Consider the following 55,623-nt stretch of genomic DNA (forward strand, 5'->3'; position numbering starts at 1 on the left):
GGCGCAGCGGGCGCCGCCGGCTGGCGGTTGCTCAGCACGCTGCCCAGCACGAAGCCTCCGGCGCCCAGTGCCACCACCAGCACGCCGGCGCCGATCAGCAGCAGCCGGCCGCGCTTGCCTGTGTTGCCAGTCCGGGGAGGGGAAGCCGTGTTCGCCATGAGAAGCCTGTATCGGAATGCCTGCCATTCTTCCGGAATCGCAGGCCAGCAAAGGGCCGAAAAAAAGGGGGAAACCCTTTCAGCTTGGCCATTTGAGCGGAAAGGGAGCAGGCACGGCTACGCGAGCGGGCGCCCTGTGATGCGCGCCTGCAGGCTGGTTAACGCTTGATGTCGTGTGAACTTGAGTGCTGGTGCAAGCTGCCGCGATTCCTGGCCGGGCCGCGGGGCCGGTCGCGGGAGCGCCGTCATGCATTCCCTACTACGCTAGTCGGGTAGTGATTCATGTGGATTCGTAGGCAATTAAGTTTCCAATGCCTTGATTTTCATGGTATTTTTTGTTTTCACTCTTATATAAGATATAAGACATTTGACCAAGGAGCGGCTTCGGACTACAATCGCGACGTAACGAGATTTTCTAAACCTAATTACTCAGCAGGTTCCCATGCTTGAAAACTATCGCGCACATGTGGCCGAGCGCGCCGCGCTTGGCATCCCCCCTCTGCCCCTGACCGCCAAGCAGACGGCCGAGCTGGTCGAACTGCTGAAGAACCCGCCCGCCGGTGAAGAGCAGAACCTGGTCGAGCTGATCACCTACCGCGTGCCGGCCGGCGTGGATGACGCCGCCAAGGTCAAGGCCTCGTACCTGGCCGCCGTGGCGCTGGGTAAAGAGAAGTGCGCGCTGATCTCGCGCGCCAAGGCGACCGAGCTGCTGGGCACAATGCTGGGCGGCTACAACATCTCGCCGCTGATCGAGCTGCTGGACGATGCCGAGGTCGGCACCGTCGCCGCCGAGGCGCTGAAGAAGACCCTGCTGATGTTCGACGCCTTCCACGACGTGAAGGAAAAGGCGGACAAGGGTAATGCCAATGCCAAGGCCGTGCTGCAAAGCTGGGCCGACGCCGAGTGGTTCACCAGCCGCCCGGAAGTGCCGCAAAGCCTGACCATCACCGTGTTCAAGGTGCCGGGCGAAACCAACACCGACGACCTCTCGCCGGCCCCGGACGCCACCACCCGCCCGGACATCCCGATGCACGCGCTCGCCATGCTGAAGAACAAGCGCGAAGGCGCGGCGTTCCAGCCGGAAGAAGACGGCAAGCGCGGCCCGGTCAAGTTCATCGAGTCGCTGAAGGAAAAGGGCCACCTGGTCGCCTACGTGGGCGACGTGGTCGGTACCGGCTCGAGCCGCAAGTCCGCCACCAACTCGGTGCTGTGGTTCACCGGCGAAGACATCCCGTTCATCCCGAACAAGCGCTTCGGCGGCGTGTGCCTGGGCAACAAGATCGCCCCGATCTTCTACAACACCATGGAAGACGCCGGCGCGCTGCCGATCGAGCTGGACGTGTCGAAGATGGAAATGGGCGACGTGGTCGAACTGCGCCCGTACGAAGGCAAGGCCCTGAAGGACGGCGCAGTGATCGCCGAGTTCAAGGTCAAGTCCGACGTGCTGTTTGACGAAGTCCGCGCCGGCGGCCGTATTCCGCTGATCGTCGGCCGTGGCCTGACCGCCAAGGCGCGCGAGGCGCTGGGCCTGGCCCCGTCGACGCTGTTCCGCCTGCCGCAGAACCCGGCCGATACCGGCAAGGGCTTCACGCTGGCGCAGAAGATGGTTGGCCGCGCCTGCGGCCTGGCCGAAGGCAAGGGCATTCGCCCGGGCACGTACTGCGAACCGAAGATGACCTCGGTGGGCTCGCAGGACACCACCGGCCCGATGACCCGCGACGAGCTGAAGGACCTGGCCTGCCTGGGCTTCTCGGCCGACCTGGTGATGCAGTCGTTCTGCCACACCGCCGCGTATCCGAAGCCGGTCGACGTCAAGACCCACCACACCCTGCCTGAGTTCATCAGCACCCGCGGCGGCATCTCGCTGCGCCCGGGCGACGGCGTGATCCACTCGTGGCTGAACCGCATGCTGCTGCCCGACACCGTCGGCACCGGCGGCGACTCGCACACCCGCTTCCCGATCGGCATCAGCTTCCCGGCAGGTTCGGGCCTGGTGGCCTTTGCCGCCGCCACTGGCGTGATGCCGCTGGACATGCCGGAATCGGTGCTGGTCCGCTTCAAGGGCAAGATGCAGCCGGGTGTGACCCTGCGCGACCTGGTCAACGCGATTCCGCTGTACGCGATCAAGCAAGGCCTGCTGACCGTGGCCAAGCAAGGCAAGCAGAACATCTTCTCGGGCCGCGTCCTGGAAATCGAAGGCTTGCCCGACCTGAAGGTCGAGCAAGCGTTTGAACTGTCGGACGCCTCGGCGGAACGTTCGGCCGCCGGTTGCACGGTGCGCCTGAACAAGGACCCGATCATCGAATACATCAACAGCAACATCACGCTGCTGAAGTGGATGATCGCCCAGGGCTACCAGGACCCGCGCAGCCTGCAGCGCCGCATCAAGGCCATGGAAGCGTGGCTGGCCGATCCCAAGCTGCTGGAGCCGGACGCCGACGCCGAGTACGCCGCCGTGATCGAGATCGACCTGGCCGACGTGCATGAGCCGATCGTGGCTTGCCCGAACGACCCGGACGACGTCAAGACCCTGTCGGAAGTTGCCGGCGCCAAGATCGATGAAGTGTTCATCGGTTCGTGCATGACCAACATCGGCCACTTCCGCGCAGCTTCCAAGCTGCTGGAAGGCAAGCGCGACATCCCGGTCAAGCTGTGGGTGGCTCCGCCGACCAAGATGGACCAGAAGCAGCTGACCGAGGAAGGCCACTACGGCGTGTTCGGCACCGCCGGTGCCCGCACCGAAATGCCGGGCTGCTCGCTGTGCATGGGCAACCAGGCACAGGTGCGCGAAGGTGCCACGGTGATGTCGACCAGCACGCGTAACTTCCCGAACCGCCTGGGCAAGAACACCAACGTGTACCTGGGTTCCGCCGAACTGGCGGCGATCTGCTCGCGCCTGGGCCGCATCCCGACCAAGGAAGAGTACATGGCCGACATGGGCGTGCTCAATGCCAACGGCGACAAGATCTACAAGTACATGAACTTCGACCAGATCGAGGACTTCAAGGAAGTGGCCGACGGCGTGACGGTGTAAGCCGCGCAGTCAGGCTGGCATGAAGAAGGGGCCCCCGCTTGCGGGGCCCCTTTTTTGCTTTCAGCGACACGCCGCGGCGCAGGCGGATGGTTCAGTCCAGCGGAACGCCGTGGCGCGCGGCGTACGCCACCACTTCGGCCGTGTTGTGCAGGTCGAGCTTGCGCATCAGGTTCTCGCGGTGCTTGCGCGCGGCCCTGCATCGCGCGGTGCAGCCGGCCGAGACCGCCTGAGGCCCTGCGCTGCATGCATGGCACGGGCGGTTTATGATCGGGTTTTTCCAACGTCCGGCGCCTTCTTGCGCAGTGCGCAAGCGCCTGAACCAGGAGCCAGTGTGCCCGATTTGTCCGCTTTCCCCATCACCCGCAAATGGCCGGCGCAGCATCCCGACCGCATCCAGCTGTATTCCCTGCCCACGCCCAACGGGGTCAAGGTGTCGATCATGCTGGAGGAGACCGGCCTGCCGTATGAACCGCACCTGGTACGCTTCGACGCCCACGACCAGATGTCGCCGGAGTTCCTGTCGCTGAGCCCGAACAACAAGATTCCCGCCATCCTCGATCCCAACGGCCCGCGCGGCAAGCCGCTGGCGCTGTTCGAGTCGGGCGCGATCCTGCTCTACCTGGCCGACAAGTCGGGCAAGCTGATCCCGGCCGACCCCGCGCGCCGCTACGAAACCATCCAGTGGGTGATGTTCCAGATGGGCGGCATCGGGCCGATGTTCGGGCAGGTGGGCTTTTTCCACAAGTTCGCCGGCAAGGAGTACGAGGACAAGCGCCCGCGCGACCGCTACGTGGCCGAAAGCCGGCGCCTGCTGAATGTGCTGAACCAGCGGCTGGAAGGGCGCGACTGGATCATGGGTGACGAATACACCATCGCCGACATCGCCACCTTTCCGTGGGTGCGCAACCTGGTTGGCTTCTATGAGGCGGGCGAACTGGTCGGCATCCAGGACTTCCCGCATGTCAGGCGCGTGCTGGAGGCGTTCGTCAAGCGCCCGGCCGTGGTGAAGGGGCTCGATACGCCGCACCGCGGCTGAGGCAGCCGCGGCGTGCGTGGCCATCGTCCTGCACGGTGGCTTCCCCGGCGTCTACAGAGGGGCGGGTGGCCCGCATCCTATAGTCCAGGGACAGGCGCGCCGCCCCGCGTTGCCTGAGGAGCCCGGATCATGCCGATGCCCACCGCCATCTCCCTGTTGCGTGTCGTCCTGCTGGCGGGCGCCACCGCTGCGCTCGCCGCCTGCGGCGAATCGGCCAAGCTGCCTTCCGAAGCGGGCTTTGGCCCCGTGCCGCAGCTGCCGCCACCCAACCAGACCGCGATCCCCACCGTCAAGATCGCGCCGGCCATCGGCTGGGCAGCGGGCCAGCGCCCGGTGCCGGCCGCAGGCATGGCGGTTACGGCCTTCGCCGACAAGCTGGACCATCCGCGCTGGGTCTACGTGCTGCCCAACGGCGACGTGCTGGTGGCCGAGAGCAATGCCCCGCCCAAGCCCGACGATGGCAAGGGCATCCGCGGCTGGATCATGAAGAAGCTGATGAAGCGCGCCGGCGCCGGCACCCCCAGCGCCAACCGCATCACGCTGCTGCGCGACACCAACGGCGACGGCGTGGCCGACCAGCGCTCGGTGTTCCTGAAGGACCTGAACTCGCCGTTCGGCATGGCCCTGGTCGGCAACGACTTCTACGTGGCCGCCACCGACGCGGTGCTGCGCTTCCCGTACCAGCCCGGACAGACCCAGATCACTGCCGCGCCGCAGAAGGTGGTGGACCTGCCCGGCGGGCCGCTCAACCATCACTGGACCAAGAGCCTGATCGCCAGCCGCGACGGCAGCAAGCTGTACGTGACGGTGGGTTCCAACAGCAACGTGGGCGAGCACGGCATGGACAGGGAGGTCGGCCGCGCCGCCATCTGGGAGGTCGACCCCAAGACCGGCACGCACCGGATCTTTGCCAGCGGCCTGCGCAATCCCAACGGCATGGCGTGGGAGCCGGTCACCGGCATGCTCTGGACTGCTGTCAACGAGCGCGACGAGATCGGCAGTGACCTGGTGCCGGACTACATCACCTCGGTGCGCGACGGCGGCTTCTATGGCTGGCCCTACAGTTACTACGGCCAGCATGTCGACGCACGCGTGAAGCCGCCGGCGCCGGACCTGGTGGCCAGGGCCATCGTGCCGGACTATGCCGTGGGGGCACACACCGCATCGCTCGGGCTGGCCGCCGCCGGCGGCAACAGCTTGCCGGCGCGCTTCAGCGAAGGCATGTTCGTCGGCCAGCACGGGTCGTGGAACCGCAGGCCGCTGGCGGGCTACAAGGTGATCTTCGTGCCGTTCAGCAAGGGCCGGCCCAACGGCGCTCCGTTCGACGTGCTGACCGGCTTTCTCGATGAGGACGGCAACGCGCGCGGGCGGCCGGTGGGCGTGGCGATCGACCCGCGCGGCGGACTGCTGGTGGCCGATGACGTCGGCAATACGGTGTGGCGGGTCAGCGGCGCGAAGTAGGCGGACCATGGCGCGGCAGCGGCGGCACTGCGCCGCTAGAATGACGGCGCCCCCCCGAGTCCGCTGCCGCCCATGTCTCTCACTGTCTTCGCAGTCGTCCTGCTCGCCGCGTTCCTGCATGCCGCCTGGAACGCGGTGGTCAAGGGTGGCGGCGACAAGATGCTGTCGACGGTGATGGTGGCGGTGAGCGCCGGCCTGATGGGCGCCGTGGCGCTGCCGGCGTTGCCGCAGCCGGCGCCGGCGAGCTGGCCTTTCATCGCCGCGTCAGTGGGCGTGCACGTGGTGTATTTCGCGCTGGTGGCACGCATCTACCACACCGCGGACATGAGCCAGACCTACCCCCTGATGCGCGGCACCGCGCCGCTGCTGGTGGCGGTGGCCAGCGTGGGCTGGCTGGGCGAGCACCTTTCGGGGCTGGCGTGGGGCGGCATCGCCGTGGTCAGCCTGGGCATCCTGGCCATGGCGGGCGGCGGTCACGGTGCCCGCGCTGCCGCTGGCAGCCGTGAAGGCATGTGGCTGGCCCTGCTGAACGCGCTGGTGATCGCCGCTTATACGCTGATCGACGGCACCGGCGTGCGCCGCTCCGGCGCGCCGGTAGCGTATGCGTTCTGGATCTTCGTGCTGACCGCGGTGCCGCTGGCGGCGTGGGCGCTGGTGGCGCGCCGGCCGGCACTGGCCGGCTACGTGCGGCGCAACCTGGTGTTCGCATTGGTTGGGGGCGGCGGCACGCTGGCGTCCTACGGGCTGTCGCTGTGGGCGATGACACGCGCGCCGGTGGCTCCGGTGGCGGCCCTGCGCGAGTCCTCGATCCTGTTCGGCGCGCTGATCTCCGGACTGCTGCTCAAGGAGCGGGTGGGCGTCGCCCGCCTGGGCGCGGCGTGCCTGATCGCCGCCGGCGTGGCCACGCTGCGCTTTGCCTGAGGGCAATCCGGGTGACGGCCAGGGCGCCCGGCCGCTGCGCGCCGCCGGCGCTGTCTATACTTGGCTTTACCGGGGTCAGACGGCGGAGGGGCACTGCGTCCGCGCAAACCGGCAGCCTGGCATCGACGCCGAGGAGAGGGCATGGACCACACCGCAGATTCGTTTCGGGCCTTTGAGCTGGCCGGCTGGGAAGATCCCGAGGTCGTCAGCCAGTACCAGGAGCATCTGTCGCACGTGACCCGGCAATCGGTCGAGTCCCTGCTGGATGACGCCCATGTGGCCAGCGGGCTGCGCGTGCTGGACGTGGCCACCGGCTCCGGCCATGTCGCGGCTGGGGCGGTGCGGCGCGGCGCCGAGTCCGTCGGCATCGATTTCTCGCTGGCGCAGGTGCAGCTGGCGCGCAAGCTCCATCCGGATGTCCACTACGAGCAGGCCGATGCGCAGGCGCTGCCGTTCGGCGATGCCAGCTTCGATGCCGTGGTCAATGGCTTCGGCATGTGCCACCTGTCCGACCCGGAGACCGCGCTGGCCGAAGCGTTCCGCGTGCTGCGCCCGGGCGGGCGCATCGCCTTCACCGTGTGGGACACGCCCGAGCGCGCGGTCGGCTTCGGCGCGGTCTATGCCGCGATCCGCGCCTGCGGCTCGATGGAGGTCGATCTCCCCGTGGGGCCGAACTTCTTCCTGTTCAGCGATCCGGGCCATTGCCGCACCGCGTTGCAGCAGGCCGGCTTTGTCTCGCCCACATGCCGCAGCGTGCCGCAGGTATGGCGCTTCTCCACGCCCGACCAGCTGTTCGATGCGCTGGCCCAGGGCACCGTGCGAGCCGCCGCCACGCTGCGCGCGCAGACCCCCAGGGCCCGCGATGAGATCCGCGCCGTGCTGCGCGGCACCGTCGCCGCCTATATGCGCGGCAGCGGCTTCGAGGTGCCGATGCCGGCGGTGCTGGCGGCGGCGGTCAAGCCCTGAGGGCGGCACCCACGCGCCCGTCGTGGAGCGGATGCCGCCGGGAGTGTTGGAGATCGACCGACATCCCCGTTGCCAGCGTTGGCCTGGCCCCACCATTCCGTCCCCGGAAAGTGCCGTAATCCACGCCGCAACCAGCCTTGCGGCGGTGGCACGGTCATTGCGCAATGGACAGCGAGCGCGGCGCCGCGGCTCGTTGTGCCACCTGCCAGCAATGGCTTCCCGGAGAACCCCGATGAACACCCGATCCCAATGCCAGACAGGGCAGGCCGCGCCGCGCCCGCCCGCAATCCTGCACCGCTCGCGCCAGGCCATGGCGCTGCTGCGCGTGCTGGGCTTATGCATCAACAGCGTCGCCTGCGCCCAGTCCGAGGCGCCGCAGGCTGCAGCGCCGGCCGTGCAGGCCGTGACGCCGGAACAGAAGTTTGCCCCCGGATACCTGGAGGCCGTTGCCACTGGCTATGACAATGGGTTGGCCTTGCGGGAGCCGGAAGGCCTCGCGCCGCTGAGGCCGCCGCGCGAGGCGCGCAGCGCGCCGGCGGCAGGCGCCGTGCCGGTTGCGATGCCAGCGGCGGTGCGGCCGCAGCCGGCGCGCTGACCCGGCGGGGCCCATCCGAACAAGACAGCATAGTTGCAGTACCGTCGGCGGGGCATGTGACGGCAATTGCGGAATATTCGCCCTCAATTGCCTACAATTCGTCACACCGGTTAATCCCCCGCCCCATGGACATCGAACTCGCCCGCACCTTCCTGCAAGTCGTTCGCACCGGCAGCCTGCTGGCCGCGGCCGACAAGCTGCATGTCACGCAGACCGCCGTGACCGCGCGCATCAAGAGCCTGGAATCGCAACTGAACTGCCGCCTGTTCGATCGCAACAAGGCGGGCGCACGGCTGACGCCCGATGGCCAGCGCTTTCTCGGCTACGCCAGCCAGCTGGTGCAGACCTGGGAGGCGGCCTGCCGCGAACTGCCGTTGCCGGCCGGGCTGGCCAGCCTGTTTCGTTTCGGCACGGAAATCAGCCTGGGCAATCCGCTGGTGCTGCTGTGGACCACGCGCCTGCGCCAGCTGATGCCGGCGCAGGCGGTGCGGGCGGAAGTGGGGGAAGGGGCGGAACTGCAGCGCAAGCTGCAGTCAGGCACGCTGGACGCGGCGCTGGTCTACCAGCCGGAGTATGCGCCCGGCATGCATGTCGAGGCGCTGATGGAAGAGAAGCTGATCCTGATCCGCTCGACGCAGCGCGATGGCGGCTATGTCTATGTCGACTGGGGGCCGGAATTCCGCCGCCAGCATGACAGCGCGCTGCCGGAGCATGCGCGCGCCTCGCTGTACTTCAACCTGGGGCCGCTGGCGCTGCAGTACATCCTGCAGTTCGGCGGCAGCGGCTATTTCCGGACACGCGTGGTGCAGAGCTACCTGGACAGCGGGGTGTTGGCGCGCGTGGAAGGCGCCTCAGAGTTCTCTTATCCAGTGTTCCTCGTCTGCGCCAGGACCCCAACAGGCGCGGCGCAGGACGCGGTGCGCATCCTGCGTGACATCGTGCGCGAAGAATCCGACTGGTCGCAGCGCTGGGATTTCCCGCAGTAGCGCAAAGCGGTCAGATCCGGACCGGCACCAGTTGGCCCATCGGGCCGGGCACGGCCACCAGGCGCCATTGCCGCACGCGCCGCACCCGGCGCCCGCGTCCGCCGCCGCGCGGCGGGCGGGGTTCCAGCCCGGCAAAGCGGCCATGCAGTTGCGCGCGTTCGAACACCGGCTCGGGCACCCGCGTCCCGATCAGCCAGGTGACGCTGCCTCCCAGTGCCACCAGTGCCAGTGCCAGGGCAATCCAGAGGACGGCTTCCATGTTCCCGCTCCATCGAATAGGTATCTGTGATTCCAGTATTGGCGCAAACCGTTGCGGCGGGTAAATGAAAGTTATTTCCACTTCATATCAATAAAATTGCATTCAAGCTGGCTTCTCCTTCAAACCTGTCCGTTCGGCTGCGGTAGGAAAAATCATCCTTTCGGACGAATCTCATAGCCGCTGCACGGCAGACACTCAGGCGGTCACTCTCAAAAACACCAGGAGACCCCGCCATGCAACGCCTGATCTTCGAAGCTGAACACGACGCCTTTCGCGAATCCGCCCGCCGCTTCTACCAGCGCGAGGTGGGGCCGCACGGCGAGCGCTGGCGCGAACAGGGCTGCGTGGACCGCGAGGTGTTCCGCAAGGCCGGCGAGCAGGGCTACCTGCTGATATGGGCCGATGAGAAATACGGCGGCGCCGGCGTGGAGGATTTCCGCTATGAGCAGATCCTGATCGAGGAAAACGCGCGCCACGGCGACTCGGGATTTTTCGGCACGCTGCACTCGCGGCTGGTGGCTCCGTATATCGGCCGTATCGGCAATGAGGAGCAACGCCAGCGCCTGCTGCCGGCGGCCGCGCGCGGCGAGTCGATCTTTGCCATCGCCATGACCGAGCCGCAGGCCGGCTCCGACCTGGCCGGCATGCGCACGCGTGCCGAGGACCACGGCGACCACTGGGTGCTGAACGGCGCCAAGACCTATATCTCGAACGGCCAGCTGGCCGACTTTGTGGTGGTGGTCGCGCGCACCGATCCGGAGCGCAGCCACGGCCTTGGCCTCTTTATCGTCGAGCGCGGCATGCCGGGCTTCGAGCGCGGGCGCAAGCTGCGCAAGATGGGCCTGCACTCGCAGGACACCTCCGAACTGTTCTTCGACAACGTCAAGGTGCCCAAGGCCAACGTGCTGGGCGAGCCCGGCCAGGGCTTCCGCTACCTGACGCGCCACCTGGCTGAAGAGCGGCTGATTGGCGCCTGCGGCTACATGGCGTCGGCGCAGGTGGCGTTCGACCTCACGCTGGACTACGTCAAGGAGCGCAAGGCCTTCGGCCGGGCGATCGGCACGTTCCAGAACTCGCGCTTCAGGCTGGCCGAGCTGCGTGCGCAGCTGGATGCGCTGCAGACCTTCGTCGACCAGTGCGTGCTGCAGCACAACGCCGGCACGCTGACCGTGGAGACGGCGGCGTCAGCCAAGCTGCTCACGTCGGAACTGCAGGGGCGCATGGTCGATGAGGGCGTGCAGCTGCACGGCGGCGCCGGCTATATGGAGGAATACCGCATCTGCCGCATGTACACCGACGCGCGCATCTCGCGCATCTACGCCGGCAGCAGCGAGATCATGAAGGAGATCATCGGCCGCAGCCTGGGGCTGGATGACCGTGTGAAGGGGTAAGGAGAAATGAGGGCGGACGAAGGGATCAGGTCCGCCCCAATTTCCGACGGCATGGCCGGCAACGGCCCGCAGCGGTGGTTGTTTTTTCCGGTTGGCTAGGGTTTTCGCGTAGTTAAAGGCTTTTGTCAGCCCAATGAAAGCTGTTTGTAATGCGATTCGGTTTGAATGCGTGCGGGAGATCGTGTCCGGGTGGCGTTTGATGCATCAGGACTGCAGGCGAGGGCGCACCAAGACAGCCACGCTTCGCGACCGCACTGGCGGGATCGGGGTCGGATGAATATTTGCCGCCCCGGTGCACCGTTCGGCGGGCACGGTCGTTTACCGCAGACCGTTGTCGAACTGAGCCTGACTGACCGTGCCTTTTGTCTTTTCCCGTATTGCCGTGGGTGCCCTGCTGGTACTGGGGGTTCTGGCCCGGCCCGCGGCAATCCTTGCCGCCGAACGCCCCGCCGATCCGCTTCCTTCCGCTGATTCCGCAGATGCTGCCGGTCCTTGCGTGCCGCCGCCGGCGGGCGCGACGCTGACCCTGGCGCAGGTGCGCCTGGACGCACTTCGCTGCAATCGCGACATCATCGCCGCCCGCCGCGGCGTCGAAGCCAGCCAGGCGGACATACAGATCGCTTCGCAGCGGCCCAACCCGGTGCTGAGCCTGGGCGTGACCAACATCAACCCGCATGCCGGCATCGGCTCGGGCAACCTGCGCAGCAAGACCGTGGACTCCACCCTGCGCGTGGACCAGCTGATCGAGACCGCCAACAAGGGCGGCCTGCGCGTGGACGCCGCGCGCAAGGCCAGCGCGGCCGCCGGCGAAGTGGTGCAGGCGGTGGTGGTGCAGCAGACCGCCGGGGCGGAGCAGGCCTTCTATGAGGCGGTGATCAGCCAGGAGCGCGTGGGCGTGCTCAGGGAGATGCTGGGCCTGTACGACCGCACCCGCCAGGCCAGCGAGACCCGCCTCAAGGCCGGCGACGTCTCGCGCGCCGATGTGACCAAGCTGCAGCTCGACGCGCTGCGCGCGCAGAACGACATGCGCCAGGCCATGGCCGACCACAGCCGCGACAAGGCCCAGCTGGCGCAGGCCATGGGCGTGCCCGGCACGCTCGCCGACAACCGGCTGGTGCCGGACTGGCCGCCGCTGGATACCCCCGTGCCGCAGGTCGACCCCGACACGCTGCAGCGCCGCCCCGACGTGACCGCGGCCGAGGCCCGCCTGGCGGCGGCCGCCGCCGCCCGCGACCTGGCACGCGCCGGCCGCGTGCCTGACGTGACCGTGGGCGCGCAGGCTGAGCACTATCCGGTCTCCGCCACCAATACCAATGGCAGCGGCAACAGCTACGGCGTGTTCCTGACGATCCCGCTGTACGTGCGCCACCGCAACGGCGGCGAGGCCCGCCGCGCCGAGGTGGACTACTACGCCGCGCTGGACGAGCGCAACCGCGTGCTGCTTGAAGCCGGCAATGAGATGGAACGGCTGCGCAGCCAGCTCGAAGCCTCGCGCCAGTCACTGCGGCAGATGCGCGACGACGTGTTGCCCGCTGCCGAAAGCGTGGCCGGCAGCGCCGAGTTTGCCTACGGCAAGGGCGCCACCGGCGTGCTCGACCTGCTCGATGCCCGCCGCGCGCTGCGCCAGACCCGGCTCGACGCCGTCAGCGCCCAAGGCGATTACGCCAAGGCCCTGTCGGCCTACCGCGCCGCGCTGCAGACCTCCACGACCGGCACTGCGACGACCACCTCGCGTCCCTGAACCGCAGTTCCAGCGAATCCAATGCACTCTCTCCTGTCACGCATGTCCCGCCGCATGTCTTCCGTCCATTTCCCCGCCGGCCTGCCCGCACGGGTTGCTGCCCTGTCTCTGTGCGCGCTGGCGCTGGCCTCCTGCGGCAAGTCTGAAGCGCCCAAGGCCGATGACGAGCCCAAGGTCAGCGGCAATACCATCCAGTTCCCGGCCAGCGTGAAGACGCTGCCGGGCATCGCCGGCGAAGCCGCCAAGACCGGCGGCGAGCGCATGCTGAGCCTGCCCGGCCGGCTGGTGTGGAACGAGGACAAGACCGTGCGCGTGTCGACGCCGTTTGCCGGCCGCGTCACCGAGATCCTGGTGCAGCCCGGCACCACCGTGAAAGCGGGCCAGCCGCTGGCCAGCCTGACCTCGCCCGATTTCGGCGTAGCCCAGGCCGATGCGCGCAAGGCCGCCGCCGACAGCGCGGTCGCGGCCAAGGCGCTGGCACGGCAGCGCGAGCTGTACGGCGCCGGCATCATCGCGCAGAAGGAACTGGAACAGGCGCAGGCCGACGCCGCGCGTTCCGCGGCGGACCTGCAGCGCACCCAGGCGGCGCTGGGCCAGTACGGCGCGGCCGCAGGCGGCGCGGGCGCCGTCAACCAGCGCTTTCCGCTGCGCAGCCCGATCGACGGCCTGGTGGTCGAGCGCAACATCAACCTTGGCATGGAACTGCGCCCCGACCAGCCGCCCGCCGCGCCGCTGTTCCTGGTGACCGATCCGACCACGCTGTGGGCGCAGGTCGACGCGGGCGAGGCTGACCTGAGCCTGTTCAAGCCGGGCGTGGACGTGCAGCTGACCACCGCTGCCTGGCCCGGAGAGACCTTCTCCGGCACCGTGATCAAGATCGCCGACTATGTCGATCCCACCGCGCGCAGCATCAAGGTGCGGCTGATGGTGCCCAACCCGGAGCGCCGCCTGAAGGCGGAGATGTTCGTCACCGCGAAGCTGCCGGCCGCATCGTTCAAGGGCATCGCCGTGCCGTCCAAGGCCGTGTTCCTGGCCGAGAACCGCAACTATGTGTTCGTGCGCACCGCCGCCAATACCTTTGAGCGCCGCCTGGTGCGCGTGGGCGTGACGCTGCCCGGCACCACCGAGCTGCTTGAAGGCGTGAAGGACGGCGAGACCGTGATCACCGACGGCAACCTCTACCTGCAGGACATCCTGCGCGATGCCACGGCCGTGAACGCGGCGCGTGCGTCCGAGAAGAAGTGAGGACGGCCGCCACATGATTTCGCGCATCGTCAGCTTTGCCCTGCACCAGAAGCTCTTTGTCTGGCTGGGCCTGCTTATCTTCGTCGGGGGCGGCCTGGCCGCGTTCAAGAACCTGCCGATCGAAGCCTTCCCGGATGTCTCCGACATCCAGGTCAACGTCATCACGCTGTACCCGGGCCGCGCCGCCGAAGAGGTGGAGCGCCAGGTCACCATCCCCATCGAAACCGCGCTGGCCGGCACGCCCAACGCGGTGCGGGTGTTCTCGCATACGCAGTTCGGCCTGTCGTTCATGATGGTGACCTTCAATGACAAGGCCACCGACGTGACCGCGCGCCAGCAGATCCTGGAGCGCCTGCGCAGCGTGGACCTGCCCGACGGCGTGCATCCGGACCTGGCGCCGCTGTCCACCGCGATCGGCGAGATCTACCGCTTCCGCCTGACCGGCAAGGGCTATACCGCGCAAGAGCTGCGCACGCTGCAGGACTGGGTGGTGGAGAAGAACCTGCGCCAGGTGCCGGGCGTGGCCGACCTGGTCACCATCGGCGGAACCATCAAGCAGTACGAGGTCAATCCCAACCTGGCGCGCATGCGCGATGCCAAGATCTCACTGTCGCAGCTGTTCACCGCGCTGCAGCGCGCCAATGCCAACGCCGGCGGCGGCGCCGTGGCGCACGGCCGGCAGCAGTTCCTGCTGCGCTCGCTGGGCAGCTTCCGTACCTCGGCCGATATCGCCAACGTGGTGGTGGCCGAGAACAACGGCACCCCCATCCTTGTCAAGGATATCGCCGACGTGAGGGTCGGCAGCGCGCCGCCGCAAGGCCTGATGGGCCAGGACAACGAGGACGACATCGTCTCGGGCATCGTGGTGATGCGCAAGGGCGAGAACCCGTCGCTGGTGCTGGAGGCGCTGAAGAAGAGGATCGACCTGCTGGACGACCAGATCCTGCCCAAGGGCGTGAAGATCGTGCCGTACTACGACCGCTCCACGCTGATCGACAAGACCCTGCACACCGTGTTCGGCAACCTGGTGGAAGGCGCGCTGCTGGTGATGGCGGTGCTGTACCTGTTCCTGGCCAACGTGCGTGCCGCGGCAATCGTGGCGCTGATCATCCCGCTGGCGTTGCTGTCGACCTTCATCGGCCTGACCTGGGTGGGCATTCCGGCCAACCTGCTGTCTCTTGGCGCGATGGACTTCGGTATCATCGTCGACGGCGCGGTGATCGTGGTCGAGAACATCTTCAAGCGGCTGGGCGAGCTGAAGGAGCAGCAGATCAAGGACAGCAAGGCGCGCCTCCTCGCCATCCTGCAGGCCACCACGGAAGTGGGCCGTCCGACCGTGTTCTCGATGGTCATCATCATTGCGGCGCACATCCCGATCTTCACGCTGCAGCGGCACGAGGGCAAGATCTTCGCGCCGATGGCCTACACGGTGACGGGCGCGCTGATCGGCTCCCTGATCCTCTCGCTGACGCTGGTGCCGCTGCTGTGCCACCTGCTGCTCACCAAGAACATCGCGCACGACGACAACTTCATCGTGCGCCACTGCAAGCGGCTCTATGAGCCGATGCTGGCCTGGGCGCTGGACCACAAGAAGCTGGTGGTGGGCGCGGCGGTGGGCCTGCTGGTGGTGACCGTGGGCGTGGGCAAGTTCCTTGGCAGCGAGTTCCTGCCCGAACTGGACGAAGGCTCGATGTGGGTCAGCTTCGACCTGCCCGCGTCGGTCTCGATCGATGAAGCGCGCGACCAGGCGCGGCTGCTGCGCGGCGTGATCCGCAAGACCCCGGAGGTCAACACCACCATCTCCAAGGTGGGCCGCCCCGATGACGGCACCGATCCCAAGCTGATCAACACCGTCGAGATCCTGGTCGACCTCAAGCCCGAGAAGCAGTGGCGCGACGGCTTCAACAAGCGCGGCATCATCGGCGAGATCGACAAGAACCTGCGCCAGCTCCCCGGCATCGAGCCCAATTTCTCGCAGCCGGTGCGTGACAACATCCTGGAGAGCATCTCGCAGATCAAGGGCCAGATCGTGATCAAGGTCCAGAGCGACAGCCTTGAGCACAACAAGCAGGTGGCCGACCAGATCCTGGCCAACGTGCAGTCGGTCAAGGGCGTGATGCGGGCCTTTATCGACCGCGACGGCGAGCTGCCGCAGTACGTGCTGGAGTTCGACCGCGCCCAGGCCGCGCGCTACGGCATCAACGTGGCCGACGTGCAGGACCTGATGGAAACCGCGCTGGCCGGCAAGGCCGCGACCGAGCTGTGGGAGGGCGAGAAGCACTTCAGCGTTGCCGTGCGCCTGAAGCCGTCGGAGCGCGCGCTGCCGAACCTGCCCAATATCTTCATGCAGACCGCGGACGGCGCGCAGGTGCCGCTGTCACAGCTGGTGACCTTCCGCGCGGCATCCGGCGCGATGAACATCAGCCGCGAGAACGGCCAGCGCACCACCTCGATCGGCATTTTTATCCACGACCGCGACATGGGCAGCGTGGTGAAGGACATGCAGGCGCTGGTGGCCAAGAATGTCAAGGCCGAGGACGTCAAGATCAGCTGGTCGGGCGAGTTCGAGAACCAGGAGCGCGCCATGGCGCGGCTCTCGATCGTGGTGCCGCTGTCGGTGCTGGTGATCTTCCTGCTGCTGTTCAATGCGTTCAAGTCGTTCAAGAGCGCCACGCTGATCATCTCGAACATCCCGTTCGCGCTGATCGGCGGCGTGTTCGCGCTGTTCCTGACCGGCATTCCACTGTCGGTGTCGGCGGCGATCGGCTTTATCGCGCTGTTCGGCCAGGCGGTGCTCAACGGCGTGGTGATGGTGACCTACTTCAACCAGCTGCGCGATGAAGGTATGCCGGTGCGCCAGGCCGTGCTGACCGGCTCGATGGACCGGCTGCGCACGGTGCTGATGACCGCGCTGCTGGCCATGCTGGGTTTGTTCCCGATGGCCATCTCGCGCGCCATCGGCTCGGAGACGCAGCGCCCGCTGGCCATCGTCATCATCGGCGGGCTGATTACCGCCACCATGCTGACGCTGATCGTGCTGCCCACCCTGTATGAATGGATGGTGGGCCGCAACTGGCCGGACGAGGAGGGCGACAAGCCCGACGAGAGCCGGTTGACGCCATCGATTGCGGGCTGATGACAGGGCCGCGGTCGCGGCCTGTGTGGCATTGCAGACAGGCCCCAGGCATGACGCCGCCCCCACACCGGGCGGCGTTTTTTCTTTTAAGGCGCATTCCACAAGTCCCTCCGCAATCCGGTGCATGCCCCGCCGTGTGCGTCGCCCGAATCGCAATGTCGGAATAGTCTGACGCTCCTTTCGGAGCCGGACGCCTGCTTCCCATATTTCCCCGAGCCTACTCTGTACTTACGGCATGGCCAGCAGCATAGCCGCCGGCCTCTCATGCGTACCCTGACGCATCCACCCGGAAAGGAGATCGACATGTTGAAGAAATGGCTGACCGCAGCAGTGTGTTCGATGATGGTTGCCGCACCGGCGGGATTTGCTTTGGCCCAGATGACCGCGCCAGCAACCACGACCGGAACGGCTGCAACCGGGACAAAGGCGGACTATGACGCCGCGGTGAAGCAGGCTGATGCGGACTACAAGGCTGCCTCCGCCAAGTGCGATGGCATGAAGGCCAACGCCAAGGACGTTTGCAAGGCCGAGGCCAAGCGCGACCGCGATGTGGCCAAGGCCCAGGCAGAAGCCCGCCGCGACGGCACGCAGAAGTCGATGGCCAAGGCCGAGAAGGTCAAGGCCGACCGCGACTATGACGTCGCCAAGGAAATGTGCGACGACAAGAAGGGCAATGACAAGGACGTTTGCAAGAAGGACGCCAAGGCCGCCCATGAAAAGGCACTGATGGCTGCCAAGGTCGACAAGGCCGCGGCGACCGGTTCGCGTGCCGACGTGGCGGAAGCCCGCGCCGACGCGAAGAAGGACGCCACTGACGCCGCCTACAAGGCCGACAAGGAACGCTGCGACGCGCTCTCGGGCGAGTCCAAGGACAAGTGCCAGGCCGATGTGAAGGCCAAGTACAGCAAGTAAGCCTTCGCGGTGTCCCGCCAGCAATGGCGGGACACGCACCGCACCACACGCAAGGGGACGCCTCTGATGGCGCCCCCTTGCCACCGGATGAAGGAGCACGACATGAACTGGGACCAGATCGAAGGCAAGTGGGAACAAGTGAAGGGCAAGGTCAAGGAGAAGTGGGGCAAGCTGACCGACGATGACATCGCGCAGATCAACGGCAAGCGTGATCAGCTTGCCGGCCGCATCCAGGAGCGCTATGGCTACACCAAGGAGCGCGCCGAGGAAGAAATGAAGGCGTGGGAACGGGACACGCGCTGGTAAGCAGGGCGTGGCAGCACGGCAAGGCGGGTCGCCAGCGGGCGCCCCGCCTTGTTTCTTGTGTGGCGCGTACTCGATTCCCCTCAGGCACCCCCGGAACGAGGGGTGTTTCGGCGTAAATCGCACAGCATTAAGCGCGGATTAGCTCTGAATGCAACCAAATGATGCACGCGCCACCCGCGCAGGGCATACCATGTCGCGTCGCCGACCCCACCATCCATCCGGCCTGCTTTCGCGCTCCGCATGTACGCAGCCTTGCCCGCCTTCGTCTCGTCGATCTTCCTCGGTTACGGCCTCTATGTGCTGGTGACCAAGGGGGTGACGCGCGTCTCCACTTCGTTCTTCCTGCTGTGCGTGACCACCTTCGCCTGGCAGGGCACGTGGGTGTTCCTGTTCCAGGCCTCGCATCCCGATGTGGCGCTGGCGCTGGCCAGGCTCGGCTACCTCTTCATCCTGTTCCTGCCGACCACGTTCTACCACTTCATTGCCGAAGTCACCGAGTGCCGCCGCGAGCGGCCGTTGCTGCTGGCCTCCTACGGCCTGAGCCTGGTGCTGGCGGTGCTGCTGCTGACCACCAACCAGGTGGTCTCTGGCTACTACAGCTATTTCTTCGGCGACTATCCCAAGGCCGGCCCGCTGCATCCGCTGCACCTGTTGCAGACGGTGCTGGTGGCGCTGCGCAGCGCCTGGCTGCTGGTGGCGGCGCGGCACAATGCAACGGCTGAACGCCGCAAGCGCTACAAGCTGTGCCTGGTGGCGGTGGCGCTCTATTCGCTGGCGGCGGTGGACTACGCCGTCAACTACGGCGCGGCCTTCTATCCGCCGGGCGTGGTGTTCGTGGCGGCAAGCCTGGGCATCCTGGCGGTCAGCGTGGTGCGCTACGACCTGATGCATCCGTATTCGCTGGCCGCCACCGTGGCGCACGAGGTGCGCACGCCGCTGGCGACCATCCGCATGCAGGCGCAGGAGCTGGCGCGCACCTGGCCGCAGGTGCTGCACGGCTACCAGCTGGCGGTCCAGCAGGGGCTGTACGAGGACCGCATGCGGCCCGGCCAGCTTGAGCGCGTGTCGAGCCTGGTCGGCGCCATCACGCGGGAAGTCGATGGCACCAGCACCGTGATCGACATGGCGCTGGCCTCGGTCACGCTGGAGCGGCTGGACCGCAGCAGCTTTGCGCCACACGGCATTGCCGACTGCGTGCATGCGGCGCTGGAGCGCTACCCGTTCCAGGGCGAGGAGCGCGGCTGCGTGCAGGTTCGCGGCATCGACCAGGACTGGCGCTTTGTCGGCTCCGACACGCTGCTGGTCTATGTGCTGTTCAATCTGCTGAAGAACGCGCTGCATGCGATCAGGGCGGCCGGCGGCGGCCACATCGACATCACCGGCGCGACCGAGGGCCAGTACCACGTGATCCGCTTTCGCGACACCGGCCCGGGCATTCCGGCCGACGTCATGCCGCGCATCTTTGATCCGTTCTTCTCCACCAAGGCGCATGGCACCGGTGCCGGCCTGGGCCTGGCCTTCTGCCGGCGCGTGATCGAGACCTTCGGCGGGCGCATTGAGTGCGAGTCGGTGCCGGCCGTGCATACCACCTTCACGCTCAGGCTGCCGCGCTTCACCGCCATGGCCGACAGCCGACTGCGCACCAGCACCGCCGGCTGACCCACGGCCGGCGGTGCCGGATTCAGACTCGCACGGGGTCAGCCGCCTGGCTCAGCTGGCCAGTGCCGGCAGCACCAGTTCATATTCCCTGACCCGCTCGATGATGCCCGCCGGAAAGCGCGTGATGCGCTTTTCCCGGTCGGCGAAGACGATCTGCTGGTAGCCCAGCGACACCGGCTTGCCCCCCACGCAGAACCGGAACAGCAGGTAGGCCGAGCATTGCCGGACCTGGAAGGTGTTCAGGTAGCAATCCACGCGCTGGAACGGGAACGTCTCCTCGACATACTCCTGGTGCGCACGCTTGGTCACGAAGACGCCGCCCGCGGCCAGCAGGTTGTCGTGGATGCATTCATGGAACCACCGCTCCCGGCAAATGCCCTGCCACTCGAAGTAGCGGGCGAAGTAGGTATTCATAAAGGCATTGGAATCCTTGAGATAAATGTCGATCGCATGGTGGAAGGTCTTGTGCGAAGCCGTCTCGAACGCGTCGGGTGCCAGTTGGGCCGTGCCGCGGTTCAGGATTTGGGGGATCACGTCTCGCATCAACATAAATTGACTCCTTGAGATGGCCGCAAGCGGCAGCCACGCCTGCCCCCGGGAAGGTTGGGGCATGGTGGCATTCTGTCCGCTTGGGCAGTGGCAGGGTGGGCGCTGAAGTGGGGGTTCCTGCACGTTTCGGCGCGTGACGCCCGGTCGACAAACGCCCGGAATGCATGCCCGGGCCTGGCAAAACCGGAGAGGCATGGATCGGCGTTAACCCGAGTAGTCTAGGTTTATAGACTTTCATATAGTCATCCGACTTGGCTGCCTTTGGGCGGTCACTGCATCGCCCGTTTCCCGACCTCCCTTGCCGCATGGCAGACACCACCTCCAGCGAACTCCTCTCGCGCAGCCGCCAGCCGGTCTACCTGCAGCTGGCCACCATCTTCCGCCGCCAGATCGAAAGCGGCGCCTGGCGCCAGGGCGAGCGCATTCCCTCCCTGGAGGAACTGTGCCGCCAGTACGGCGTGGCGCGCATGACCATGCACCATGCCTTGTCGATGCTCGACGAAGAAGGGCTGGTGGAGCGCGCGCGCGGGCGCGGCACTTTCGTCAGGGCACCGTGCCAGGCGCGGCGGCAGGTGTCGCTGTCGACCAGCTGGGACGAGGCGGTGGCGGTGGGCGCGCAGCTGGACACCGAAGCGATGGTCGAGTCGGCCGGCAACGTGCCGCTGCCCGCCGATCTCGGCATGCCGTGCCCCGGTGAGCGCGCCGCCGACTACCACTTCCTGCGCCGGCTGCACCGGCTGGAAGGACGGCCGTTCGCGGTGGGCGAGGTCTATATCGAAGCCGGCGTCTTTGCGCGCGAGCCCGAGGCCTTCCGCCAGGGCGCCTCGGTGCCGGTGCTGGACCGCTTCCCCGGCCTGTCGGTCAGCACCGCGCGCCAGCGCCTGTCGATCGTCGCGGCCGGGGCCGAATCCGCCGCAGCGCTGGCGCTTGCCGTGGGCGCGCCGGTGGCTGAGCTGCGCCGCTTTGCCTGTGTCCCGGGCGAGCGCGGCGAGCTGATCGTCTACTACGCACGCATCGAATTCCCGACCGAGTTTGTCTGCCTGGATTTCGACCTGCTGGCGGCGCGGCCGCGCCCGGCCTGACGCCCCCAGTGCAACCAATGCCAACCTGCTGACCCAGAACCTGAGCGGAACCCGAGACATGGAAACTACCCAACCGATGAACGGCGCCGAGAGCCTGGTCAAGACCCTGCTCGCCAACGGCGTGGACACCTGCTTTGCCAACCCGGGCACCAGCGAAATGCACTTCGTCGCGGCGCTGGACCGCATCCCGGGCATGCGCTGCGTGCTGGGCCTGTTCGAAGGCGTGGTCACCGGCGCGGCCGATGGCTATGCGCGCATGGCCGGCAAGCCCGCCGCCACGCTGCTGCATTGCGGCCCGGGACTGGCCAACGGCCTGGCCAACCTGCACAACGCGCGCCGCGCGCAGACGCCGGTGGTCAACATCATCGGCGACCAGGCCACCTACCACCGGCCGCTGGACGCACCGCTGACCGCGGATACCGAAGGCTGGGCCCGTCCTGTCTCCGTGTGGACGCGCACGGCCACGCAGGCTGCGTCCGTCGGCGCCGATGCCTCGTCCGCGGTGCAGGCCGCATGCGCCGCGCCGGGCGGGGTCGCCAGCCTGATCCTGCCGTCCGATGTGTGCTGGGATGCTGGCGGCGTGGTGGCCGCGCCGCTGCCGCCGCTGGCGGTGCCCAAGGTCTCGCCCGACGCCGTGCAGCAGGCCGCGCGCGTGCTGCGCTCGGGCCAGCCCACGCTGGTCGTGCTGGGGGGCAGCGCGCTGCGCGAGGCGCCGCTGGCCGATGCGCACCGCATTGCCGCAGCGACCGGCGCCCGGCTGATCTCGCCCATGTCCAATGCGCGAGTGTCGCGCGGCAGCGGCCGCCTCGCGGTGGACCGCGTGCCATATTCAGGCGACGTCGCGCGCGACAAGCTGGCCGGCATCCGCAACGTGATCCTGGTCGGCGCACCGGCGCCGGTGACGTTCTTTGCCTACCCGGGCAAGTCGCCGCGCCCGTATCCGGAAGATGCCGTGATCCATGTGCTGGCACGTCCGGAGGAAGACCTGGCCGAAGCGCTGTCCCGGCTGGCTGACGAGGTGGGCGCACGCAATGCGCCACTGCCGGCTGCCGCGGCGCCCGCATCGGTGGAGCCCGCGCGCGGCGCGGTCACGTCCGAGGCGGTGGCACGGACACTGACCGCCTTGCTGCCCGAACAAGCCATCGTGGTGGAAGAGAGCATCAGCTTCGGCCGCGCCTTCTATCCCGGCACGGTCCATGCGGCCCCGCACGACTGGCTGCAGCTGACCGGCGGCGCCATCGGCGAAGGCCTGCCGCTGGCCGTGGGCGCGGCGGTGGCGGCGCCGGACCGGCGCGTGGTGGCACTGCAGGCCGATGGCTCGGCCATGTACACGCTGCAGTCGCTATGGACCATGGCGCGCGAGCAGCTCGATGTCACCGTGGTGCTGCTGGCCAACCGGAAGTACGCCATCCTGCTGGGCGAGCTGGCGGGCGTGGGGGCCAACCCGGGCAAGACCGCCCTGGACATGCTGGACATTGGCAATCCCGACCTGGACTGGGTCAAGCTGGCCAACGGCATGGGCGTGGAGGGCGCGCAGGCCAGGGACATGGAAAGTTTTGCCGACCTGTTCCGCATGGCCAATGCGCGCAAGGGGCCGTTTGTGATCGAACTGGTGATCTGAGCGCGGCGCTTTCCGCATTCAAAAATCCAGCCTTTGGCAGATGTGAATTGTTGCAATGCACAGACTGCGGCAAGCTCATTGCCGTGCCATGGAAAGCCCATGGCGGCACCATCAAAAGTGAAGGAGACTCCATGCCCCAACAAGAAGCGGCGGTGGGTCCGGACAAGGCTTATGCGGAGCAGCTCGCCGCTGGCCAGTTCCGCGTCCAGCATTGCCAGGACTGCAAGCGCCACGTGTTTTTCCCGCGCAATATCTGCCCGCACTGCGGCGGCGACACGCTCGCCTGGGTCGCGCCCAAGGGTAGCGGCACGGTCTATTCCACCAGCGTGATCCGCCGCAAGCCGGAAGCCGGCGGCGACTACAACGTGGTGCTGGTCGATCTGGATGAGGGCGTGCGCATGATGAGCCGCGTGGAAGGCATCGCGCCCGCCAGCGTGCGCATCGGCATGCGCGTGCAGGCGCGCGTGGCGCAGGGCAAGGAAGGCGAGGCCGCTCTCGTCGTGTTCGATCCGGTGGAGGGCTGAAGCCATGAGTTTGTCCAATTTGCGTGGCAGCGTCGCCATTGTCGGGGTCGGCCAGTCGGGCATGGGCGAGGCCCACGGCAAGACGGAAATGGAAATCCTGGTGGAGGCCGCCAAGGCCGCCGTCAGGGATGCGGGCCTGTCGATGCGCGACATCGACGGCATCGCCACTGCCAGCGTCGGCGCCAGCATGTGGGTGATGCCGGTGGCCGAGTACCTCGGCATCAAGCCCAAGTTTGTCGACAGCACCATGATCGGCGGCTCCAGCTTTGTCTCGCACATGCTGCCGGCGATGATGGCGCTCGAATCGGGCCAGTGCGATGCGGTGCTGGTCTGCTACGGCAGCAACCAGCGCACCTCCACCGTCGGCCGCGCCGGCATCTCCAAGGTGCGCGCGGTGCTGGACCCGCAGCCGTATGAGCACCCGTACAGCCCGCTGCAGCCGATCACGTCGTATGCACTCGCCGCGGCGCGCCATATGCACCAGTACGGCACCACGCGCGAGCACTTGGCCGAGGTCGCCGTGGCCGCGCGCAAGTGGGCGCAGCTCAATCCGGAAGCGATGATGCGGGACCCGCTCAGCATCGACGACGTGCTCAATGCGCGCATGGTTTCCGACCCGCTGTCAGTGCGTGACTGCTGCCTGGTCACCGATGGCGCCGGTGCCTATGTGATGGTGCGCGCGGACCGCGCCAGGGACCTGGCCAAGCCGCCGGTCTATGTGCTGGGCAATGCCACCGCCACGTGGCACCGCCAGATCTCGTGCATGCCGGACCTGACTGTCACGGCCGCCAAGGAATCCGGCGAGCGCGCCTTCGCCATGGCGGGCCTCAAGCCGTCTGATGTCGATGTGGCTGAGCTTTATGATGCGTTCACCATCAATACGCTGCTGTTCTTGGAAGACCTGGGGTTCTGCGCCAAGGGCGAGGGCGGTCAGTTTGTCAGCGGCGGCGGCATTGCGCCGGGTGGGCGGCTGCCGGTGAATACCAATGGCGGTGGGTTGTCATGCGTGCATCCTGGGATGTATGGGATGTTCATCACTATTGAGGCGGTGCGGCAGTTGCGGGGGGAATGTGGGGAGCGGCAGGTGGAGGGTGCCGAAGTTGCCGTGGTGCATGGGAATGGAGGGACGTTGTCTAGTCAGGCTACGGCGATTCTGGGGACTGCGGCGACGGTTTAATTGTGTTTTGGGCTTGGTGCCATTACGGTCGCTTGTCGCCCTTGGCGGGCGTGGCTGTTTCGCCGGCGTAGCCGGCGAGTCACTTTTTGTCCGAGCGACAAAAAGTAACCAAAAAACGCGTCGCCTATGCGGCTAGCAATCAATTCCACGGTGGTGGTAGTTCGCACGGTGGTGCTTTCCGTTTGGGCGTGGGTGCCCGTTCGACCCTGCTACGCCATGTGAGTCAGTGACAGTGCCTACGTTAACCTACTATTGTACGATCCCCATGCAGGGCGTAGGCCGCCTGCTGCCGACGGCATCGCGGGGACGCCTACGGCTGCTGCGCAGGCTCAAAATGCGCTGACGGTCATTGGGCGCTTGCGCGGAGCGCAGCCGAAGGCGTTGATGCGATATCGCTGGAGAGCGCGGGCCACCGCCCGACTTGGGGATCGTTCAAAAGCCGGTTATCGCAGGCACTGGCACACACTCACATGGCGTTAGCAGGGTCGAACCGCGACCACATCCAAACGGCAAGCACCGCCGCCCATATGACCGACGCCGCGTAATTGATTGCTAGCCGCATAGGCGACGCGTTTCTTGCTTACTTCTTGTCGCTTGGACAAGAAGTAAGTCGCCGGCTACGCCGGCGAAACAGCCACGCATGCCAAGGGCGACAAGCGACCGCATGGCGCACAACCCAAGCCCACCTCAATCCGCCAACTCACTCCACCCTTGCTCACCCCCCAACCCGGGCAATAGTCGCACCACATATTCATGCAACCGCGACAATTCAAACGCAATCCCATCCGGAAACCCCTGCCGCCCACCCCGCTTATCGATCAGCAACTCAACCAGGAAAGCATGCAGAGCCGCCGGATTGGCAGCAAGCGCAGCCAACTGGTTGCCGATGCGTGCATATCGGCGGCATAGCTCCACGGGGCGCGCCTCGGCCGGCAGCGACGCCAGCCACCGCATGGCGACATCTGAAAGCAAGGTATCTTCCGGCGACGGCGCTCGCCGCACGCCGCTCCAGTCAGGCTCGGCTTGCAATGGCGGCGCACCGTCCAGTACCTTCTTTGCTTCCTCAACGGTGACGAATTCAAAAGAGAGGGGTTCCATGCCGGCTCCGGAATCAGACCAACGCGCACCGCTGCGCATTAACTCGCATTCTAGCGATTACGGCGCCTCGCAGGCTATCTTGACAGCCATGCCAGCCTCAGCCTTCGTGCGCCTTCTTCGCTAGCGCCTGTCAGCGCGCGGGGCATCCGGTCTCCCATGCGGGGACGAGCGCGCCGTCGCGCGCGAAGCGGAACTGGCCGTCGAGGTAGCCCAGGCCGAACAGCGTCAGCACCTGCGTGTAGTAGCCGGGCTGGCCGGTCTGCGTATCCACGCGTTCGGGCGGGAAGCCCTTGGCCGCCACGTAGTCCGCCAGCGGCGTGAAGGCGCGCAGCAGAGCGGCGCGCTGGGGCGCGTCGCTGGCCAGCATGCCGGCCCACAGGTAGACGCGGATCGCGTTGTAGGCGCTTTCGGCTTGCGTTTGCGCATCGGGCAGGAAGCCCCGCCCGGTCTCGTATTCCACCCAGTCCGGCGAGAAGCCGCGCGGTGCGGTGTCCAGCATCAGCCTGGCCGAACTGGCCACCAGTTGCTGCCAGGCCGGTTCATCGGGCAGCAACGTGGCCAGCCGGCGCATGACCTGCATCGGCACGTAGCTTGGGTTGAGGCGCCAGCGGCGCTCGCTCAGCTTGAATCCCTGCGTTCCGGGCAACACGGTGCGGCCCAGGCCTGGCAGCACCGCCGTTTCCTCGCGCAGGATGCGCCGGGCCATCAGCGTGCCGAGCGCGGTGAAGCGCCGCTCCTGCCAGAGCCGGCCGGCCTCCAGCAGGGTGTAGGCGAGCCACAGGTCGGCGTCCGAGGCCGGGTTGGCATCGATCACGCCCCAGCTGTCCGCGGCCTTGCCGGCAGACCTGGCCTGCTCCGGCGGCAGCCGTCCCCAGATCCAGGCCGGCAGGTGCGCGATCCGGTCCCCCTGAGCGAGGTTGTTCTCGGTCCACGCAAGCAGCTTGTCGAAGCTGGCGCGGTCATTGGCGGCGAGGGCAAATAACAGGCCGTAGGCCTGGCCTTCAGACACCGTGGCCTGGTTCTCGGTACTGGCGTCGATCACGCGGCCGTCGGCGCTCAGCAGGGTTTGCCTGAAGGCATCCCAGTCCGCCCACTTGCAGACCGGGGCGCTGGCAGCCGGGGCGGCCAGCGAGGCACAGGCCAGCGCACCGGCGAGCAGCCATCGGGTCAGGCCCGTCAGCGTGCGCCGCATGTCAGCGCCCGTTGCGCCGTGCCGCCAGCCACGAGGCGGAAGGCAGTGCGCCGTGACGGCGACCAGGAGCGGAGCGGGGCGGATCATATGCAGGATGCGGGTTCTTAGCATGCGTCCGGTTACAGGTGCCGCGCCGGCGAGGGCGTGGTGGCTGCGCTGCGCACGGATTTACCGGGAATTTCGAGCCATGTCCCGGCTCCGCCCGGCAGATACCCTGATCGCCACCTGCACTGCAACTCGGAGCAATGTTCAAGCCTGTGCGGGGCAGTGTAGACCTAGAAAGCACCGCGCGAGCCACATTTCCACCGGGTCTAAAAAAAGATTCAGGGGTGATATAGAAAAGCAGAAACGCCGCCCCTGGCAAGGGGGCGGCGTTTGCGGTTGGCAAACCGGCCGCTTCAGGCTACCTGTTGGCGGCGCAGCGGCAACCGCCTCACCCGCAGGTTCCGTCGGCCACGCACACGCCGCGCGCCACCATCTCGCCCATGAAGTCCATGGAAGCCTGGTCGGCAATCGCGTCGCGCAGCGCATCCAGCGCGGCATCATGGGGATCGCTGGCATTGCCGGCCTCGAGCGGCGTGTCATGCCAGCGCCGAGGTACGGCAGCGGGGTCGATATCGACCCCGGCTCCTGTTGCCAGCGCCGCCAGCACGGAGGACTCCGCTTCGGCCATGGCGTCGGCAGACAGGTCCCTGGCGCGCCCCTGTCCGAAACTGTCGAATGCCTGGCCCGGCGGCCCGCCCAGCAGCTTCCACAACGCCAGTTCGGTCAGCGGCGAGCAGTTCACGGTGCGCCCGCCCAGCACCAGGCCATGCAGCCGCAGGGGGTTCGGCTCGCCCTGCGCGAGTCCGCCCTCGCAGCGCACCATCAGCGCCCCGCCCGGCACCCGGGCCAGGCGGAATGCGCCCTTTGCATCGGTGCTTGCGTTGCGTACTTGTCCTTGCGCATCACGCAACTGCACGGTAGCGCCTGCCAGCGCGGCCCCGACCGCAGCTGTGCCGCTCACTTCCGGCACATGGTCATCCCCGCATGCTGCGACAGCCGCGACCCCGCATGCGAGCACGAGGTGGCGCCAGGATCGAAGGTCCTTGCCCATGGTTGCTCCGCCTAAGGTGCCAGGGTGGCCAGCTCGCGGCGCGAGCGGTTGAACAGGCCGCGCGCCAGCGGCGTCGGGCGGAAGTCAACGTCAAGCGGCGAGATCGTGATGAACTTGGCCAGGAAGGCCGGCGTCTCGGCAATCCGCGCCAGCGCTGCCAGTTCGGTCTCCGGCGCGCCCACGTCGATCGATACCGTGTTGTCGGCATTGCGCTTGTAGGCGGTGGTAAAGGAATCCACCGTGCCAGGCGTGGTCAGGCGCACGCCGGCAGGGGTTCCGCCGGCGACGATCGGGTAGTTGATGCTCAGCGGGTGGGCCACCGGCAGCAATGGCTGGCCGGCAGTGCGCGTGGCTTCCAGGCTGGCAATTACGCGGGCCAGGAAGGCCCCGGCCTTGGGGAACGCAGCCACGGTGCTGCCGAAGCCGGTGCGTGCTTCGGCAAAGTCCACGCCGACGCTCAGCGCAATGCCGGGCACACCGCGGCGCGCGGCGAACAGCACGTTCATCACCGTGCCCGAGTGCGGGATGGAGTCCGACAGGTTCTCGCCGAAATTGGCCCCGGAGACGACCAGGTCCGGCACGAAGCTGCTTTCCGGTCCGACGATCTTCAGGCCCATGGCGGTGGCGTCCACCGGCGAGCCGCTGCCCAGGTAGTCCGGGTTGGTGGCATTGAGCGCGCTGCCCGCGACAAAGGTGGTCTTGACCCGGTGCACGCAGAACGTGTCGGCGCTGCCGGCGAGCGGATCGACCACCAGCCGGGTGCGCCCGTCGGGCACGGCATAGGCAGCGCCCGAGCCGCTCTGGTTGCTGGCCGGGCCTACCGTGATGACGCGGTGGCCGGCGTCCTGCAGGGCCTTGCGGACCGCGCTGATGCCAGGCGCGGCGCAGCCGTCGTCATTGGTCAGCAGCACATTGAGTGCCTGGGCGGGGCTGGCCGCGGCAGCCAGTGCGGCGGCCGCGATACCGAGGGAAGCGAGCCGCAGGCAGGCGCGAAGTCGAAGCATGGGAACCTGTCTCCTTATTCTTATGCGTGGTGCAAGCAGTGCCCGGCCGCGCAGCGGCGCCGCCAGGCTTGATGGAAGCCGGGGCGGCACCGTCACGGCACCAGCAGGCCCCGTTTGCGCGCCAGCGTGATCGCCGTATCCTCGATCATGTCCTCCTGCCCGCCCACCAGCCGCTGCCGGCCGAGCTCGACCAGGATCTCGCGCGCGGGAATGCGGTACTTGGCCTCGGCGCGCTTGGCGAACAGCAGGAAGGACGAATACACGCCGGCATAGCCCAGCGTGAGCGCGTCGCGGTCGATGCGGATGGGGTGGTCCATGATCGGCACCACCAGGTCCTCGGCCACGTCGGCGATGCGGTATACGTCGACGCCGGTCTCGATGCCCGTGCGCTCGCACACGGCCACCAGCACTTCCATCGGCGTATTGCCGGCACCGGCGCCCAGTCCCGCGGCGGCGGCGTCGATGCGGCTGGCGCCGCAGGCAATCGCGGCGAGCGAATTGGCCACGCCCATGGCAAGGTTGTGGTGGCCGTGGAAGCCCAGCTCGGTCTCGGGGCGCAGCGCCTGCCGCACGGCGCCCAGCTTCTCGGTTACATCGTGCGGCAGCATGTGCCCGGCCGAGTCGGTGATATACAGGCAGTTGGCACCATAGCTTTCCATCAGCAGCGCCTGCTGCACCAATGTCTGCACCGGTGCCATGTGCGCCATCATCAGAAAGCCCACGGTATCCATGCCCAGCTTGCGCGCCATGCCGATATGCTGCTCCGAGACATCGGCTTCGGTGCAGTGGGTGGCGACGCGGATGGTATGCACGCCGATCTCATGCGCCATGCGCAGGTGGTCGACGGTGCCGATGCCGGGCAGGAGCAGCGCGGAGACGCGCGCCTGCTTCAGTTCGCCCAGCACCGCGCGCAGGTATTCCTCATCGCTGTGCGCGGGGAAGCCGTAGTTGACCGAGGCGCCGCCCAGGCCATCGCCGTGGGTGACCTCGATCAGCGGCACGCCGGCGGCGTCCAGCCCGCGGGCGATGCCTTTCATCTGTTCCAGCGAGATCTGGTGGCGCTTCGGGTGCATGCCGTCGCGCAGGGTCATGTCGTGCAGGGTGATGCGTTGGACCATGGCTGGCTCCTCAGGCGTTGGCGGCTTCTTGCGCGCTGCCGGCGCGCATGGCGGCGGCGATGCACTCGGCGGTGCGGGCGGCCGAGGCGGTCATGATGTCCAGGTTGCCGGCATACTTGGGCAGATAGTCGCCCAGGCCCTCGACCTCCAGGAAGATCGAGACGCGCTTGCCGTCGAACACCGGGCCGTTCTTCAGCGTGTAGCCGGGCACGTACTTGCGCACTTCGGCAATCATGTCGTGCACCGAGGCGGTAATCGCGGCAACGTCGGGCGCATCGTCGGTCAGGCAGTGGATGGTGTCGCGCATGATCAGCGGCGGCTCGGCCGGGTTGATCACGATGATGGCCTTGCCCTGGCGCGCGCCGCCGACGGCTTCGATCGCGCCCGCCGTGGTGCGCGTGAACTCGTCGATATTGCGGCGCGTGCCGGGCCCGACCGAGCGCGACGACACCGTTGCCACGATCTCGCCATAGGCCACCGGCTGCACGCGCGATACCGCGTACACCATGGGGATGGTGGCCTGCCCGCCGCACGTGACCATATTGACGTTCATCTCGTTGCTGCCGATATGGGCGTCCAGGTTGACCGGCGGCACGCAGAACGGCCCGATCGCCGCCGGCGTCAGATCGATCACGCGCACGCCGCGCGCGGTCAGCTTGGCCGAGTGCTCGGCATGGACGTAGGCGGAGGTGGCATCGAAGGCGATGCGGATATCGTCGGCCTCCAGGTGCGGCAGCAGGCCGTCGATGCCGTCGCTGGTGGTCTTCAGCCCCAGCTCGCGCGCGCGCGCCAGGCCTTCGGAGGACGGCTCCACGCCGACCATCCAGACCGGTTCCAGGATGTCGCTGCGGCGCAGCTTGTAGAGCAGGTCGGTGCCGATATTGCCGGGCCCGATCAGGGCACATCGGATCTTGTTCATGGGGTCTCGCTTGGCAGAGTCAGGAAGTCAGGAAAGTCAGGAAAGTCAGGAAGTCAGCAGAACATGGCGCTGCAGCCGCCGATGCCGGTGATATGCATGGACAGCCGGTCGCCCGCCTGCACCGGAATCAGCGCCGCCAGCGAACCCGACAGGATGGTCTCGCCGGCCAGCAGGGGAATGCCGAAGCTGCCCAAGGTGTTGGCCAGCCACGCCACCGCGTCGGCGGGATGCCCCAGCGCGGCGCTGCCAAGCCCGGTGGCCACGCACTCGCCGTTCTTCTCGAGGGTCATCGCGCATGCGCCCAGGTCCAGCGCGTGCGGGCAGACGCGTTCCTCGCCGAGCACATAGACGCCGCAAGAGGCGTTGTCGGCGACGGTGTCCTCGATGCGGATGCGCCAGTCCCGGATGCGCGAATCCACGATCTCGAAGCAGGCTGCCACCGCTTCGGTGGCGTCGAGCACATCGTCGCGCGTCACGCCCGGGCCGCGCAGGTCGCGCCGCAGGAAGAAGGCAATCTCGCCCTCGGCGCGCGGCTGGATCAGGGTATCGGTGGGGATGGGCTGCCCGGCTGCGTACTGCATGCTCTGCAGCAGGATGCCGAAGTCCGGCTGGTGCACGTCCAGCATCTGCTGGACGGCCTCGCTGGTCACGCCGATCTTCTTGCCGGTGATGCAGTCGCCGGCCGCCAGCCGGTGGGCGATAAAGCCTTGCTGGATGCGATAGGCAGCGTGGACGTCGAGCCCCAGTCCGCGGCCGCTGAGTGGCGGCACCGGCGAGCGCGTGACCAGCGCATGGTGGAGTTCATTGCTGAGCGTGGTGATCAGGTCGGCGTTCATGGCAGGGGAGGTCGGGCCGCGCTGCCGCGGCGGCAGCGCGCCGCGGCAGTTCGGGTCAGGGCAAAGGTCAGAACGAATACTTGGCGTTGAAGGCTACGTAGTCGCGGTCAGCCAGCGGACGGTTGGCGATGTTGGCCCCGCCGATGAACGCGGCGTAGGTCAGGTTGAGCTCCAGGTTGTTCAGGTACTTGAAGGTCAGCCCGACGCTGGCGCGCTTGTCGCCATAGCCCATCAGCGTGCCGAAGGCGCCGGCCACCGCAGACTGGCCGCTGAACTGCTGAGCGTAGGTGAGTGGCACTGACATGTCCCAGCCATCGAACACATTGTTGTAGGTCAGCGACCAGCCCACCTGGAACGCCGCCGAGTTGCGGGTGTTCGACAGCTTGCCGAAGCCCATCACCGGGTCCACGCCCAGCACGTGCAGGTAGGCGACTTCGCCCAGCAGCGTCTGCGAGTCGGCCAGGAAGGTCGGGCCCACCGAGTAGATGGCAGAGAGCTGGCCCTGCAGTGCCCGGCCGCGTGTCGCGGTGGGCGAGCCGGCCACGTCTACCAGCATCGGCACGCCGTCCTTGTAGCTGACTTCACCGGCAACGTTGGCGCCCAGCACCTGCGTGGAGAAGCTGGCGCCGGTCAGGTTGATGCCGCCGTAGAACTTCTGCTGGTACTGCAGCGTGGGGAAGAGCGAGGTGACCACGCTCGGGTTCTTGTCGTGATAGCGCAGCTGGTAGAGCCCGATCTCGGTGCTTTCAAATACGCGGAAGCGCGCGCCCACGCCCCATTGCCCCCAGTCGGAGGGGCGGATATCCGGGCCGCGCGGGATATTGAAGCCGGGTCCGATAATGAACTCCGCGCCCGGGCCGACCACGTCGGAGGTGCTGAAATAGCTGCCCGGCGCGAAGATCTGGTTCGGCTTGTAGGTGAACTGGTAATAGCCCATCACGCTGAATGCCGGCGTGACCTGCAGCTGCAGCGAAGCCTGTGGCACCGGCAGCAGGATGTCCTTGACCTCGGCCCCCGGCACGAAGGCCTTGGTCGCATCGGCAGGCCCTTGCGCGCCGGCGATATTGGCGAAGAACAGGCTCTCGCCCCAGGCGACCACCTGGTTGCCCAGCTTGAAGCTCAGCTGCGTGTCGCCGATCGGCGTCGCGCCATAGACATAGGCATCGAGCAGTTGCGCGCGGTGCTCGTGATAGTCCTGCGCGGAACCGGTGAACTGGTTGAACGGGCCGCTGTGGTTGACCGTGAACGGCGCATTGTTCGAGTTGGTGCCGCTATAGGCCCAGTCCTGGAACACGCTGCCGCGCACCAGTGCCCCGAAGGCATCGTGCTTGACATGCGCTTCGCCCAGCAGCGAGACGCGGTTGGCGATCATGTCGCCGCGCTTGAAGTTGCGGTTGCCGTCGTCGCCGTTGATATTGGCCGGGCTCAGCAGCGTGTTGCTCTGGTGGCCGGTGCGCACCGCCGCCCCGTAGGAGGCGGTGACGCTGTAGTCGAGCGTGGTGTCATGGCCAAGATCGATGGTTTCGCCCGCCCTGGCCGGCGTTGCAAGCAGCGCGGCCAGTGCCGCCGCGGCAGCGATTGGCCGCAGCCGGTTGCGGCGTTTCAGTGGGCCGGATGGTGGATGGTGCATGGTGGTCTCCCCGTGGTGTCGGTGTTGGTTCATTGCCTGGCACTTCGAATGGCGCTCGCCTGGTCGCAAGCGTAGAGAGGGGCGGCCATGCACAAATCGGCAGAACGGACTAGGCGGTTTCCCTACGGGCGGTAGCCGCTCAGCTGCGATTGAGCGAAGCCGCGTCGAGGAAGGCCGGGCGCTCGCCGCCACCGTCGATCACAAGGTTGGCGCCCGACACGTACGACGCCTGAGGCGATGCCAGGAACAGGCACGCGCCGGCGATGTCGTCCGGGTGCGCGAGCCGGCCCAGCGGCACCGTCGCGGCCATGGTGCGCAACGCCTCGGGGTCGCCGTAGTGCTGCTGCTGCGAGGTGTCGGTCAGCACCATGCCCGGGCTGACCGCGGCAACGCGCACCTTGGGCGCCCATTCCACCGCGAGCGTGCGCACCGCATTGAGGATGCCGGCCTTGGCGGCGCCGTAGGCCGCCGTGCCGGGCGAAGGACGCAGCGCGCTGACGCTGCCCACGAACAGCTGCGTGCCGCCGCCGGCCTGTTGCTGCATGCGTGCATTGGCGCGCTGCGCGAGCTGCAGCGGCGCCACCAGGTTGAGCCGGATCACCGATTCCAGCAGCCGTGGCGAGGCCTCCGCGACCAGCGCGAACGGCGAGCCGCCGGCGTTGTGGATGACCACGTCGAGCGTGGGGCTGGCCTGCGCGATCTGCGCCAGCATGGCATCGGCCTGTTCGATGTCGCGGATGTCCGCCGGGATGAAGCGGGCGCTGCGGCCATCCGCGGCCGGCAGTTCGCTGTCGTCAGCGGGCGCGGTGCGGCCGCATACGAAGACCTGCGCGCCGGCGCGCAGGAAGGCCTCGCCGATGGCGCGGCCGATGCCGCGCATGCCGCCCGTGACCAGCACAGTCTGGCCGGTGTAGTTGAATCCTGTCATGGGTCCCCCTTGATGCATGGAGCACCCATCGTAGGAGAAGTGGCAGTCCGGCTCGTAGTCCGAATGAACGATGCCCGCGCTGGCGGCGCTGCGCAATATGCTGGGCAAACCACGGGAGACGCCCTCATGTCCGCTACGTCACAGCACACGCCTTTGTCCCCACACCCGAACCTGCCGGTCGGGCGCTTCACCACCACGTCAACGGGCCTGCGCCTGCACTGCCTGGACTCCGGCAGCGGCGAGCCGCTGGTCTTTATCCACGGCAGCGGGCCGGGCGCGAGCGGGCACAGCAACTTCCGCCACAACGCGCCGGCCTTCGCCGAGGCGGGCTTTCGCACCGTGGTGGTGGACCTGCCCGGGTATGGCCTGTCGTCCAAGCCAGACGATGTCGAGTACACCCTGGACTTCTTCGTCACCGCGCTGCGTGAGCAGTTGCTGGCACTGGAGCTGCCGCGCTGCGTGCTGGTGGGCAATTCGCTTGGCGGGGCCATCGCGCTGCAGTACGCGCTGGACTTCCCGGAGCATGTCAGCCGCCTGGTGATGATGGCGCCCGGCGGCGTGGAAGAGCGGGAGACCTATTTCCAGATGGAGGGAATCCAGCGCATGGTGTCGCTGTTTACCGGCGGCCACATGAACCCGGACACCATGCGGCAGCTGCTGCAACTGCTGGTGCATGACGCCAGCCTGGTCACCGACGCGCTGGTCGACGAGCGCATGGCGGTGTGCAGCGAGCAGCCGCGCGAGGTGCTGGCCACCATGAAGGTGCCCAACCTGACCGCGCGGCTGGGCGAGATCCGGTGCCCGGTGCTTGGCTTCTGGGGCACGGAGGATCATTTCAATCCTGCCTCGGGCGCCACCAAATTCCTGGCCGGCTGCGCCGACGCGCGCTTCGTCATGATCAACCGCTGCGGCCACTGGGTGATGGTTGAGCACGCCGCCTATTTCAACCGTGAATGTCTCGGCTTCCTGGCGGATACCGCCCAGGGCGGCGCGGCATAATTGGCTCGCACGCCCACACAACAAGACCCAGGAGACATCATGGAATACCCGTATAGCCTGTTCGACCTGCGTGGCGAGGTTGCAGCCATCACCGGTGCCGCGCGCGGCATCGGCGCGGAAACCGCCCGCGTGCTGGCAGCTGCCGGCGCGAAGGTCGCGGTGCTTGACGTACTAGAAGCCGACGGCAAGGCGACCGCGGAAGCCATCTGCGCCGAGGGCGGCGAGGCCGCGTTCTGGAAGCTCGACGTCACCAGCGAAAGCGACGTGGCGCGCGTGTTCGCGGAGATCGCGGCGTGCTTTGGCGGCCTTGGCATCCTGGTGAACAACGCCGGCATCGAAGGGCCCAATGCGCCGACCCATGAGCTGGCGCTGGAGCAATGGCAGCAGGTCATGGCAGTGAACGTGACCGGCACCTTCCTGTGCACCAAGCACGCCATCGGGCACATGGAGCGCACCGGCGGCGGCGCCATTGTCAACGTGTCGTCGATGTACGGCATCGCCGGTGGGCCGGACGTGCCGCCTTATCACGCGTCCAAGGCCGCGGTGCGGATGATGGCCAAGACCGATGCCATGCTCTACGCCGGCAAAGGAATTCGCGCCAACTCCATCCATCCCGGCTATATCCGCACGCCGATGCTCGAACACGTGGCCCAGGCCTCGGGGCAGAGCGAGGCGCTGTTTGACTACCTGGGCGGGCAGACTCCCGCGGGCAAGGTGGGCCAGCCGCGCGACATCGCCGCGGGCATCCTGTACCTCGTGTCCGACGCCGGGCGCTATGTCACCGGCGCCGAGCTGGTGATCGACGGCGGCTACACCGCACGCTAGAACCACAAGGAGAACTCCATGCCCGATAGCGCCGCGATGAAAGCCACGCTGCTCGCCTATGTCGATCGCTTCAATGCCGGTGACGCGCAGGGCGTTGCCGCGCTCTACGCCGACGATGCCACCGTCGAAGACCCGGTCGGCGCGCAGCCGATCGCCGGTAAGCCGGCCATCCTGGCCTTCTACCAGCACACCACCGCGCTGGGCGCGCGCCTGGAGGTGGTGGTGCCGCCGCGCGGCTCGCACGGCGACTCCGCCGCGCTGACCTTTGCCGTGCGCGCCCGCCTGGAAGGGCGGCCGGCCCGCATCGACGTGACCGACATCATGACGTTCGGCGCGGATGGCCGCATCCGCAGCATGCGCGCCCACTGGGGGCCGGACGACGTGCATTTCCTGTAGGCCGGCCGCGCCCATGGCCCGCCACACCCGCGAGGATGCCGCCGTCACGCGGGCGCGCATCCTGGCCAGCGCGCTGCAGCTGATCCGGCACCGCGGCCTGCATTGCGTCACCGTGGACGACGTGGCTCGCGCCATCGGCATGACGCGCGGGGCCGTCTATGGGCATTTCCATTCCCGCACCGAGTTGCTGGGCGCGCTGCTGTCGTGCGCCGAAGCCGACTTCACCGCCCGCCTCGCGCTGCTGGCGCAGGGCCGCGCCGGCAGCGGGCCAGGCACGCTGGAGCAAGCGCTGGCCGCCTTGCTCCATGGCGATGACCTGGCGCGCCACGTCAGCCTGCTGGCGGCGCTGCTGCAGCACAAGTGCGGCGACGACTGCGAGCTTTGCCCGCTGCGCGCCCGCGTGCTGACGGGCGTCGAGACGCTGCGCGCAACATTCGCTGGCCTGCTGCCGGCCCCCGGCCTGGCCAGCCTGCTGGTGGCGCACCTGTGGGGCCTGCTGAGCGCGCACGCCATGCACCTGGCCCCGTCCGGGCTGTCCGGCTGTGCCGCAGCGCTGGCCCGGCTGTATCAAGGACCTGATGTGCCGCCGCATCCGTCCCTGTCCGCTATCCCTTCCTGTCGACCCGACGCCACTTTCGATCCGGCGCTGCTGCGGGATACCCCCTAGTCTGCTCGGACGAAGAGTTTCGGGCCGGCGCTGACTACGATGCTTTCAAAAGTATGGGAACCCAGCAAGGGTGCGAAGGAGACAGCGATGAAGCGGCTCGGATTTCGTTGGGCGGCGGGCCTGGCCGGTGCCGGCGCCGCGATGGGCGCGGCCTGGGCGATTGCCGTGGGCGGCGACCTTGCCACCGCGCATGGCAGCCAGGGCGAGATGCCCGCTGTCAGCGTGGCCTCCGCCGACGCGGCGCAGGACCACTGCAACGACGCCTGCGTGCGCAGCCGCGGCACCGCGGCGTTGGTGGTGCTGAGCCAGAGACCTCCGCAATGACCGGTCGATCGGCCTGCAGATGCAGGCCGATCGACCAGCATCTGCCTGTCAGCGCCGGCCAGCCTGCCGTTGCGCATTCAGCGCTTCCGCGCGCGCCTTGACGTCCCGTGCCACCTGGTCGAAGCCCTGCTTCACCCAGGCACCGTGCTCGCGCATGATGGTCTCCGCGTTCAGCCCGAGGAACAGGTCAGTGGTGAAGTAGCGGGTGCGCCCGGGTCCGGCGGCTTCCAGGTACTGGTCGCGCCGGGCGGCATCCTTGTTCTCGTCGGTGGGGCGCTGCTCCCACGAGAGCAGGCGCTCCGGCTCCCACGCAACCAGGTACTCGTTGACCGGGATGACCTGGTCGGTGCCCGGGATACGCACCTGCATGTACACCATGTCGCCGAGACGACCGGTGGTCTCCAGCCCCGGGCAGAACGTATTCCATTCCGCGTAGCGCGCAAAGTCGGTCAGCACTTCCCACACCAGCGCTACCGGCGCGTCGATCTCCACCTGGATCGACGTCACGAGATTCTCCGCTTTGGCCATTGGCCCCTCCTTCATGAAAGTCATTGGGAAGGGACACACTAGAGCCGTGCATGTGGGCTTCGCATACCCCGAACGGACGAGTCCGGGTGGACGAAGGCGAAGTCGTCGAGGTCATGCAGATTGAGGCTTGCCCCGAGGGCGCGCTGTCCGGCGGCGGCGGCGCGCGGCGGGGTCTCAGTCTCCAACTGCTGTGAGCTTGGTGCCGGCCATCCGGGATGGCTGGCATTTTTTTTGGTTCAACGCCAAACTCCGGGGTGGCGGCGCGGACCTTGAGGAAGATCAGTCTCTCGCAAACGTCGGGCCGCGCGCAGGCCTACATACTTCAGGAGAACTCATGTTTGACCACGTCAAATTCGGAGTCAGCGACTATGCAGCGAGCAAGGCGTTCTTCCTCAAGGCACTCGAACCGCTCGGCGTAGCTGTTGCCTCGGAGGGGCCGCCAACGTATGGTGTCGAGCTTTGCCCAAAGGGGAAGGCTTCATTGTGCTTGTTCCAGACCGAGGAGAAGCCGGCGCATCTACACCTGGCGTTCACGGCCGAGAATCGCCAGCAAGTCGAAGCTTTCCATCGCGCGGCCCTGGAGGCGGGTGCCAAAGACAATGGTGCGCCTGGTCTGCGCCCGCACTACCACGCCAACTACTACGCAGCGTTCGTCATTGGTCCGGACGGGCACAACATCGAAGTGGTTTGCCACCAACCCGAAGCCTGACCCTTCCATCGAGGGACGATTATTTCCCTTCCGGGTATCCCAGCTTCGGATACCAGTCCGCCCCCCGGCCTTCCGGCGTGGTGTCCAGCAGGGTCCACAGCGGATCCAGGTCCGGCGCGCCGCGCGGGTCCTGACCCGGGTCGGCCGAGAGGGCGTACATCTCGCTGCTCCAGAAATGGCGGATCTTGCCGTCCCGGCGCGTAAAGACCGAGTAGGCGGGGACGTCGGCATCCTCGGCGCTGACATAGTCGCGGGTGAAATCGCCATCCACGTCCGCATAGACCTTCAGCTTGGTCCAGCCTCGTGCCTTCTTGGCGGCGACAAGGCGATCGATGGGTGAGCGGGCGATCATCGCCAGCGCCACGCGCTGCTCGATGTCCGGAACCTTGTGATCCCACGACGCCATCACCGATGTGCACATGGGGCAAGGCTGTTCCCGCTGCGGTCCGAACATATAGCTGTAGATGACCAGGGTGTCCTTGTCGCCGAACAGTTCGGCCAGCGTGACCGGACCGCGTTCTCCCTGGAAGGTATAGCGCTTTGCGACCTCGCCGCCCGCGGGCAGGCCGCGGCGCTGTTCGGCCACGCGCTCGATGTGGCGCCGCAGCTCGATCTCCTCCGCAAGCAACGCATTGCGCGCCTTGCGGTACTCCGCGCTTTCATTGGGAAACCGGACGGGGTTTTGTTGCGCCAGCTCTGTTGAGGGAATGAGTTTTGCAGTGGTGTTCATTTCGGTCCCCCTGCCAGGATAGCTACCGCGAATGGCCAGGAAATGTGATGCCGTCGCGCTGCTACGACATTTCCGCGGCCCTCTCGTAGTTCGTGTCAGCCCGGGCCGAAATGTTCCGCGCCATGCAGGGCCGATGCTGCCTGTCCCTTTCCATTTGAGAAAGGACGGTGGAGAAAGCCGCGATTCCAGCCCGGCCTGCCTTCCCCTCATCATGTCTGTGGCGCAATAGCGCGGCAGATGCCTGCCGCCCTTCGACCGCAGCCCGTCCTTACGCGCCAGTGCGATGAGCCGTGCCTCACATCGGCACGCTGCGGCCGACCCGCAAACCTGGAAGCCATGCAATGAAGATCGTATTCCTGGACCGTTCCACCATCTCGCCGCAGACCACGCTGCGAGCGCTGCCGTTCCCGCATGAGCTTGAACTCTACGGGGAAACGGCTGACGAGGACGTCGCCGCGCGCATTGCCGCCGCGGACGTGGTCATCATCAACAAGGTGAAGCTGGATGCCCGGCAGCTTGAGCAGGCACCGAACCTGAAGCTCATCGCCATCGCGGCAACCGGCACCGATGTCGTCGACCTGCAAGCCTGTGCCGCCCGCGGCATCGTCGTCTCCAACATCCGCAACTATGCCGTCCATACGGTGCCGGAACATACCTTTGCCCTGATCTTCGCGCTGCGGCGAAGCCTGGCCGCCTACCACGATGCGGTCCGGCGCGGCCGCTGGCAGGAATCCGGATCCTTCTGCTTCTTTGACTACACGATCAAGGACTTGCACGGGTCGGTGCTTGGCATCATCGGCGACGGCGTGCTCGGCCAATCGGTGGCCAGGATGGCGAGTGCGCTGGGCATGCGACCGCTGTTTGCGGCCCACAAGGGACGCGAGGGCATGGGCCCGCTCTACACGCCTTTCGACGAGGTGCTGCGTCGTAGCGACATCATCACCTTGCATTGCCCGCTGGTGGCGCAGACACGCAACCTGATCGACGCCGCTGAGTTCTCGAAGATGGAACGGCGTCCGTTGCTGATCAACACCGCCCGAGGCGGGCTGGTCAATGAAGCGGCGCTGGTGGAAGCGCTGCAATCCGGAATGGTGGCCGGGGCCGGCTTTGACGTTGCGACGCAGGAGCCGCCCGGCGCGGAACACCCGTTCCATCAGTTGAAGGATGCGCCGAACTTCATCCTGACCCCGCACGTTGCATGGGCCAGCGACGAGGCCGTGCAAGGCCTGGCCGACCAGCTTATCGACAATATCTGTGCCTTCGCGCAAGGAGCGCCCAGGAACGTGGTGGGCGGATGAGGTGCCCCGCCAACGATGGATGGAGCCCAAAATGAAATCAGCAGGACTCAAGGTGCTGGTTGCGCCTGACTCGTTCAAAGGCAGCCTCTGCGCGACTGAGGTGGCGGATTGCATCCGCGCCGGCATCCGGCGCGCGGTGCCTGGTGCGGATGTCACCGTGGCACCGATTGCCGATGGCGGCGAAGGGACCGCCGAAGTCCTGGCGGCCTCGCTTGTGGGCGTGTGGCAGGAGGTGGTTGCCACCGATGCCAATGGCGTGCCAAAGCCGGTGCGGTACTTCCGCGGCCGGACGCAGGAGTTTGGCGAGCTCGCGATCGTCGAGGTGGCTGAGATTGTCGGCCTTCCGCACGCCCTGGTGGCGCCGGGGCAACGCACGACCAGGGGAATCGGTCATGTCATCCGCGCGATCGCTGAGCAGGGTGTCGATACCATCGTGATCGGACTGGGCGGATCTTCCACCAATGACGCAGGGGCCGGCCTGCTGGCGGAAACCGGTTTTTGCTTTACCGATGCGCAGGGCAACGCATTGTGGCCAACCCTGGATACGCTGGACGCGATCTGCGCCGCAACGTATCTGCAGCCTGCGCAGCTTGGCCGAGTCCGGCTGCTGGGCCTGTCCGACGTCAACAATCCGCTCTGCGGGCCAAACGGTGCGACCTTTGTCTTCGGCCCGCAGAAGGGCGTGCAAGACCTGGCCGCTGCGGATGCCCGGCTGGAGCGGTTTGCAAAGCGATGTGCGGCCGTCGTCGGGCAGGATGTTGCCGATGCGCAAGGCAGCGGCGCTGCCGGCGGCATCGGCTTTTCGTTGCGCCTGCTCGGCGCCGAGATCGTTCCCGGCGCGGACTTTGTGCTGGGAGCTGCCGGCCTCGATGCCGGACTCGGCGCCTTCGACTGGGTCATTACCGGCGAGGGACGGTCCGATGCGCAGACCATGATGGGAAAAGGTCCTGCCATGATCGCGCGCATGGCGCGCCAGGCGGGTGTGCCGGTGACGCTGCTCTCGGGGGCCGTCGAGCCCGATGCCGGGCTGGCCGACGCCTTCGACGGGTGCATCTCGATCCAGCAGGGGCCGGTATCGATCCGCTTTGCGATGGAGCATGCGGCGGCATTGCTTGAGGATGCTGCGTGCCAGCTTGCCCGCCTTTACCTCGCGGCCAGCCGCCAGGAAAACCGCCCGGGCGTATAGCAAAAAAGTCTCCCCACCTGGGGAGACCTTCCACGCATCGACGATACTTAGTCCGCGCGAATATTCGATGCCTTGACCACACGCGACCAGGATGCCAGTTCCTGATCGATGAACTTGCCCAGCTCCTGCGGCCCCATGTAGGCAGCGAAGGCGCCTTGTTCCTCGATCTTCTTCCTGTACGTGTCGCTGGCCACGATCTTCTTCACCTCCTGGGACAAGCGCTCGACGATGGCCGGCGGGGTATTCGCCGGCGCAAACAGTGCAAACCAGGACTCCACCTCATACCCTGGCAGGCCAGCCTCCGCGGTGGTCGGCACATTGGGCATGGAGGGATGGCGCTTCGGTCCGGCATAGGCAAGCGCCTTGATCTTGCCCGCTTGCACATGCCCGATCACGCTGGGCGGGGTCGTGATGAACATGTCGACCTGCCCGCTGATCAGGTCGGTGATCACGGGCCCGGCGCCCTTGTACGGTACGTGCGTCATCGGCACCCTGGTCTGCCGCGCCAGCATCTCGCCGGCGATATGCTGGATCGAACCATTGCCGGACGAGGCATAGAACAGGCCTTTGCCATTGCTTTTGCCGTAGGCGACCAGTTCGGCTATCGATGTCACGGGCAGCTTGCCGCTGACGGCGATGACGTGCGGCGCGCGCATGACCAGCGCCACCGGGACGAAGTTGGACGGCTTCCAGCGGATCTGCGGGAACAGCGCCGGATTGCCGACGTGGTAGCCGGAATACTGGAGCAGCAGCGTATAGCCGTCCGGCGCGGCCCGCGCCACGGCTTCGGTGCCGATATTGCCGCTGGCACCGGGCTTGTTGTCCACCACCACGGGTTGGCCAAGTGCGGCCTGCAGTTGTTCGCCAACCAGGCGGGCCACGATATCGGTGGATCCGGCCGGTGCGCTGGGCACCACCAGGGTGACCGGCTTGCTGGGGTAGGCGTTGGCGCTATGGGCCGGGGCGGCCGCAGCCAGGGCTGCCAGGGCGGCCGCGGCGATCGTCATGCGTTTCATGGGGGTCTCCTCCATCGATTTGTCGGGTTGGCCGATCTTCAGTCGACCAGTTCTGATATCTCGATCAGGTTCAGGTCCGGATCGCGCACGTAGACCGAGCGGATCTTCTGCGTGGCGCCGGTGCGCGCCACAGGTCCTTCGACAATGGGCCACTGGCATCGCTGAAGATGGGCGATGACGCCGTCGAGCGGGACCGAAGCGATAAAGCAGAGATCGAGTGCGCCGGGAACGGGCAGGTGTGCCTTGGGCTCGAACTCGGCGCCGCGCTGGTGGAGATTGATCTTCTGGTTGCCGAAGCGGAAAGCCAGGCGACCGTTGCCGAAGGTTTCAGGCTGCATCTGCATGACTTCGGTATAGAAGTGCCGCGTGGCTTCGAGGTCAACACAGGTGAGCACCAGATGGTCAAGATGATCGATCAGGGACATGATGGTTTCCAGGCAGGTGTCAGGGTTGGAAAGCCCGCTGTTCGGGGATCGCGTCGGCGGCAGGCATCGGATGCAGGTCGAGGCGGCGGCCGGCCTTCAGCAGCTGGCTTGGGACGTCATGGCCGATCAGGCCTGGCAAGCGCGCGGCGGCATCGAGGATGGCCGCCAGGTCGACGCCGGTGTCATAGCCGTCCAGTTCAAGCATATGGACGAGTTCTTCGGTGCAGACATTGCCGGTCGCGCCCGGCGCATACGGGCAGCCACCGAGGCCGCCCAGCGAAGCGTCGAAGCGGTCGATGCCCTGGTCCAGCGCGGCGAGCGTGTTGGCCAGCGCCAGGCCCCGGGTATTGTGGAAATGCAGGGTCAGCGCCAGGCTGGGGAACTGCCGCCGCGCGGCTTCGCACAGCCTGGCGACCTGGGACGGAAACGCCATGCCGGTGGTGTCGCACAGCGTCACGCCGTGAGCCCCCAGGTCAGCGAAGCGCTGCATCCAGCCCAGCACGTTTTCCAGCGGCACGTCGCCTTCCATCGGGCAACCCATTGCGGTCGACAGCGAGATGTTGATCGCGGTCGGCGTCTCCCTCACCACGCGGATGACGTCGGCAAGCTGGGCAAACGATTGCTCGCGCGACATGCGCAGGTTGGTGCGGTTGTGGCTTTCGCTGACCGACATCACCAGGTTGACCTCGTCCACCTGGCAGGAAAGCGCGCGCTCGGCGCCGCGCACATTCGGCACCAGCACCGTGTAGACCACACCCTCGCGCCGCGCGATGCGATGCATCACCGCTTCTGCGTCGCGCAGCGCGGGAATCGCCCTAGGCGAGGTGAAGGAAGTCACCTCGATCCTGGCATAGCCGCATGCGCTCAGGGCGTCGATCAGGGCGACCTTGTCATCGGTCTCGACAAAGCGGGCCTCGTTCTGGAAGCCGTCTCGCGTGGCGACTTCATGTATGTAAACCTTTCTGGCAGTCATGCCGGTCTCCTTGTCAGATAATCCCTGCCGCGCGCCATGCCTCGCGCTGCGCCGCGCCGATGCCAAGGCCTTCCAGCACCGCGTCGGTATGCTGGCCAAGCGCGGGGGCGGGGTTGGGCAGTGCGCCGGGGGTGGCGCTCAGCTTCGGTACGATGCCGGGCAACTGGACGGGTGTGCCGTCCGGCAATTGCGCGTCCAGGATCATGTCGCGCGCGCGGTAGTGCGGATCGCTGGCGATATCGGCGATGTCGTAGATCTTGCCCGCGGGGATGCGGGCGCCATTGAGGGCGTCGAGGGCCGCTTCGAGGCTGCGCTGTGCCGCCCATTCGCCAATGGCGGCGTCGAGCATCGCAACCTGGCTGACCCGGCCGTCGTTGTGGGCCAGGGCCGGGTCGTCGCGCAGGTCGGGGCGCTCGATCATATCCATCAGCCGCCTGAAGATGCCATCGCCATTGCCGGCGATCAGCACGTACTTGCCGTCGGCACAGCGGTACGCATTGGTGGGCGCGATGCCGGGAAGACTGCTGCCGGCCGCTTGCCGCACGGTGCCGAACACCGAGTATTCCGGCAACAGGCTCTCCATCATGCTGAACACCGACTCGTACAAGGCCACATCCACGACCTGGCCCTGGCCGCCGTTCTGCTCCCGCTGCCGCAACGCCAGCAGGATGCCGATCACACCGTGCAGGGCGGACAGGGAGTCGCCGATCGATACCCCCACGCGCACCGGGGTGCGGCCCGGCTCGCCGCTCAGGTGGCGCAAGCCGCCCATCGCTTCGCCAATGACGCCGAAGCCCGGCCGGTCGCGATAGGGCCCGGTCTGGCCATAGCCGGACACGCGCAGCATCACCAGCCCGGGGTTGGCCGCCCGCAGGCTGTCCCAGCCCAGGCCCCAGTTTTCCAGCGTGCCCGGGCGGAAGTTCTCGATCAGCACGTCGCTTTGCGCGGCCAGCTTGCGCACGACTTCCTGGCCTTGCGCCGTGCGCAGGTCCAGCGTGACGGACTGCTTGTCGCGGGACTGTGCCTCCCACCAGACCGAGGTGCCTTCATGCAACAGCCGCCACTTGCGCAGCGGATCGCCCGTGCCGGGCGGCTCGACCTTGATGACTTCCGCGCCGAACGCCGCCAGCATGCGCGCGGCAAACGGCCCGGCGATCAGTTGCCCCAGTTCCAGGACGCGTACGCCGGCAAGGGGCTTTGACTTGCTTGTTTCCATCTCCATAGCTCCTGCTGTGTGCTGGAGATAGTGGGTCAAAAGCCGTTGCCTGGTAATCGATGGATTCTCAACCGTCCTTTCCTTGCAGGAAAAGGTGGCCCGTGTTGCCGCTAGGGAGCCCCGCGACCGGCACAACCCGCCGCTTTGCCAGCTATCCCAGGCGGATCAAGGCTTGCATTGAGATGCCGGGGGGCGGGCGTGCCATTTGACAAGGCGCGATCGGCTTACTAGCCTTTCCTGACTTTCAACCCGGTCAGCGCGCTTCGCCAGTGCAATACGATGATCAATCCTGCCCATTTCGATCTCCAGTCCCTGCGTGTCTTCCAGCTGGTGGCCCAGTGCGGCGGGCTGACGCAGGCGGCGAACAAGTCACACATGACGCTCTCGGCCCTGAGCAAACGGATCGCGGACCTTGAGCGCACGGTGGGATGCGCACTGTTCCTGCGCGTTCGGCGTCGGCTTGAGCTGATGCCCGCTGGCCATGAGCTGGTCCAGCATGCGCGCATGGTGCTCGACAAGGTCAACCAGATGGCGGGCGAGATGAGCGACTTCGCCACCGGCGTGCGCGGACACGTCAAGGTCTGGGCCAATACGTCAGCCGTGATCCAGTTTCTTCCGCACGACCTGGCAAGCTTCCTCGTCTCGCAGCCGCTGATCAGGATCAGCCTGGAGGAGCGCCTGAGCCAGGACGTGGTGGTGGCGCTATTGTCCGGTGAAACCGATATCGGCGTGTTGGCCGACAACGTGCCGGCTTATGACATCAGGAAGTCCGTCTATCGGCGCGACCGCCTGGTCGTCCTGGTGCCTGCCGGACATCCGCTGGCCGGGCGCTCGGAAGTGAGTTTCGACGAAACCCTGGAGTACGACTTTGTCGGCCTCAACCAGGGCAGCTCGCTGCTGCAGCGTCTGACCGCCGCTGCATCGGCACTGGACAAGGTCGTGCGGCTGAGGATCCAGGTCAGCAGCTTCGATGCGATCTGCCGGATGATCGAGGCGGGGTTGGGCATCGGCGTCCTGCCAGATGGCGCGGTCCGGCCCGAACTGCTGGGTGCCGGGCTGCATGCCGTCTACCTGTCCGACGCCTGGGCATCACGCATTCTCTGGCTGGGCGTGAGGGACGAAGCGGGTCTCCTGCCGGAGGCAAGGACGCTCCTGGAGCATCTGCGCGCAGCGGGGTCGGCCAGCGCGAGTTGTTGATGACATGGATGTGCCGTGATGCCGGTCACCGACGGCCCACAGGACGCATTTCACCGTCAGCACGGCCTGCCAGGAGATGACGGTGCGCCTAGCGGCGGCTAGTCACGCAAATGCTCGTCCATGAATTTCCGGAATATTTCCATGCTCGGTGCCTCGGTTCGCCCCGCCAGGGTGAAAAAGGCATAGCGGGGGCCGTCATCGACCGCTGGGGTAGTGTCCAGTTCGCATAGTTTTCCTGCGGCAATCTCCGCACGCACTGCCGCGACGATGCTGAACAGTATCGCGTCGGAATCCAGCACAGCTTCGACCAGGCTCCGGACATTCTCGCACCTGAGGCTCAGGCAATGCTCCGGATCGGCGCGCGGTCCGAAGCGCTTCACGAGGTTGCGCGCGACTTCCGTGCTGAGCGGGGCGGAAGCCAGCGGATAACGCATGACATCGTCAAACGTCACAGCGTCTCCGCCGGCGGCCTGTTGCACAAGCGGATGTCCTGTGCGGCAGATAAAGCGACCCTGCAACGCGTTCAGCAACTCGTGGCGAAGGTCCGTTGCTGGCGCCACGCTGCTCACCTCCACGACGACTGCATCAAGCGATCGCTGACGCAGTTGGATCATCAGCGCATCGGAAGTACCAAGCGACACGCTGACCTGTATGCCGGGATGGTGCCTGGCCATGAATCGCAGAAACGGCGTCGCCAGCACTGCGCCCGGCCCGGCGCCCAGGCCGACGCGGATGGCACCCAGGTGGTGGTGGTGGAACAGTTCGACGCTGCGATGCAGTTCCGCTTCCTCGAACACGATGCGCCGGGCCCGGTTGGCAATCAGCTCCCCCAATGGGGTCAGCACATTGCGCTTGCCGTGCCGGTCGATCAGGCGGCCTCCCAGTTCATCCTCCAACGTCTGGATGCTCCGGCTCAGCGCGGACTGGGTCAGGTGCAGGCGTTGCGCCGCCTGGCTGAAGGATGCCATATCCGCCACCATCAGCAGATGCTTGAGATGTTTGAGATGCATTGCGCACTTTGTAATGAGATTTTTGAATAAATTTTAGACTGATAATGCATTGGACGCATGATGGATGGCACTTTACGATCCGATTCCACAAGAACACGGATTGAGGAGACAGCCATGACCCGATTCAAGAACGTCGGCCGCCGTTGGCTCGGCGGCTTGGTTGCAGCACTGCTTTTTGCCGGCCTGGCGCCGGCACACGGCTTTCCTGACCGGCCGGTAACGCTGATGGTGCCGTTCCCGGCGGGCGGCCTCTCCGACGTTGTTGCCCGGAACCTGAACGGGCCCCTCGCCCGGCAGTTCGGGCAGCCGGTCATCGTCGAAAACCTCGGGGGAGCTGGTGGAGCAATTGCCGCGCAGAAGGTCCTTCACGCACCGGCCGACGGCCATTTGCTATTGCAGGCAGGGCCCGGCGAACTCATCACTACGCCGCTGGCCAATGCCGCAATCAAATTCAGGAGCGAGGATTTCCGGCTGGTGCATATGGTCGGCGCTGTCGATCTTGCCATCCTGGTGCGCAGGGATCTGCCGGTAAAGGATGTCGACGAACTGGCCGCCTATGCCGCGCAGGCAGCCAAGGCCGGCAAACCACTGACGTACGCGAGCGTCGGCATCGGCTCGCTCTATCACCTCCTGGGGGCGCATATGTCCCAAACCATCGGAGCGCCGATGACTCACGTGCCATACAAGGGCGGCGCGCCCGTGATCCAGGACCTCGTTGGCGGAATCGTCGATATCTTTATCTCGCCGTTTGGCAAGCCTGATATCGAACGCATGCGCACCGGCCAGGTCAGGATGCTGGCGGTCCTGTCGCCCACACGCGTGGATGCAGTGAAGTCGGTGCCCAGCGTCAATGAAAGCAAGGCGCTGCGGGGCTTCAACTATTCAACCTGGGCCGGGATCTTCGTGAAGAAGGACACTGCCGAGCCGGTTGTGCAAGCAGTGCACAACGCGATTGTGCATACGCTGGCCGACCCCTCGGTGCGTGCCAGCCTGGATACCGCGAACCTGCCTGCGTCCAAGCCGGTGTCGCTTGCAGAAAGTCAGAAGGCCTATCAGCAGAGCATCGAACAATACCGCGGCATTGCCCGCGCCATCGGCTTGCAGCCGCAATAAGGACGCCATGCATCCCATCCTGGCCGCGCTGCGGGACAGCGCCGAAGAGTTCGTAGCAGTTCGCCGTGACCTGCACCGGCATCCGGAACTCGGCTTCGAGGAACATCGCACCAGCGACATCGTGGCCAGCCTGCTCGCCGAATGGGGCTATGAGGTCGAGCGCGGGCTGGGGACAACGGGTGTCGTCGCCCGCCTTCGACGCGGTACGGGCAACCGCAGCCTTGGCATCCGCGCCGACATGGATGCCTTGCCGATAGAAGAGGCCACAGGGCTCCCCTATGCCAGTTGCCATCCCGGCGTAATGCACGCCTGCGGGCATGATGGGCATACCACCATGATACTTTGCGCAGCAAAGTATCTCGCCCGGCGCGGCGGTTTCAGTGGAACCCTGAACCTTATCTTCCAGCCGGCAGAGGAGGGGTTGGGCGGTGCAAAGAAGATGATGGAGGACGGACTGTTCAGGAAGTACCCTTGCGATGCCGTCTTCGCCATGCACAATGTACCGGGCACCGCATCGGGCCGTCTGCTCTTGCGTGAGGGCGCGGCGCAGGCTTCGGCCGACAACGTGACCATTACGCTGGAAGGCGTCGGTGGCCATGCAGCGATCCCACACCACGCGGCCGATCCTGTCGTGGCCGGCGCCTCCATCGTGATGGCCTTGCAGACCATCGTGGCGCGCAATGTCGATCCGCTGCAAGCGGCGGTCATTACCGTGGGCGCGTTCCAGGCCGGTACCGTCTCCAATATCATTCCCTCGCATGCCGTGCTCAGGCTGAGTGTCCGCGCACTGGACCGCGATGTGCGAGAGCAGATCGAACAGCGTGTCAGGGATCTGGTATCGGCGCAGGCGCAGAGCTATGGCGTCACGGCGCAGGTCGATTATCAGCGCGGGTACCCAGTCCTGGTGAATACGCCGGCTGAAACGGCGTTCGCGAGCCAGGTCGCCCTGGAGTTACTGGGCCCGAGCCACGTCAATTGCCAGGCGTCGCCCATTGCCGCCAGTGAGGACTTTGCCTTCATGCTGGATGCCGTGCCCGGCTGCTACCTGTGGATTGGAAACGGCGAAGGCGGAAAGGTCGGAGGCTGCTCGGTCCACAATCCCGGCTACGACTTCAATGACGGGAACATTGCTGTCGGTGCGGCGTATTGGGCCCTGCTATGCGAACGTTTCCTCGTGGACTAACGATCGGCCGGCGGGATGCACAGTCTTCCATCACCGGCTGGGCCGCCAGCGTTCGTCGTCCCAGCGCCACCTACGGTGATCAAATGTCGAAGTAGAGTTGGAATTCCCACGGGTGCGGCCGCACCTTCAATGTATCGATCTCGCGCGTGCGCTTGTAGTCAATCCAGGTGCTGATCAGGTCTTCAGTGAAAACATCACCTTTTCGCAGGAACGCTGAGTCGGCTTCCAGCGCACAAAGCGACTCTTCGAGGGAGCCTGGTACCTGCCGGATGCGGGCGGCTTCCTCCGGTGGCAGATCATAGATGTTCTTGTCGAGCGGGTCGCCGGGGTCCGTCTGGTTTTCAATGCCGTCCAGGCCGGCGAGCAGCATTGCCGAGAAGGCGAGGTAGGCATTGGCCGACGGGTCAGGACAGCGAAATTCAACGCGCCTGGCGCTCGGGGAATCCGAAACCATTGGAATCCTGGCCGCGGCGGATCGGTTGCGCTGCGACATGGCCAGATTGACAGGCGCCTCGTATCCGGGCACCAGTCGCTTATAGGAGTTTGTGCTCGGTGCGCAGAAAGCCATCAGCGCGGGGGCGTGGCTGAGCAAGCCGCCTATATACCAACGGCACATCTGGGACGTCTGCGCCCAACCGTTCTTGTCATAGAAGAGGTTCTCGGCGTCGCGCCAGAGGCTCTGGTGGCAATGCATGCCGCTCGCGTTGTCGGCAAACAGGGGCTTGGGCATGAAGGTGGCGACCTTGCCGTGGCGGCGCGCAACGTTCTTGCAGATGTACTTGTACATCATCACGTTGTCTGCCATGCGCATCAGTGGCGCAAAGCGCATGTCGATTTCGTTCTGGCCGGCCGTGGCGACCTCATGGTGATGCACCTCGACCTGGATGCCGGCCTGCATCAGCGCGAGCACGATTTCGGAGCGGATGTCCTGCAGCGTATCGCTCGGCGGCACGGGAAAATACCCTCCCTTGTAGCGCTGCTTGTAGCCGAGATTGCCGCCACCATAGGCGCCTTCGTCACGGCCCGAGGTCCATTCGCCTTCGGCGGATTCGACATGGTAGTAGCCAGAGTGCTGGTCCTGTCCGAAGCGGATGGAGTCGAAAATAAAGAATTCCAGTTCGGGGCCAAGGTAGCAAACCGTGGCAAGACCGGTTTGCCGGAGATACAACTCTGCCTTGCGTGCGATGTGGCGCGGATCGCGTGAGTACGGCTGGTGCAGGACAGGGTCCAGCACGTCGCAGATCAGCGCCAGCGTTGGTGCTGCGCAAAACGGATCGATGAATGCCGTGGCCGGGTCAGGCCTGACTAGCATGTCGGACTCATGGATTTCCTGGAACCCGCGAATGGAAGACCCGTCGAAGCCGATGCCGGCCGAGAACAAGTCGTCGTTGACTTCCGGCAGCGTGATCGAGAAGTGCTGCCACACGCCGGGCAAGTCGGTGAACCTGAGGTCAACGACCTGGATTGCGTGCGTCCGGATCAGATCGATGACTTCGCCGGGATTTTGCGGCGGCGCAACGTGATAGCTGCCGGGTTCTATTGAGACCATGCCCATATCCGCCTCCATCGTCCGCCAGCAACATCATTCAACATTAGCCTGTCAGATTCCGAATGGAAAGCGCCTCACCAACCTGCAGCCATTGCCGAATGGCTGTGGTCGTCAGCCTGACTCAAGCCGGCTTCCCCAGACTTTCGTTTGGTTCGCCTATTGTTCCCGCGCAGGCGATAGCACGAGTAGCGTAGACGTGCCATGGGCCAGGACGCGCCCGTCCCTCGCAAGCACGCGAGCTTCCGCGGTAATGATTTGACGGCCGTGGCTGACAACGCGGCCTTCGACACGGACCCTGCCTGTATCAGGCTTGATCGGCCGGGAGAAATTTCCCTTGGTTTCGACAGTGGTGTAACCAGTGCCGGCGGGAAGAAGGGAGTTGGCTGCGCACGCGGCTGCGCTGTCAATCAGCGTCAGAGGCCATCCGCCGTGCACCGAACCCATTGGATTGAGCAGTCTGGACGACGGCTCGCCTTCGAACGCGGCGAATCCGTCGCCGACCTCAACTAACCAGAAGTCGAGGACCTGTGAGATAGGCGGCTGTGGCAGGTGACCGTCCACAATGGCTTGAAGAATTGCCCGGCCGTTCATGTTTGCGACGTCGGCGGGTGAGGCAAGGCCATATCGATATTCCATCTCGTCAGATCTCCTCTTCGTTGGTATTATATGCAGATACAAACAATGCATCTGCATATAGTATCGACATGGAAAAGCGAAGGCAAGGAGCCAGGAGCCTGCGCGCAGACGCCGCTGCGGTTCTCGATGTCGATCTCGGCTGGTGGTCGCGCCTGTTGGCGCGCAGAATTACAGCGGAGCTGGATGAGGCCCTGGCTTCGTCTGGCCTGTCCAGCACGCAATTTGGATTGATGTGCCTGATCGCGTCAGCAACAGACGACACCCTTGGCTCGTTGGCGCAACGAGCCGGACTGAATCAATCGACAATGTCGAGGAATGTGGATCAGCTTGTCAGCACGGGGCTGGTGGAAGTCGTCACGTCCGAAGCGGATCGCCGCCGCCGCGCGGTGTGGTTGACAGAGGCCGGCGCCTTTAAGTTGCAGCAGGCTCTGGCGCTGTGGCAGCCCGCCCACCGCGCGTTGCAGCAAAAGCTGGGCTCAGAGTTGCACGACATGGTAGGCGAGGTCGCGGCAAGGCTGGCAGAGTAGCGGCAGGGCGCCTGACCGACAACGACGCTGTTGTGGCATCCTTCCATTTCCAAAAAGAAAAAGAAGGATAGGGGTCAACATGTATAAGGGCTTGCTGGTAGTTGCGACCGTCGCGGCCGCCTTCATCTATTACAAAACGCACGCGCCTCTGGTAAATCCCGTTGCCCAGGCCGAGCCACAGCAGATCGAGGTTTCAGCCGTGGCAGCCACGGCGGAACCGGCATTTCGCTGCGAGGGCAAACAGCACTGCAGCCAGATGGCATCCTGCGCGGAAGCGCGCTTCTATCTGAAAAACTGCCCGGCGGTAAAGATGGATGGGGATGGCGACGGTATTCCATGTGAGACGCCACCCCTCCAGTGTATGTTTTGACGCGCCGTTGCCGGGCCACGCTCTGCGGCTCACGCCTGCACGGCGACATTACTCATGAAGACAAGGGCAGGTCAGCGGTCGCATCAAGGCTGGGCTCATGCCAGGCAACGGCTAAACCGTTGCTCGGTGACCCGGGTTCCCCATTGCGTCCCCTCGGATTCGTCCACCAATTGAAAACCAAATGACTCGTATAGATGGCGTGCCGCATCCAATCCCTTGAACGTCCATAGGTAGGTCTCGCGATATCGCTCGTCGACAAATTTCATCGCGTGTGACATCAGTTGCCGTCCGACACCGGAACCACGCAATGTGTCATCCACAATGAACCAGCGCAAATGGGCGATGCCCTGTTCATCATCCCCGTCGATTGCGAGCGAGGCGAGCGACCGGCCGTTTTCGGCGTAGAGCCACAGGGCCTTATCATCGGCTGGCATCTTGCCGATAAACTCGGCAAGCTCTGTCGCTACCTTCTTTTCGAAGAACGCGCCGAAGCCCCAATGCTCCGAGTAAAACCGGGCGTGCAAGCTTGCCACGTCACCAATGCAGCCGGGTTGGTAGCCCTCCAGGATCCGTCCGGGCACGGCATCTGCGGGGGCGGTCTTGACCGCGTTGCCTTGCGTAAGTGCGTCGGCGTACAGCGCGAGAGAGCGGACCAGGGCCTGCTGGTCAGCCGGAACCATCCGCCGAAGCGCGTTGGACACCTGATCCGTTGCGAAGCGGTCGATCTTCTTTCTAAGCTTCTGCCCGGCCTCGGTCAGGTACAGCTCGGATGAACGTGCATCTTCGCTTGCGGTCTTGCGCTCCACGAGTGCGCCAGCCTTGCGACCTGCCTGCTCGTGTTCGATTTGTCCAGGCGCAGGATGTTGCCCAAATCCTTTGCGCTGATCCCTGGCTGCGCCCCGATTTCCATGATCGCGTGAACCGCCGACGGGGCAAGGTCGCTATCGGCCAGGGTGGCTCGCATGAAACCGAGCTCGCGAACCAGTCTTCGGGAAAAGTCGCGAAGTTCGAGAATCGTCGCTTCTCGAGACTTGGCTGGAATATCGACAAGGTCCACCGGCGCCCTCCTATGAGTTGCGTTTCGCAACCAATATAGTTGTGAGTCGCAACTTAATCAAGGTCTTGGCTTGCCCGATCATCGATCACCTGCTGGAGCGCTTCAGGGAGACCCGGAACGGCCAACCGATTGGTCGTGGTAGAGTCGATCATCATTCCTTATCGCGCAGCCATATGTCGCCACCCGTTGAACATGGACCCGTCGGTTCAGCAGGCCATCAACAGGGCATGGAAAGCGCCGCTGATGCGCACAGCGTGACCATGCAGATTCCGGCAATCGTTCCAGCGAAAACTGCGCTGGTGGTCATGCATTACCAGACCGACATCCTGGCGTTATTTCCCTCGGTCGCGCCCGCTTTGCTCTCCAATACGCGCAAGCTGTGTGACGCTGCACGTGCCCGGGGCGTCAGCGTCTATTTCGCCAAGATCCACTTTGCTCCAGGCTATCCGGAAGTCAGTCCGTTGAACAGGAACGGGCAGGGAATCAAGCAGCTTGGTCTTTTCGTCGACGACCAGATCTCGCCGGAACTCGGCCAGCAGGCCACTGAGCCGCTCATCATCGCGCATCGTGCCAGCGTGTTCTTTGGTACCGACCTGCAGGTGCGGCTTTCCGCGCAGGGTATCGATACCCTGCTTATGGTGGGCATTGCGTCGACCGGTGTGGTGCTGTCGTCGGTCGCGTACGCGAGCGATGCGGACTTCCGTTTATTCACGGTCAAGGATTGCTGCTCCGACCCGGATCAGGTCGTGCACGATCATCTCTTTTCAACCGCGTTCGATTCGCGCACAACGGTGCTCTCGCTCGCTGATGCCTTGCGGTTGCTTGCCTAGCATTTGCTGGCATTTCGTCCTGCCCGGAATGCCGCCGTGCATCCCTCAGGCGGACGGCACGAGCAGATGATCGGTCAGGTTACCCCTCAGATCGAGCACCGCATAATTGCGGCGACTGAAGCGCCAGCGTCCCTCGACCTTTTCGAAGGCGTCATGATAGCGACCGGCCGCGATCACCTGCAGCGCGATACGGTCGGTTGCCTGAAGGACCGTATAGTACGATCTGACGGTCGCTGTCAGGCGGTCCGGAGCAATCTCAATGATCGGATTGCTGATGAC

The 55,623-nt window shown here is 66.1% G+C and carries 54 protein-coding genes and 1 pseudogene (2 of these 55 only partly in view); 32 read left to right on the forward strand and 23 right to left on the reverse strand.

Annotated elements, in window-relative coordinates; all coding sequences use genetic code 11:
- Positions 1-158, reverse strand: the 5' portion of a protein-coding gene (fliL, locus tag KB879_RS20290; protein ID WP_011616679.1) for a flagellar basal body-associated protein FliL. 334 nt of this gene lie to the left of the window's left edge; the window shows 158 of its 492 coding nt (coding positions 1-158); the start codon lies at positions 156-158; the stop codon falls past the left edge of the window.
- 442 nt (positions 159-600) lie between these two features.
- On the opposite strand from fliL, the gene acnB reads away from it, so the two are divergent.
- The 7 genes from acnB (at position 601) to KB879_RS20325 (ending at position 9,157) form a co-directional block, all read left to right on the forward strand.
- Complete coding sequence (gene acnB, locus KB879_RS20295) at positions 601-3,192, forward strand: bifunctional aconitate hydratase 2/2-methylisocitrate dehydratase (protein WP_013952213.1); 2,592 nt, start codon at positions 601-603, stop codon at positions 3,190-3,192.
- Positions 3,193-3,523: 331 nt separating this feature from the next.
- Positions 3,524-4,228 (forward strand): glutathione binding-like protein, encoded by a 705-nt coding sequence (locus KB879_RS20300; protein ID WP_211979675.1) that lies wholly within the window; start codon positions 3,524-3,526, stop codon positions 4,226-4,228.
- 129 nt (positions 4,229-4,357) lie between these two features.
- A complete protein-coding gene (locus tag KB879_RS20305; protein ID WP_013952215.1) occupies positions 4,358-5,689 on the forward strand; it encodes a sorbosone dehydrogenase family protein in 1,332 nt (443 codons plus the stop codon).
- A 72-nt stretch (positions 5,690-5,761) separates the two neighbouring features.
- Positions 5,762-6,610, forward strand: a complete 849-nt coding sequence (locus tag KB879_RS20310; RefSeq protein ID WP_211979676.1) for an EamA family transporter — start codon at positions 5,762-5,764, stop codon at positions 6,608-6,610.
- Positions 6,611-6,751: 141 nt separating this feature from the next.
- The gene (locus tag KB879_RS20315) at positions 6,752-7,576 is read left to right on the forward strand and encodes a class I SAM-dependent methyltransferase (protein WP_211979677.1); all 825 of its coding nucleotides are present in this window, start codon (positions 6,752-6,754) and stop codon (positions 7,574-7,576) included.
- Between the two features lie 232 nt (positions 7,577-7,808).
- The gene (locus KB879_RS20320; RefSeq protein WP_153953867.1) at positions 7,809-8,171 is read left to right on the forward strand and encodes a hypothetical protein; all 363 of its coding nucleotides are present in this window, start codon (positions 7,809-7,811) and stop codon (positions 8,169-8,171) included.
- A 125-nt stretch (positions 8,172-8,296) separates the two neighbouring features.
- On the forward strand, positions 8,297-9,157 hold the full coding sequence (locus tag KB879_RS20325; protein WP_013952219.1) for a LysR family transcriptional regulator: 861 nt from the start codon (positions 8,297-8,299) through the stop codon (positions 9,155-9,157).
- A 10-nt stretch (positions 9,158-9,167) separates the two neighbouring features.
- Here the strand turns inward: KB879_RS20325 and KB879_RS20330 are convergent, their stop codons facing one another.
- Positions 9,168-9,416: a hypothetical protein gene (locus KB879_RS20330; RefSeq protein WP_153953866.1), complete on the reverse strand. Its 249-nt coding sequence runs from the start codon at positions 9,414-9,416 to the stop codon at positions 9,168-9,170.
- 233 nt (positions 9,417-9,649) lie between these two features.
- On the opposite strand from KB879_RS20330, the gene KB879_RS20335 reads away from it, so the two are divergent.
- The 7 genes from KB879_RS20335 to KB879_RS20365 all read left to right on the forward strand — a co-directional run bounded on the left by KB879_RS20335 (position 9,650) and on the right by KB879_RS20365 (position 19,806).
- Positions 9,650-10,807 carry an acyl-CoA dehydrogenase family protein gene (locus KB879_RS20335; protein WP_153953865.1) on the forward strand — a complete coding sequence of 386 codons (1,158 nt, stop codon included), beginning with the start codon at positions 9,650-9,652 and terminating at the stop codon, positions 10,805-10,807.
- 355 nt (positions 10,808-11,162) lie between these two features.
- Positions 11,163-12,548: a TolC family protein gene (locus KB879_RS20340; protein ID WP_211979678.1), complete on the forward strand. Its 1,386-nt coding sequence runs from the start codon at positions 11,163-11,165 to the stop codon at positions 12,546-12,548.
- Between the two features lie 54 nt (positions 12,549-12,602).
- Positions 12,603-13,793, forward strand: a complete 1,191-nt coding sequence (locus tag KB879_RS20345) for an efflux RND transporter periplasmic adaptor subunit (protein ID WP_041228800.1) — start codon at positions 12,603-12,605, stop codon at positions 13,791-13,793.
- Between the two features lie 13 nt (positions 13,794-13,806).
- On the forward strand, positions 13,807-16,929 hold the full coding sequence (locus KB879_RS20350; RefSeq protein WP_013952224.1) for an efflux RND transporter permease subunit: 3,123 nt from the start codon (positions 13,807-13,809) through the stop codon (positions 16,927-16,929).
- Between the two features lie 303 nt (positions 16,930-17,232).
- A complete protein-coding gene (locus tag KB879_RS20355; protein ID WP_013952225.1) occupies positions 17,233-17,841 on the forward strand; it encodes a hypothetical protein in 609 nt (202 codons plus the stop codon).
- A 102-nt stretch (positions 17,842-17,943) separates the two neighbouring features.
- The gene (locus KB879_RS20360; RefSeq protein WP_041228550.1) at positions 17,944-18,147 is read left to right on the forward strand and encodes a CsbD family protein; all 204 of its coding nucleotides are present in this window, start codon (positions 17,944-17,946) and stop codon (positions 18,145-18,147) included.
- A 240-nt stretch (positions 18,148-18,387) separates the two neighbouring features.
- On the forward strand, positions 18,388-19,806 hold the full coding sequence (locus KB879_RS20365; protein WP_013952227.1) for a sensor histidine kinase: 1,419 nt from the start codon (positions 18,388-18,390) through the stop codon (positions 19,804-19,806).
- Positions 19,807-19,857: 51 nt separating this feature from the next.
- Here KB879_RS20365 and KB879_RS20370 read toward each other — a convergent pair whose 3' ends face one another.
- Positions 19,858-20,355: a thioesterase family protein gene (locus tag KB879_RS20370; RefSeq protein ID WP_041228551.1), complete on the reverse strand. Its 498-nt coding sequence runs from the start codon at positions 20,353-20,355 to the stop codon at positions 19,858-19,860.
- A 305-nt stretch (positions 20,356-20,660) separates the two neighbouring features.
- Here KB879_RS20370 and KB879_RS20375 point away from each other — a divergent pair, with 305 nt between their 5' ends.
- The 4 genes from KB879_RS20375 (at position 20,661) to KB879_RS20390 (ending at position 24,759) form a co-directional block, all read left to right on the forward strand.
- On the forward strand, positions 20,661-21,437 hold the full coding sequence (locus KB879_RS20375) for a GntR family transcriptional regulator (protein WP_013952229.1): 777 nt from the start codon (positions 20,661-20,663) through the stop codon (positions 21,435-21,437).
- A 76-nt stretch (positions 21,438-21,513) separates the two neighbouring features.
- Positions 21,514-23,058 carry an acetolactate synthase large subunit gene (locus KB879_RS20380; protein WP_013952230.1) on the forward strand — a complete coding sequence of 515 codons (1,545 nt, stop codon included), beginning with the start codon at positions 21,514-21,516 and terminating at the stop codon, positions 23,056-23,058.
- Between the two features lie 131 nt (positions 23,059-23,189).
- Positions 23,190-23,582 (forward strand): Zn-ribbon domain-containing OB-fold protein, encoded by a 393-nt coding sequence (locus tag KB879_RS20385; RefSeq protein WP_211979679.1) that lies wholly within the window; start codon positions 23,190-23,192, stop codon positions 23,580-23,582.
- Positions 23,583-23,586: 4 nt separating this feature from the next.
- Complete coding sequence (locus KB879_RS20390) at positions 23,587-24,759, forward strand: thiolase (RefSeq protein WP_013952232.1); 1,173 nt, start codon at positions 23,587-23,589, stop codon at positions 24,757-24,759.
- A 687-nt stretch (positions 24,760-25,446) separates the two neighbouring features.
- Here KB879_RS20390 and KB879_RS20395 read toward each other — a convergent pair.
- From KB879_RS20395 to KB879_RS20435, 9 genes are all read right to left on the reverse strand, one after another.
- Positions 25,447-25,857, reverse strand: coding sequence for a hypothetical protein (locus KB879_RS20395; RefSeq protein WP_013952234.1), 411 nt, complete (start codon positions 25,855-25,857; stop codon positions 25,447-25,449).
- A gap of 130 nt (positions 25,858-25,987) precedes the next feature.
- The gene (bcsZ, locus tag KB879_RS20400) at positions 25,988-27,049 is read right to left on the reverse strand and encodes a cellulose synthase complex periplasmic endoglucanase BcsZ (RefSeq protein WP_211979680.1); all 1,062 of its coding nucleotides are present in this window, start codon (positions 27,047-27,049) and stop codon (positions 25,988-25,990) included.
- A 433-nt stretch (positions 27,050-27,482) separates the two neighbouring features.
- Positions 27,483-28,145 (reverse strand): hypothetical protein, encoded by a 663-nt coding sequence (locus tag KB879_RS20405; RefSeq protein ID WP_013952236.1) that lies wholly within the window; start codon positions 28,143-28,145, stop codon positions 27,483-27,485.
- 11 nt (positions 28,146-28,156) lie between these two features.
- Positions 28,157-29,149, reverse strand: coding sequence for a 5'/3'-nucleotidase SurE (gene surE / locus KB879_RS20410; RefSeq protein ID WP_013952237.1), 993 nt, complete (start codon positions 29,147-29,149; stop codon positions 28,157-28,159).
- Between the two features lie 92 nt (positions 29,150-29,241).
- Positions 29,242-30,267 (reverse strand): 4-hydroxy-2-oxovalerate aldolase, encoded by a 1,026-nt coding sequence (dmpG, locus tag KB879_RS20415; RefSeq protein ID WP_013952238.1) that lies wholly within the window; start codon positions 30,265-30,267, stop codon positions 29,242-29,244.
- A gap of 10 nt (positions 30,268-30,277) precedes the next feature.
- On the reverse strand, positions 30,278-31,186 hold the full coding sequence (locus KB879_RS20420; protein WP_013952239.1) for an acetaldehyde dehydrogenase (acetylating): 909 nt from the start codon (positions 31,184-31,186) through the stop codon (positions 30,278-30,280).
- A gap of 53 nt (positions 31,187-31,239) precedes the next feature.
- Positions 31,240-32,022, reverse strand: a complete 783-nt coding sequence (gene dmpE / locus KB879_RS20425; protein ID WP_013952240.1) for a 2-oxopent-4-enoate hydratase — start codon at positions 32,020-32,022, stop codon at positions 31,240-31,242.
- A 67-nt stretch (positions 32,023-32,089) separates the two neighbouring features.
- Positions 32,090-33,652, reverse strand: coding sequence for a DUF1302 domain-containing protein (locus KB879_RS20430; RefSeq protein ID WP_013952241.1), 1,563 nt, complete (start codon positions 33,650-33,652; stop codon positions 32,090-32,092).
- 139 nt (positions 33,653-33,791) lie between these two features.
- Positions 33,792-34,580 carry an SDR family oxidoreductase gene (locus KB879_RS20435; RefSeq protein WP_153953863.1) on the reverse strand — a complete coding sequence of 263 codons (789 nt, stop codon included), beginning with the start codon at positions 34,578-34,580 and terminating at the stop codon, positions 33,792-33,794.
- A gap of 126 nt (positions 34,581-34,706) precedes the next feature.
- Here KB879_RS20435 and KB879_RS20440 point away from each other — a divergent pair, with 126 nt between their 5' ends.
- The 5 genes from KB879_RS20440 (at position 34,707) to KB879_RS20460 (ending at position 37,791) form a co-directional block, all read left to right on the forward strand.
- Entirely contained in the window at positions 34,707-35,579 is an 873-nt protein-coding gene (locus KB879_RS20440) for an alpha/beta fold hydrolase (RefSeq protein WP_211979681.1), read from the forward strand.
- 39 nt (positions 35,580-35,618) lie between these two features.
- The gene (locus KB879_RS20445) at positions 35,619-36,404 is read left to right on the forward strand and encodes an SDR family NAD(P)-dependent oxidoreductase (RefSeq protein ID WP_013952244.1); all 786 of its coding nucleotides are present in this window, start codon (positions 35,619-35,621) and stop codon (positions 36,402-36,404) included.
- Positions 36,405-36,422: 18 nt separating this feature from the next.
- Complete coding sequence (locus tag KB879_RS20450) at positions 36,423-36,800, forward strand: nuclear transport factor 2 family protein (protein WP_013952245.1); 378 nt, start codon at positions 36,423-36,425, stop codon at positions 36,798-36,800.
- 13 nt (positions 36,801-36,813) lie between these two features.
- A complete protein-coding gene (locus KB879_RS20455) occupies positions 36,814-37,467 on the forward strand; it encodes a TetR/AcrR family transcriptional regulator (RefSeq protein WP_013952246.1) in 654 nt (217 codons plus the stop codon).
- A gap of 87 nt (positions 37,468-37,554) precedes the next feature.
- A complete protein-coding gene (locus KB879_RS20460) occupies positions 37,555-37,791 on the forward strand; it encodes a hypothetical protein (RefSeq protein WP_013952247.1) in 237 nt (78 codons plus the stop codon).
- A gap of 48 nt (positions 37,792-37,839) precedes the next feature.
- Here the strand turns inward: KB879_RS20460 and KB879_RS20465 are convergent, their stop codons facing one another.
- Positions 37,840-38,319 (reverse strand): SRPBCC domain-containing protein, encoded by a 480-nt coding sequence (locus KB879_RS20465; protein ID WP_013952248.1) that lies wholly within the window; start codon positions 38,317-38,319, stop codon positions 37,840-37,842.
- Positions 38,320-38,653: 334 nt separating this feature from the next.
- Between KB879_RS20465 and KB879_RS20470 the strand changes: the two genes are divergently transcribed.
- Positions 38,654-39,028, forward strand: coding sequence for a VOC family protein (locus KB879_RS20470; protein WP_013952250.1), 375 nt, complete (start codon positions 38,654-38,656; stop codon positions 39,026-39,028).
- 19 nt (positions 39,029-39,047) lie between these two features.
- Here the strand turns inward: KB879_RS20470 and KB879_RS20475 are convergent, their stop codons facing one another.
- A complete protein-coding gene (locus KB879_RS20475; protein WP_013952251.1) occupies positions 39,048-39,758 on the reverse strand; it encodes a DUF899 domain-containing protein in 711 nt (236 codons plus the stop codon).
- Between the two features lie 341 nt (positions 39,759-40,099).
- Here KB879_RS20475 and KB879_RS20480 point away from each other — a divergent pair, with 341 nt between their 5' ends.
- Together KB879_RS20480 and KB879_RS20485 are read left to right on the forward strand one after the other, a co-directional pair.
- Entirely contained in the window at positions 40,100-41,056 is a 957-nt protein-coding gene (locus KB879_RS20480) for a D-2-hydroxyacid dehydrogenase (protein WP_013952252.1), read from the forward strand.
- A gap of 31 nt (positions 41,057-41,087) precedes the next feature.
- Positions 41,088-42,242: a glycerate kinase gene (locus tag KB879_RS20485; protein ID WP_211979682.1), complete on the forward strand. Its 1,155-nt coding sequence runs from the start codon at positions 41,088-41,090 to the stop codon at positions 42,240-42,242.
- Between the two features lie 47 nt (positions 42,243-42,289).
- Here KB879_RS20485 and KB879_RS20490 read toward each other — a convergent pair whose 3' ends face one another.
- The 4 genes from KB879_RS20490 to KB879_RS20505 are packed head-to-tail and all read right to left on the reverse strand — an operon-like array spanning position 42,290 to position 45,872.
- Complete coding sequence (locus KB879_RS20490) at positions 42,290-43,258, reverse strand: tripartite tricarboxylate transporter substrate binding protein (RefSeq protein WP_013952255.1); 969 nt, start codon at positions 43,256-43,258, stop codon at positions 42,290-42,292.
- 38 nt (positions 43,259-43,296) lie between these two features.
- A complete protein-coding gene (locus tag KB879_RS20495; protein ID WP_153953858.1) occupies positions 43,297-43,683 on the reverse strand; it encodes a VOC family protein in 387 nt (128 codons plus the stop codon).
- A gap of 19 nt (positions 43,684-43,702) precedes the next feature.
- A complete protein-coding gene (locus KB879_RS20500) occupies positions 43,703-44,656 on the reverse strand; it encodes a hydroxymethylglutaryl-CoA lyase (protein WP_013952257.1) in 954 nt (317 codons plus the stop codon).
- A 13-nt stretch (positions 44,657-44,669) separates the two neighbouring features.
- Positions 44,670-45,872, reverse strand: coding sequence for a CaiB/BaiF CoA-transferase family protein (locus KB879_RS20505; protein ID WP_211979683.1), 1,203 nt, complete (start codon positions 45,870-45,872; stop codon positions 44,670-44,672).
- A gap of 279 nt (positions 45,873-46,151) precedes the next feature.
- Between KB879_RS20505 and KB879_RS20510 the strand changes: the two genes are divergently transcribed.
- Positions 46,152-47,069 (forward strand): LysR family transcriptional regulator, encoded by a 918-nt coding sequence (locus tag KB879_RS20510; RefSeq protein ID WP_211979684.1) that lies wholly within the window; start codon positions 46,152-46,154, stop codon positions 47,067-47,069.
- A 98-nt stretch (positions 47,070-47,167) separates the two neighbouring features.
- On the opposite strand, the gene KB879_RS20515 is transcribed toward KB879_RS20510, so the two are convergent.
- Entirely contained in the window at positions 47,168-48,079 is a 912-nt protein-coding gene (locus KB879_RS20515; protein ID WP_013952260.1) for a LysR family transcriptional regulator, read from the reverse strand.
- A gap of 57 nt (positions 48,080-48,136) precedes the next feature.
- Between KB879_RS20515 and KB879_RS20520 the strand changes: the two genes are divergently transcribed.
- Both KB879_RS20520 and KB879_RS20525 read left to right on the forward strand, forming a co-directional pair.
- Positions 48,137-49,192, forward strand: coding sequence for a tripartite tricarboxylate transporter substrate binding protein (locus tag KB879_RS20520; protein ID WP_249221171.1), 1,056 nt, complete (start codon positions 48,137-48,139; stop codon positions 49,190-49,192).
- A 7-nt stretch (positions 49,193-49,199) separates the two neighbouring features.
- Positions 49,200-50,375, forward strand: coding sequence for a M20 aminoacylase family protein (locus tag KB879_RS20525; protein WP_013952262.1), 1,176 nt, complete (start codon positions 49,200-49,202; stop codon positions 50,373-50,375).
- A gap of 79 nt (positions 50,376-50,454) precedes the next feature.
- Here the strand turns inward: KB879_RS20525 and glnA are convergent, their stop codons facing one another.
- Both glnA and KB879_RS20535 read right to left on the reverse strand, forming a co-directional pair.
- A complete protein-coding gene (gene glnA / locus KB879_RS20530) occupies positions 50,455-51,930 on the reverse strand; it encodes a type I glutamate--ammonia ligase (RefSeq protein ID WP_013952263.1) in 1,476 nt (491 codons plus the stop codon).
- 150 nt (positions 51,931-52,080) lie between these two features.
- Positions 52,081-52,560 (reverse strand): PaaI family thioesterase, encoded by a 480-nt coding sequence (locus KB879_RS20535; protein ID WP_041228554.1) that lies wholly within the window; start codon positions 52,558-52,560, stop codon positions 52,081-52,083.
- A 68-nt stretch (positions 52,561-52,628) separates the two neighbouring features.
- Between KB879_RS20535 and KB879_RS20540 the strand changes: the two genes are divergently transcribed.
- Positions 52,629-53,087 (forward strand): MarR family winged helix-turn-helix transcriptional regulator, encoded by a 459-nt coding sequence (locus KB879_RS20540; RefSeq protein WP_211979685.1) that lies wholly within the window; start codon positions 52,629-52,631, stop codon positions 53,085-53,087.
- 79 nt (positions 53,088-53,166) lie between these two features.
- On the forward strand, positions 53,167-53,457 hold the full coding sequence (locus KB879_RS20545) for an excalibur calcium-binding domain-containing protein (protein ID WP_041228555.1): 291 nt from the start codon (positions 53,167-53,169) through the stop codon (positions 53,455-53,457).
- A gap of 95 nt (positions 53,458-53,552) precedes the next feature.
- Here the strand turns inward: KB879_RS20545 and KB879_RS20550 are convergent.
- Positions 53,553-54,514, reverse strand: a pseudogene (locus KB879_RS20550) (GNAT family N-acetyltransferase).
- A 227-nt stretch (positions 54,515-54,741) separates the two neighbouring features.
- Here KB879_RS20550 and KB879_RS20555 point away from each other — a divergent pair.
- Entirely contained in the window at positions 54,742-55,344 is a 603-nt protein-coding gene (locus KB879_RS20555; RefSeq protein ID WP_041228556.1) for an isochorismatase family cysteine hydrolase, read from the forward strand.
- A gap of 45 nt (positions 55,345-55,389) precedes the next feature.
- Here KB879_RS20555 and KB879_RS20560 read toward each other — a convergent pair whose 3' ends face one another.
- On the reverse strand, positions 55,390-55,623 hold the 3' portion of the coding sequence (locus tag KB879_RS20560; RefSeq protein ID WP_013952267.1) for a nuclear transport factor 2 family protein. The gene runs 207 nt beyond the window's last position; the window shows 234 of its 441 coding nt (coding positions 208-441); the start codon falls outside the window, past its right edge; it ends in the stop codon at positions 55,390-55,392.

Source organism: Cupriavidus sp. KK10 (assembly GCF_018223725.1).
Classification (GTDB): Bacteria; Pseudomonadota; Gammaproteobacteria; order Burkholderiales; family Burkholderiaceae; genus Cupriavidus; species Cupriavidus necator.

What these genes read in the sequence shown, in the direction of transcription:
- acnB (WP_013952213.1), top strand. Translation starts at nt 601, where the DNA reads ATGCTTGAAAACTATCGCGCACATGTGGCCGAGCGCGCCGCGCTTGGC.
- KB879_RS20305 (WP_013952215.1), top strand. Translation starts at nt 4,358, where the DNA reads ATGCCGATGCCCACCGCCATCTCCCTGTTGCGTGTCGTCCTGCTGGCG.
- KB879_RS20310 (WP_211979676.1), top strand. Translation starts at nt 5,762, where the DNA reads ATGTCTCTCACTGTCTTCGCAGTCGTCCTGCTCGCCGCGTTCCTGCAT.
- KB879_RS20315 (WP_211979677.1), top strand. Translation starts at nt 6,752, where the DNA reads ATGGACCACACCGCAGATTCGTTTCGGGCCTTTGAGCTGGCCGGCTGG.
- KB879_RS20320 (WP_153953867.1), top strand. Translation starts at nt 7,809, where the DNA reads ATGAACACCCGATCCCAATGCCAGACAGGGCAGGCCGCGCCGCGCCCG.
- KB879_RS20325 (WP_013952219.1), top strand. Translation starts at nt 8,297, where the DNA reads ATGGACATCGAACTCGCCCGCACCTTCCTGCAAGTCGTTCGCACCGGC.
- KB879_RS20330 (WP_153953866.1), bottom strand. Translation starts at nt 9,416, where the DNA reads ATGGAAGCCGTCCTCTGGATTGCCCTGGCACTGGCACTGGTGGCACTG.
- KB879_RS20335 (WP_153953865.1), top strand. Translation starts at nt 9,650, where the DNA reads ATGCAACGCCTGATCTTCGAAGCTGAACACGACGCCTTTCGCGAATCC.
- KB879_RS20345 (WP_041228800.1), top strand. Translation starts at nt 12,603, where the DNA reads ATGTCTTCCGTCCATTTCCCCGCCGGCCTGCCCGCACGGGTTGCTGCC.
- KB879_RS20350 (WP_013952224.1), top strand. Translation starts at nt 13,807, where the DNA reads ATGATTTCGCGCATCGTCAGCTTTGCCCTGCACCAGAAGCTCTTTGTC.
- KB879_RS20355 (WP_013952225.1), top strand. Translation starts at nt 17,233, where the DNA reads ATGTTGAAGAAATGGCTGACCGCAGCAGTGTGTTCGATGATGGTTGCC.
- KB879_RS20360 (WP_041228550.1), top strand. Translation starts at nt 17,944, where the DNA reads ATGAACTGGGACCAGATCGAAGGCAAGTGGGAACAAGTGAAGGGCAAG.
- KB879_RS20365 (WP_013952227.1), top strand. Translation starts at nt 18,388, where the DNA reads ATGTACGCAGCCTTGCCCGCCTTCGTCTCGTCGATCTTCCTCGGTTAC.
- KB879_RS20370 (WP_041228551.1), bottom strand. Translation starts at nt 20,355, where the DNA reads ATGTTGATGCGAGACGTGATCCCCCAAATCCTGAACCGCGGCACGGCC.
- KB879_RS20375 (WP_013952229.1), top strand. Translation starts at nt 20,661, where the DNA reads ATGGCAGACACCACCTCCAGCGAACTCCTCTCGCGCAGCCGCCAGCCG.
- KB879_RS20380 (WP_013952230.1), top strand. Translation starts at nt 21,514, where the DNA reads ATGAACGGCGCCGAGAGCCTGGTCAAGACCCTGCTCGCCAACGGCGTG.
- KB879_RS20385 (WP_211979679.1), top strand. Translation starts at nt 23,190, where the DNA reads ATGCCCCAACAAGAAGCGGCGGTGGGTCCGGACAAGGCTTATGCGGAG.
- KB879_RS20390 (WP_013952232.1), top strand. Translation starts at nt 23,587, where the DNA reads ATGAGTTTGTCCAATTTGCGTGGCAGCGTCGCCATTGTCGGGGTCGGC.
- KB879_RS20395 (WP_013952234.1), bottom strand. Translation starts at nt 25,857, where the DNA reads ATGGAACCCCTCTCTTTTGAATTCGTCACCGTTGAGGAAGCAAAGAAG.
- bcsZ (WP_211979680.1), bottom strand. Translation starts at nt 27,049, where the DNA reads ATGCGGCGCACGCTGACGGGCCTGACCCGATGGCTGCTCGCCGGTGCG.
- KB879_RS20405 (WP_013952236.1), bottom strand. Translation starts at nt 28,145, where the DNA reads ATGGGCAAGGACCTTCGATCCTGGCGCCACCTCGTGCTCGCATGCGGG.
- surE (WP_013952237.1), bottom strand. Translation starts at nt 29,149, where the DNA reads ATGCTTCGACTTCGCGCCTGCCTGCGGCTCGCTTCCCTCGGTATCGCG.
- dmpG (WP_013952238.1), bottom strand. Translation starts at nt 30,267, where the DNA reads ATGGTCCAACGCATCACCCTGCACGACATGACCCTGCGCGACGGCATG.
- KB879_RS20420 (WP_013952239.1), bottom strand. Translation starts at nt 31,186, where the DNA reads ATGAACAAGATCCGATGTGCCCTGATCGGGCCCGGCAATATCGGCACC.
- dmpE (WP_013952240.1), bottom strand. Translation starts at nt 32,022, where the DNA reads ATGAACGCCGACCTGATCACCACGCTCAGCAATGAACTCCACCATGCG.
- KB879_RS20430 (WP_013952241.1), bottom strand. Translation starts at nt 33,652, where the DNA reads ATGCACCATCCACCATCCGGCCCACTGAAACGCCGCAACCGGCTGCGG.
- KB879_RS20435 (WP_153953863.1), bottom strand. Translation starts at nt 34,580, where the DNA reads ATGACAGGATTCAACTACACCGGCCAGACTGTGCTGGTCACGGGCGGC.
- KB879_RS20440 (WP_211979681.1), top strand. Translation starts at nt 34,707, where the DNA reads ATGTCCGCTACGTCACAGCACACGCCTTTGTCCCCACACCCGAACCTG.
- KB879_RS20445 (WP_013952244.1), top strand. Translation starts at nt 35,619, where the DNA reads ATGGAATACCCGTATAGCCTGTTCGACCTGCGTGGCGAGGTTGCAGCC.
- KB879_RS20450 (WP_013952245.1), top strand. Translation starts at nt 36,423, where the DNA reads ATGCCCGATAGCGCCGCGATGAAAGCCACGCTGCTCGCCTATGTCGAT.
- KB879_RS20455 (WP_013952246.1), top strand. Translation starts at nt 36,814, where the DNA reads ATGGCCCGCCACACCCGCGAGGATGCCGCCGTCACGCGGGCGCGCATC.
- KB879_RS20460 (WP_013952247.1), top strand. Translation starts at nt 37,555, where the DNA reads ATGAAGCGGCTCGGATTTCGTTGGGCGGCGGGCCTGGCCGGTGCCGGC.
- KB879_RS20465 (WP_013952248.1), bottom strand. Translation starts at nt 38,319, where the DNA reads ATGGCCAAAGCGGAGAATCTCGTGACGTCGATCCAGGTGGAGATCGAC.
- KB879_RS20470 (WP_013952250.1), top strand. Translation starts at nt 38,654, where the DNA reads ATGTTTGACCACGTCAAATTCGGAGTCAGCGACTATGCAGCGAGCAAG.
- KB879_RS20475 (WP_013952251.1), bottom strand. Translation starts at nt 39,758, where the DNA reads ATGAACACCACTGCAAAACTCATTCCCTCAACAGAGCTGGCGCAACAA.
- KB879_RS20480 (WP_013952252.1), top strand. Translation starts at nt 40,100, where the DNA reads ATGAAGATCGTATTCCTGGACCGTTCCACCATCTCGCCGCAGACCACG.
- KB879_RS20485 (WP_211979682.1), top strand. Translation starts at nt 41,088, where the DNA reads ATGAAATCAGCAGGACTCAAGGTGCTGGTTGCGCCTGACTCGTTCAAA.
- KB879_RS20490 (WP_013952255.1), bottom strand. Translation starts at nt 43,258, where the DNA reads ATGAAACGCATGACGATCGCCGCGGCCGCCCTGGCAGCCCTGGCTGCG.
- KB879_RS20495 (WP_153953858.1), bottom strand. Translation starts at nt 43,683, where the DNA reads ATGTCCCTGATCGATCATCTTGACCATCTGGTGCTCACCTGTGTTGAC.
- KB879_RS20500 (WP_013952257.1), bottom strand. Translation starts at nt 44,656, where the DNA reads ATGACTGCCAGAAAGGTTTACATACATGAAGTCGCCACGCGAGACGGC.
- KB879_RS20505 (WP_211979683.1), bottom strand. Translation starts at nt 45,872, where the DNA reads ATGGAAACAAGCAAGTCAAAGCCCCTTGCCGGCGTACGCGTCCTGGAA.
- KB879_RS20510 (WP_211979684.1), top strand. Translation starts at nt 46,152, where the DNA reads ATGATCAATCCTGCCCATTTCGATCTCCAGTCCCTGCGTGTCTTCCAG.
- KB879_RS20515 (WP_013952260.1), bottom strand. Translation starts at nt 48,079, where the DNA reads ATGCATCTCAAACATCTCAAGCATCTGCTGATGGTGGCGGATATGGCA.
- KB879_RS20520 (WP_249221171.1), top strand. Translation starts at nt 48,137, where the DNA reads ATGATGGATGGCACTTTACGATCCGATTCCACAAGAACACGGATTGAG.
- KB879_RS20525 (WP_013952262.1), top strand. Translation starts at nt 49,200, where the DNA reads ATGCATCCCATCCTGGCCGCGCTGCGGGACAGCGCCGAAGAGTTCGTA.
- glnA (WP_013952263.1), bottom strand. Translation starts at nt 51,930, where the DNA reads ATGGGCATGGTCTCAATAGAACCCGGCAGCTATCACGTTGCGCCGCCG.
- KB879_RS20535 (WP_041228554.1), bottom strand. Translation starts at nt 52,560, where the DNA reads ATGGAATATCGATATGGCCTTGCCTCACCCGCCGACGTCGCAAACATG.
- KB879_RS20540 (WP_211979685.1), top strand. Translation starts at nt 52,629, where the DNA reads ATGGAAAAGCGAAGGCAAGGAGCCAGGAGCCTGCGCGCAGACGCCGCT.
- KB879_RS20545 (WP_041228555.1), top strand. Translation starts at nt 53,167, where the DNA reads ATGTATAAGGGCTTGCTGGTAGTTGCGACCGTCGCGGCCGCCTTCATC.
- KB879_RS20555 (WP_041228556.1), top strand. Translation starts at nt 54,742, where the DNA reads ATGGAAAGCGCCGCTGATGCGCACAGCGTGACCATGCAGATTCCGGCA.